This window comes from Microbaculum mangrovi, from assembly GCF_051390635.1.
Taxonomy (GTDB): domain Bacteria; phylum Pseudomonadota; class Alphaproteobacteria; order Rhizobiales; family Tepidamorphaceae; genus Microbaculum.
On sequence record NZ_JBPODT010000001.1, the window covers coordinates 233294 to 290057 of the forward strand.

The 56764-nt window shown below is 66.8% G+C and carries 50 protein-coding genes (2 of these 50 cut by a window edge); 21 read left to right on the forward strand and 29 right to left on the reverse strand.

Annotated elements, in window-relative coordinates; genetic code table 11:
- The 4 genes from ACSF9G_RS01150 to ACSF9G_RS01165 all read right to left on the reverse strand — a co-directional run.
- A protein-coding gene (locus ACSF9G_RS01150; protein ID WP_436637369.1) for an FAD/NAD(P)-binding protein crosses the window boundary here: on the reverse strand, positions 1-1308 show its 5' portion. Its footprint begins 276 nt before the window's first position; 1308 of the gene's 1584 nt are visible here — the first part of the coding sequence; it begins with the start codon at positions 1306-1308; its stop codon lies beyond the left edge, outside the window.
- On the reverse strand, positions 1305-1937 hold the full coding sequence (locus ACSF9G_RS01155) for a LysE family translocator (protein WP_436637371.1): 633 nt from the start codon (positions 1935-1937) through the stop codon (positions 1305-1307). Before ACSF9G_RS01155 ends, ACSF9G_RS01150 begins: the two co-directional genes overlap by 4 nt.
- Before the next feature lie 4 nt (positions 1938-1941).
- Entirely contained in the window at positions 1942-2406 is a 465-nt protein-coding gene (locus ACSF9G_RS01160; RefSeq protein ID WP_436637373.1) for an Lrp/AsnC family transcriptional regulator, read from the reverse strand.
- Between the two features lie 275 nt (positions 2407-2681).
- On the reverse strand, positions 2682-3665 hold the full coding sequence (locus ACSF9G_RS01165) for an MBL fold metallo-hydrolase (RefSeq protein ID WP_436637375.1): 984 nt from the start codon (positions 3663-3665) through the stop codon (positions 2682-2684).
- Between the two features lie 233 nt (positions 3666-3898).
- On the opposite strand from ACSF9G_RS01165, the gene ACSF9G_RS01170 reads away from it, so the two are divergent.
- From ACSF9G_RS01170 to ACSF9G_RS01180, 3 genes are all read left to right on the forward strand, one after another.
- Positions 3899-4672, forward strand: a complete 774-nt coding sequence (locus ACSF9G_RS01170) for an ABC transporter substrate-binding protein (protein WP_436637377.1) — start codon at positions 3899-3901, stop codon at positions 4670-4672.
- 97 nt (positions 4673-4769) lie between these two features.
- The gene (locus tag ACSF9G_RS01175; protein WP_436637379.1) at positions 4770-5483 is read left to right on the forward strand and encodes an ABC transporter permease; all 714 of its coding nucleotides are present in this window, start codon (positions 4770-4772) and stop codon (positions 5481-5483) included.
- Complete coding sequence (locus tag ACSF9G_RS01180; protein ID WP_436637381.1) at positions 5480-6172, forward strand: ABC transporter permease; 693 nt, start codon at positions 5480-5482, stop codon at positions 6170-6172. Before ACSF9G_RS01175 ends, ACSF9G_RS01180 begins: the two co-directional genes overlap by 4 nt.
- 105 nt (positions 6173-6277) lie before the next feature.
- Here ACSF9G_RS01180 and ade read toward each other — a convergent pair whose 3' ends face one another.
- A complete protein-coding gene (ade, locus tag ACSF9G_RS01185) occupies positions 6278-8086 on the reverse strand; it encodes an adenine deaminase (protein ID WP_436637383.1) in 1809 nt (602 codons plus the stop codon).
- A 161-nt stretch (positions 8087-8247) separates the two neighbouring features.
- Here ade and ACSF9G_RS01190 point away from each other — a divergent pair, with 161 nt between their 5' ends.
- Entirely contained in the window at positions 8248-9117 is an 870-nt protein-coding gene (locus tag ACSF9G_RS01190) for an NAD(P)-dependent oxidoreductase (protein ID WP_436637385.1), read from the forward strand.
- An 885-nt stretch (positions 9118-10002) separates the two neighbouring features.
- On the opposite strand, the gene ACSF9G_RS01195 is transcribed toward ACSF9G_RS01190, so the two are convergent.
- Both ACSF9G_RS01195 and ACSF9G_RS01200 read right to left on the reverse strand, forming a co-directional pair.
- Positions 10003-10479: an Lrp/AsnC family transcriptional regulator gene (locus ACSF9G_RS01195; RefSeq protein ID WP_436637387.1), complete on the reverse strand. Its 477-nt coding sequence runs from the start codon at positions 10477-10479 to the stop codon at positions 10003-10005.
- Between the two features lie 986 nt (positions 10480-11465).
- Positions 11466-12086 (reverse strand): class I SAM-dependent methyltransferase, encoded by a 621-nt coding sequence (locus ACSF9G_RS01200; protein WP_436637389.1) that lies wholly within the window; start codon positions 12084-12086, stop codon positions 11466-11468.
- Positions 12087-12193: 107 nt separating this feature from the next.
- On the opposite strand from ACSF9G_RS01200, the gene ACSF9G_RS01205 reads away from it, so the two are divergent.
- Positions 12194-13567 carry a glutamine synthetase family protein gene (locus tag ACSF9G_RS01205; protein ID WP_436637391.1) on the forward strand — a complete coding sequence of 458 codons (1374 nt, stop codon included), beginning with the start codon at positions 12194-12196 and terminating at the stop codon, positions 13565-13567.
- Positions 13568-13610: 43 nt separating this feature from the next.
- Here the strand turns inward: ACSF9G_RS01205 and ACSF9G_RS01210 are convergent, their stop codons facing one another.
- Complete coding sequence (locus ACSF9G_RS01210) at positions 13611-14387, reverse strand: hypothetical protein (RefSeq protein ID WP_436637393.1); 777 nt, start codon at positions 14385-14387, stop codon at positions 13611-13613.
- 234 nt (positions 14388-14621) lie between these two features.
- Here ACSF9G_RS01210 and ACSF9G_RS01215 point away from each other — a divergent pair, with 234 nt between their 5' ends.
- Complete coding sequence (locus ACSF9G_RS01215) at positions 14622-15182, forward strand: hypothetical protein (RefSeq protein WP_436637395.1); 561 nt, start codon at positions 14622-14624, stop codon at positions 15180-15182.
- Positions 15183-15189: 7 nt separating this feature from the next.
- On the opposite strand, the gene ACSF9G_RS01220 is transcribed toward ACSF9G_RS01215, so the two are convergent.
- The 11 genes from ACSF9G_RS01220 to ACSF9G_RS01270 all read right to left on the reverse strand — a co-directional run bounded on the left by ACSF9G_RS01220 (position 15190) and on the right by ACSF9G_RS01270 (position 24050).
- Complete coding sequence (locus tag ACSF9G_RS01220; RefSeq protein ID WP_436637397.1) at positions 15190-15504, reverse strand: DUF4031 domain-containing protein; 315 nt, start codon at positions 15502-15504, stop codon at positions 15190-15192.
- Between the two features lie 388 nt (positions 15505-15892).
- Complete coding sequence (locus tag ACSF9G_RS01225) at positions 15893-16924, reverse strand: NAD(P)/FAD-dependent oxidoreductase (protein WP_436637399.1); 1032 nt, start codon at positions 16922-16924, stop codon at positions 15893-15895.
- A gap of 182 nt (positions 16925-17106) precedes the next feature.
- On the reverse strand, positions 17107-17616 hold the full coding sequence (locus ACSF9G_RS01230) for a DUF934 domain-containing protein (RefSeq protein ID WP_436637418.1): 510 nt from the start codon (positions 17614-17616) through the stop codon (positions 17107-17109).
- The gene (locus ACSF9G_RS01235) at positions 17613-18470 is read right to left on the reverse strand and encodes a phosphoadenylyl-sulfate reductase (protein WP_436637420.1); all 858 of its coding nucleotides are present in this window, start codon (positions 18468-18470) and stop codon (positions 17613-17615) included. The genes ACSF9G_RS01230 and ACSF9G_RS01235 overlap by 4 nt, the downstream gene beginning before the upstream one ends.
- A complete protein-coding gene (locus ACSF9G_RS01240) occupies positions 18454-20175 on the reverse strand; it encodes a nitrite/sulfite reductase (RefSeq protein WP_436637422.1) in 1722 nt (573 codons plus the stop codon). Before ACSF9G_RS01240 ends, ACSF9G_RS01235 begins: the two co-directional genes overlap by 17 nt.
- Before the next feature lie 91 nt (positions 20176-20266).
- Positions 20267-20593: a DUF2849 domain-containing protein gene (locus ACSF9G_RS01245; protein ID WP_436637424.1), complete on the reverse strand. Its 327-nt coding sequence runs from the start codon at positions 20591-20593 to the stop codon at positions 20267-20269.
- 22 nt (positions 20594-20615) lie between these two features.
- On the reverse strand, positions 20616-22097 hold the full coding sequence (gene cysG / locus ACSF9G_RS01250) for a siroheme synthase CysG (RefSeq protein WP_436637426.1): 1482 nt from the start codon (positions 22095-22097) through the stop codon (positions 20616-20618).
- Positions 22098-22317: 220 nt separating this feature from the next.
- Positions 22318-22668, reverse strand: a complete 351-nt coding sequence (locus tag ACSF9G_RS01255; RefSeq protein ID WP_436637428.1) for a 2Fe-2S iron-sulfur cluster-binding protein — start codon at positions 22666-22668, stop codon at positions 22318-22320.
- A 152-nt stretch (positions 22669-22820) separates the two neighbouring features.
- Positions 22821-23141 (reverse strand): 2Fe-2S iron-sulfur cluster-binding protein, encoded by a 321-nt coding sequence (locus ACSF9G_RS01260; RefSeq protein WP_436637430.1) that lies wholly within the window; start codon positions 23139-23141, stop codon positions 22821-22823.
- Positions 23142-23281: 140 nt separating this feature from the next.
- A complete protein-coding gene (locus tag ACSF9G_RS01265) occupies positions 23282-23665 on the reverse strand; it encodes an Hpt domain-containing protein (RefSeq protein WP_436637432.1) in 384 nt (127 codons plus the stop codon).
- Between the two features lie 109 nt (positions 23666-23774).
- The gene (locus tag ACSF9G_RS01270; protein ID WP_436637434.1) at positions 23775-24050 is read right to left on the reverse strand and encodes a hypothetical protein; all 276 of its coding nucleotides are present in this window, start codon (positions 24048-24050) and stop codon (positions 23775-23777) included.
- Between the two features lie 279 nt (positions 24051-24329).
- Between ACSF9G_RS01270 and ACSF9G_RS01275 the strand changes: the two genes are divergently transcribed.
- Both ACSF9G_RS01275 and ACSF9G_RS01280 read left to right on the forward strand, forming a co-directional pair.
- Positions 24330-29438 carry an apolipoprotein A-IV repeat region-like domain-containing protein gene (locus ACSF9G_RS01275; RefSeq protein ID WP_436637436.1) on the forward strand — a complete coding sequence of 1703 codons (5109 nt, stop codon included), beginning with the start codon at positions 24330-24332 and terminating at the stop codon, positions 29436-29438.
- Positions 29439-30190: 752 nt separating this feature from the next.
- Positions 30191-31558, forward strand: a complete 1368-nt coding sequence (locus tag ACSF9G_RS01280; RefSeq protein ID WP_436637438.1) for a protoglobin domain-containing protein — start codon at positions 30191-30193, stop codon at positions 31556-31558.
- Between the two features lie 24 nt (positions 31559-31582).
- On the opposite strand, the gene amaB is transcribed toward ACSF9G_RS01280, so the two are convergent.
- Genes amaB through ACSF9G_RS01310 form a run of 6 tightly spaced genes read right to left on the reverse strand, consistent with a single transcriptional unit; the run spans position 31583 to position 39846 of the window.
- Complete coding sequence (gene amaB, locus ACSF9G_RS01285; RefSeq protein WP_436637440.1) at positions 31583-33115, reverse strand: L-piperidine-6-carboxylate dehydrogenase; 1533 nt, start codon at positions 33113-33115, stop codon at positions 31583-31585.
- Between the two features lie 43 nt (positions 33116-33158).
- A complete protein-coding gene (locus tag ACSF9G_RS01290) occupies positions 33159-34718 on the reverse strand; it encodes an indolepyruvate oxidoreductase subunit beta family protein (RefSeq protein ID WP_436637442.1) in 1560 nt (519 codons plus the stop codon).
- A 3-nt stretch (positions 34719-34721) separates the two neighbouring features.
- Positions 34722-36887: a thiamine pyrophosphate-dependent enzyme gene (locus ACSF9G_RS01295; RefSeq protein ID WP_436637444.1), complete on the reverse strand. Its 2166-nt coding sequence runs from the start codon at positions 36885-36887 to the stop codon at positions 34722-34724.
- A gap of 45 nt (positions 36888-36932) precedes the next feature.
- A complete protein-coding gene (locus ACSF9G_RS01300) occupies positions 36933-37442 on the reverse strand; it encodes a MarR family winged helix-turn-helix transcriptional regulator (protein ID WP_436637446.1) in 510 nt (169 codons plus the stop codon).
- Between the two features lie 10 nt (positions 37443-37452).
- A complete protein-coding gene (locus tag ACSF9G_RS01305; protein ID WP_436637448.1) occupies positions 37453-39033 on the reverse strand; it encodes a phytoene desaturase family protein in 1581 nt (526 codons plus the stop codon).
- A gap of 24 nt (positions 39034-39057) precedes the next feature.
- Positions 39058-39846 (reverse strand): cyclase family protein, encoded by a 789-nt coding sequence (locus ACSF9G_RS01310; RefSeq protein WP_436637450.1) that lies wholly within the window; start codon positions 39844-39846, stop codon positions 39058-39060.
- A gap of 215 nt (positions 39847-40061) precedes the next feature.
- Between ACSF9G_RS01310 and ACSF9G_RS01315 the strand changes: the two genes are divergently transcribed.
- The 6 genes from ACSF9G_RS01315 to ACSF9G_RS01340 all read left to right on the forward strand — a co-directional run bounded on the left by ACSF9G_RS01315 (position 40062) and on the right by ACSF9G_RS01340 (position 46925).
- A complete protein-coding gene (locus ACSF9G_RS01315) occupies positions 40062-41633 on the forward strand; it encodes a phytoene desaturase family protein (RefSeq protein WP_436637452.1) in 1572 nt (523 codons plus the stop codon).
- A gap of 146 nt (positions 41634-41779) precedes the next feature.
- Positions 41780-43315 (forward strand): ABC transporter substrate-binding protein, encoded by a 1536-nt coding sequence (locus tag ACSF9G_RS01320; protein ID WP_436637454.1) that lies wholly within the window; start codon positions 41780-41782, stop codon positions 43313-43315.
- 44 nt (positions 43316-43359) lie between these two features.
- Complete coding sequence (locus ACSF9G_RS01325) at positions 43360-44370, forward strand: ABC transporter permease (protein WP_436637456.1); 1011 nt, start codon at positions 43360-43362, stop codon at positions 44368-44370.
- The gene (locus ACSF9G_RS01330; RefSeq protein WP_436637458.1) at positions 44363-45214 is read left to right on the forward strand and encodes an ABC transporter permease; all 852 of its coding nucleotides are present in this window, start codon (positions 44363-44365) and stop codon (positions 45212-45214) included. The genes ACSF9G_RS01325 and ACSF9G_RS01330 overlap by 8 nt, the downstream gene beginning before the upstream one ends.
- 8 nt (positions 45215-45222) lie before the next feature.
- The gene (locus ACSF9G_RS01335; protein WP_436637460.1) at positions 45223-46110 is read left to right on the forward strand and encodes an ABC transporter ATP-binding protein; all 888 of its coding nucleotides are present in this window, start codon (positions 45223-45225) and stop codon (positions 46108-46110) included.
- Entirely contained in the window at positions 46107-46925 is an 819-nt protein-coding gene (locus ACSF9G_RS01340) for an ATP-binding cassette domain-containing protein (RefSeq protein WP_436637462.1), read from the forward strand. The genes ACSF9G_RS01335 and ACSF9G_RS01340 overlap by 4 nt, the downstream gene beginning before the upstream one ends.
- A 29-nt stretch (positions 46926-46954) precedes the next feature.
- On the opposite strand, the gene ACSF9G_RS01345 is transcribed toward ACSF9G_RS01340, so the two are convergent.
- The gene (locus ACSF9G_RS01345; protein WP_436637464.1) at positions 46955-47692 is read right to left on the reverse strand and encodes a LysE family translocator; all 738 of its coding nucleotides are present in this window, start codon (positions 47690-47692) and stop codon (positions 46955-46957) included.
- A 179-nt stretch (positions 47693-47871) separates the two neighbouring features.
- On the opposite strand from ACSF9G_RS01345, the gene ACSF9G_RS01350 reads away from it, so the two are divergent.
- The 7 genes from ACSF9G_RS01350 (at position 47872) to ACSF9G_RS01380 (ending at position 54574) form a co-directional block, all read left to right on the forward strand.
- Positions 47872-49080 carry a substrate-binding domain-containing protein gene (locus ACSF9G_RS01350; protein ID WP_436637466.1) on the forward strand — a complete coding sequence of 403 codons (1209 nt, stop codon included), beginning with the start codon at positions 47872-47874 and terminating at the stop codon, positions 49078-49080.
- A gap of 174 nt (positions 49081-49254) precedes the next feature.
- A complete protein-coding gene (locus ACSF9G_RS01355) occupies positions 49255-50022 on the forward strand; it encodes an ABC transporter ATP-binding protein (RefSeq protein WP_436637468.1) in 768 nt (255 codons plus the stop codon).
- Positions 50015-50737, forward strand: coding sequence for an ABC transporter ATP-binding protein (locus ACSF9G_RS01360; protein ID WP_261616324.1), 723 nt, complete (start codon positions 50015-50017; stop codon positions 50735-50737). The genes ACSF9G_RS01355 and ACSF9G_RS01360 overlap by 8 nt, the downstream gene beginning before the upstream one ends.
- Complete coding sequence (locus ACSF9G_RS01365; RefSeq protein WP_436637471.1) at positions 50734-51777, forward strand: branched-chain amino acid ABC transporter permease; 1044 nt, start codon at positions 50734-50736, stop codon at positions 51775-51777. Before ACSF9G_RS01360 ends, ACSF9G_RS01365 begins: the two co-directional genes overlap by 4 nt.
- Positions 51778-51785: 8 nt before the next feature.
- Positions 51786-52859: a branched-chain amino acid ABC transporter permease gene (locus tag ACSF9G_RS01370; RefSeq protein ID WP_436637473.1), complete on the forward strand. Its 1074-nt coding sequence runs from the start codon at positions 51786-51788 to the stop codon at positions 52857-52859.
- Positions 52860-52869: 10 nt separating this feature from the next.
- A complete protein-coding gene (locus tag ACSF9G_RS01375; protein ID WP_436637475.1) occupies positions 52870-53661 on the forward strand; it encodes an alpha/beta fold hydrolase in 792 nt (263 codons plus the stop codon).
- 214 nt (positions 53662-53875) lie between these two features.
- On the forward strand, positions 53876-54574 hold the full coding sequence (locus tag ACSF9G_RS01380; protein WP_436637477.1) for a c-type cytochrome: 699 nt from the start codon (positions 53876-53878) through the stop codon (positions 54572-54574).
- A gap of 27 nt (positions 54575-54601) precedes the next feature.
- Here ACSF9G_RS01380 and ACSF9G_RS01385 read toward each other — a convergent pair whose 3' ends face one another.
- The 3 genes in view from ACSF9G_RS01385 to ACSF9G_RS01395 are tightly spaced (each overlapping or abutting the next) and all read right to left on the reverse strand, a layout consistent with a single transcriptional unit that may run on beyond the window.
- Positions 54602-54967, reverse strand: a complete 366-nt coding sequence (locus ACSF9G_RS01385) for a hotdog family protein (protein WP_436637479.1) — start codon at positions 54965-54967, stop codon at positions 54602-54604.
- Positions 54967-55350, reverse strand: a complete 384-nt coding sequence (locus ACSF9G_RS01390) for a MaoC/PaaZ C-terminal domain-containing protein (protein WP_436637481.1) — start codon at positions 55348-55350, stop codon at positions 54967-54969. The genes ACSF9G_RS01385 and ACSF9G_RS01390 overlap by 1 nt, the downstream gene beginning before the upstream one ends.
- Positions 55347-56764, reverse strand: the 3' portion of a protein-coding gene (locus ACSF9G_RS01395; RefSeq protein WP_436637483.1) for an AMP-binding protein. The gene runs 100 nt beyond the window's last position; only the last 1418 of its 1518 coding nucleotides appear in the window; its start codon lies beyond the right edge, outside the window — the gene reads right to left on this strand; it ends in the stop codon at positions 55347-55349. The genes ACSF9G_RS01390 and ACSF9G_RS01395 overlap by 4 nt, the downstream gene beginning before the upstream one ends.

Sequence of the window (56764 nt, forward strand, 5' to 3'; positions counted from 1 at the left end):
CGCGCCGATCGTGTTGACCAGGATGTCGGCGCGCTCCGATCCGAAGTCGTGACGGATCGTGTAGGCGCCGGTGTCATCCAGCCCGACATCGCGCGCACCCTTGAGGATGCGAAGGCGCCCGGCCTTCATGAGCGCGAGGATCTTTTCCGCCGTCGGAACCGGACAGGGCGCGGCATAGCACAGCACCGCGGTCTCGACGGCGTCGCGATAGGTCCGTTCGTCCTCGGCGGCCAGCAGGCGCTCGGCAAAGAGGTCCCAGAGATCGACCTGCGCGTCGCCAAGGAAATCGACCAGGAAGTTCACTGTATCGGAACTATCCGCCAGACGGATGGCGTGCGCCAGGAATTCCGCCGCCCGCGCGGTCAGCGCGTCGGCGTTATCGCAGTCTCGATAGGGATCCATCAGGCCGGCGGTATCGAGCGTCACGCCGTTGGCCGCGGCATCGTCGATCACCAGGTCGCGCAGTGCCGCCAGATCGAGCTGCCCCGCCCCGGCCAGCGCCCGGATGCGCGCCGGCGTGAAGGCGTTTCGGGTGACGGCCCCGCCGTTTCGCGTCTGCGCGCCCTTGAGGCGCCCGCTGCGCGAACACAGCACCGCATGCCTCTGGTTCGCTCCGGGCACGAATGTCAGCGCGCCGTCGGCGTCGCGCGCGAACCGGCATCCGGTCGACGGCGCGAACAGCCGGTTCAGCACATCGTATGCGCTCAGCGACGCCCCCATGATGTGCACCGTGGCGTCCGGCGGGATGGCCTCGAAGTCGGCGTTGCCGATATGGCTTGCGAGATAGCGTGCGCCGCCCGCGGGCGGTGCCGGAAACGGCTGATACTCCACCGCGCGGCCCGTCGTCAGGATGGCGACGTCGGCGACCGTGGTCCCGCCCGCCCAGGTGAGCGTGACGCCGCCGTCGGTCTCCGTGATATCCGATACCGCGTGGGGGATCAGCTCCACGGCGATCCCCTTGATCGCGGCATTCGTCCGGGTGGCCGCGACCGCGTCCTTGAGGAATTCGCCGTAGACGGGGCGCGGCAGGTGACCTTTCTCGTCGAGGTCGGGCGCAAGATCGGGCCGCGTCCCGAGCCAGTCGACGAAGGCGCGCCGGTTCGACGCCACCAGACACATGGTGTCCGTGGTGTTGTTGATCAGGTAGTCGCGGCTTTCGTCCGTGCGGTACGGATAGCCGGGCCCGAAGTCCCCGGTCGCCTCGAAGATCGTGATCTTCTCGACGGGATACCGGTCGACCAGCTGGTAGAAGGCGGTCGTGCCGGTGAAGCCGCAGCCGACCAGCGCGATATGGCGTGGCGTGGTCATAGTGCCCCCTTCGCGATCCAGAGCCCCCAGATCACCAGCACGAGCCCGGAGACGAGATCGAACCAGCGTGTGACGCGCGGCGTGATCCGCGTCCGGGCGGCCAGCGCCAGGTGGACCAGGAACAGCCACCACAGCGCCGACCCGATGAATACGCCCGCCACCAGCCAGTAGGGCGCCGAGGGCGAGCCCGCCGAGGACGAGTCCGCCGCCGACGCGCCGAGACCGGCGATCAGCCCGACAAAGGCCAGAATGGTCATCGGGTTGGAGAGCGTCAGCGCGAACGTGGTGCCGTAGGCGGGGATCACCGCCCCGCGCGTGGAGACCTCCCGCGCGCTGTCCACCGCCGGGCCTTTCAGGAACCCTCGGATCGACATCGCCCCGAGCAGGGCGATCAGCAGGCCACCGCCGAGTTGCAGCGGCGTCGCGTAGCTCAGCAGCACGCCGGTCGCCGCGAACCCGGCCGCCACCAGAAGCCCGTAGACGGCATCCGCGGTCGCCGCGCCGAGGCCGGACGCCAGACCGGCCGCCCGGCCGTCCGTCAGCGTGCGGCGGATGCAAAGCAGTCCGATCGGCCCCACCGGCGCCGCCACGGCGAAGCCGACGCCGATGCCCTTGAGCAGGATTTCCATGTGATCAGCTTTCGAGAGCGTCCGGTGAAATCTTCACCACGGTGGTTTCCTTGAGCGCGTCCAGGGACACGATGGTCTCCGTTCTCTGGACGGCGCGCAGCGGTTTCACGCTGCTTTGCAGGAACTGCTGAAGCGCGTTCGTATCCCGGACACGCACCTTCATCAGGTATGAGTGCTGGCCACTGATGTGATGCAGCTCCTGCACCTCGGGAAACGCCATGAGCGCGCGACAGGCCTCGGCCTCGCCGTCATAGGCCAGGTCGAGAAACACGAACACGCACAGCGCGGCGCCGACTTTCTCGGGGTTCAGAACCCCGCGCCACTCGGTGATCGTGCCGTTCGCCACGAGGCGGCGCACGCGCTCGTTGGCCGTCGACGTGGACACGCCCACCGCCGAGGCGATGTCGACGCTGGCGGCCCGCCCGTCCGTCTGGAGTATTTCGGCAATCTTGCGGTCGATCTCATCCATGCCGGATAAATTAGCGAATCAATCTTCTTTATCAAGATAATTTCCTGATAATTGAGAAAAATTCGGCAACCATCCTAAACGACAGGCAAATCTCCGTAAAAGCGCCGGGTCGTCGGTTGAGAAGGATACGCGGGACAGGATGGGGCGGGATCAGCACCACGGCCACCGGCAAGGAACGCCGGTGCAAATACCAGACAGCCGCCCGCGACCCGGAGCCGCTCCCTCCGGAACCGCTGGAAACGGCCGCCAAAGATCAGCCTTCAGAGGAACCCGGCTCAGGGCGCCTGGAGCGTGTAGACCCAGTCGGCGGGAACGAAACGGAACCCGTTGCTGCGCACCACGTGGCCGATGCCCGGATAGGGCAGATGCATGCCGGCAACCATCAACCGGTCGGCCACGGCCATGTCGAACGCCTTGCGCCGGGTCATGATCGCCTTCTGCGGCGAGGTATCCAGGGCGATCGACCAGTTGGGATGCGGGAATTGCAGCATCGGCGAATGGACGATGTCGCCCCAGACGAACAGCGTGTCGTTGCCCGACGACACCATGTAGCCGGTGTGGCCCGGCGTGTGTCCGGGCAGCGCAACCGAGCGGATGCCGGGGACCACTTCCTCGTCCGGGCCGATCTTGCGGACGGTCTTGGCATAGGGCGTGGCGGCCGCCTGGGCGGCGTGGAAGAACGGCTTGGCGACCTCGGCGGCGTTGTTGAGATTCTCCGGGCTCATCCAGAAATCCCAATCGTCGCCACAGACGACGAGCTGCGCGTTGGCGAACGCCGCCGCCCCGTTCTTCGTGGCGATCCCGCCGATATGGTCGGGATGCATGTGCGTGGCGATCACCACGTCGACATTCGCCGGATCGATACCGGCCGCGGCCAGTCCACGCGGCATGTCGCCCATGGTCGGGCCGAGGAAATCGCGGCCGCCGGCGTCGATGATCGCCAGCGTGTCGCCGGTATTGATCACGAAGCAGTTGACCGAGGCGCGTACGGTGTCGCCGGCGGGCGCGAAACTCGCGCGCTGCAGCCGCTCCACCTCGTCGGGCGTGGCGTCGGGGAACATGTTCGTCCCCAGGTCGACATAGCCGTCCAGGATCGCGGTGACGACGATATCGCCGACGGCGATCCGGTAGATTCCGGGCACCTGCCGGGCCGCCTTGGGCTGGGCGGCCACGCTCCTGCCGGTTCCGAGCGCGGAGCCGGCAAAGGCTGCGCCCGCGGCGAAACCAGCCTTCAGGAACTGTCGACGGCGAAAATCCATTCCGGAATTCCCAAGAATCCGCATTTTTTGCAGGTGCGAAGCGACATTAGCACGGCGGCGACGCCGTGTTGAACCGTTACTTTCGATGTTCCATCGAAGGGTTTAGACGGACAGGCCCTGTCGAACCCAACCCTGTTGCGCGGGCATGAAGAATGATGGGAAGATGAAAGTAACCGCCCGACCCGGCGGATGGACATTACTGGAAACGCATCAACAACCAACAGGGGAACACTATGCGTCAATTCCTGCGTATAGCCGTAGCAGCCACGGCACTGGCCTTTGCCGGCGGAGCGGCAGCGAAGGATTGGAGCACGGTCCGTATCGGCACCGAGGGCGCCTATCCTCCATTCAACTTCTACGACACGAACAACCAGCTTCAGGGCTTCGACATCGAGATCGCCCAGGCGATCTGCGACAAGATGGCGGTGAAGTGCGAATTCGTCGCACAGGACTGGGACGGCATCATTCCGGCCCTGCTCGCCAACAAGTACGATGCCATCGTCGCCTCGATGTCGATCACCGAGGAACGCAAGAAGCAGGTCGACTTCACCGACAAGTACTACCACACCCCGGCCCGCTTCATCGCCCGCAAGGAGTCCGCGGTCACCGACACCTCGGCCGAGGCCCTGAAGGGCAAGGCCCTGGGCGCGCAATCCGCCACCATCCACGCCAACTTCCTCGAGGGCGAGCGCGCGGACTCCGATCTGAAGCTCTACGGCACCCAGGACGAGGCCAACATGGACCTCGCCAACGGCCGCCTCGACGCCGTGCTGGCCGACTCTGTGGTCCTGTACGAGTGGCTGGAGAACACCGAGGAAGGCAAGTGCTGCGAGTTCGTCGGCGAGCCCGAGACCGATCCCGCATACTTCGGCTCTGGCGCCGGCATCGCGCTGCGCAAGGAGGACCAGGACCTCAAGAAGATGATGAACGAGGCCCTGGCCGCGATCATCGCCGACGGGACCTACGAGAAGATCAACGATAAGTATTTCCCGTTCTCGATCTACTAGGGGCATGATGATCGCCTGAAAATCAGTCCGGCCCCGGCGGCGCCCCGCGTCGCCGGGGCTTGTTCGTCCGGGAGGCCACGCGTTTGGTCGGGGGGTGATGACGGACCTTTTTCAGCTTCTTCAACCGGGCCCCGAGGGATGGGGCGACGAGATCATGGCCGGCGCCTGGCTGACGATCCGGCTGGCGGTCGCCACCCTGCCGTTCGGTCTCGTGATCGGGTTCCTGGTGGCGCTGGCGCGCAACTCGGACTCGCGCGTCCTTCAGGCCCTCGGCGGCACCTTCACCACCGTATTCCGCGGCCTGCCCGAGCTGCTGACGCTGTTCATCATCTATTACGGCGGCCAGATCCTGCTGCAGAAGGTCATCGGCCTGTTCACCGACGCCTATGTCGAGGTGAACGGCTTCGTCGCCGGCATGGTGGCGCTCGGGGTCGTCTTCGCCGCCTTTTCCAGCGAGGTCTTCCTCGCCGCCCTCCGGGCGATCTCCAAGGGCCAGATCGAGGGCGCCCATGCGCTGGGGCTCAACCGATTCCAGACGCTTCGCCTGGTCATTTTCCCGCAGCTGTGGCGCTATGCCCTGCCCGGCATCGCCAATCTGTGGCTGGTGCTGCTTAAGGACACCTCGCTCGTCTCCGTGATCGCGCTCAACGACCTGCTGCGCATGACCAACGTCGTCGTCGGCGCGACCAAGGAGCCGTTCTTCTTCTACGCCGTCGCCTGTTCCATCTACCTGCTGTTCTCGATCGTCTCGAGTTTCGGCATCATCTGGATCGAGCGCCGCGCGGCGCGCGGGGAGACGAGAGCGGCATGATCGACTTCGACCTCATGGCCCGCTACGGCCCGCGCATGCTCGACGGCCTCCTCGTCACGATCGAGCTCGTCGTCATCTCGATCGCGCTCGGCGGCCTCCTCGCCTTTCCCGTCGCGCTCGCCCGCATCTCGAAATCCCGTGTCCTCAACGCGGCGAGCTTCTGCTACGTCTACTTCTTCCGCGGCACGCCGCTGCTCGCCCAGGTGTTCCTGGTCTACTACGGCGCCGGACAGTTCCGCCCGTCGCTGGAATCGGTCGGCCTGTGGTGGTTCTTCCGCGATGCCTTCAACTGCGCGATCTTCACCTTCACGCTGAACACCGCCGCCTATCAGGCCGAGATCCTGCGCGGCGCCATCCTGTCGGTGCCGCGCGGCCAGAGCGAAGCGGCGCTGACCATGGGCATGCGGATGCCGGCCATCTACTGGAAGGTGATCCTGCCGCAGGCCTACATCGTCGCGCTGCGCCCGCTGGGCAACGAGATCATCCTGATGATCAAGGGATCGGCGATCGCCAGCGTCATCACCGTCTTCGACCTGATGGGTACCACCCGCCTCGCCTTCGCCCGTTCCTTCGACTTCCAGGTCTACCTGTGGGCGGCGATCCTCTATCTCATCATCGTCGAGACGCTGCGCCGGGTCTGGGACAGGCTGGAACGCCGCCTGACGCGCCATCTGCGCATGGCGTCCTGAGGCGGCGGCGCCCCGGCCTGATCGTGCCCTCCGCTTGAATCAACACCTCAGGACCGCGCCGCAAGCGATTCAGCCGCCTCGGGTTTCGCCCTCTCCGAGACGACCTCACACGAACAGGTCGGTCATCTCGAACGTGGTGACGTCGACCAGCCCCTTGTCGGAGATCCGGAGCTCGGGGATCACCACCAGCGCCATCAGCGAGTGCTGCATGTAGGCGTTGTTGAGGGTGCAGCCGCACGCCCGCATCGCCGCGACCATGGCCTCGGCCTTGGCCGCGACGACCTCGGCGCGCTCGTTCGACATCAGGCCGGCGATCGGCAGCTCCACCAGCGCCAGCTCCCGGCCGCCTGCGACGACGACGATGCCGCCGCCGACCTCCGCCGCGCGATTGGCGGCCAGCGCCATGTCGGCCTTGTCGGTGCCCACCACGATCATGTGGTGGCTGTCGTGCGCCACCGTGCTCGCCACGGCGCAGGGCACGGTGTAGCCGAAGCCGGAGACGAAGCCGTTGGTGACCGCACCGGTCCCCCGGTGCCGCTCGACCAGCGCGATCTGGCAGACGTCCTGCGCCATGTCGCCGATGACCAGACCGTTCTCGACCTTAAGGGTCCGCTCCAGCGCCTTCGTCGGCGCCTGGTTCTCGATGACGCCGATGACCCGCGCCGTCACCTCGCTGGCGCCGGCCGGCGCCGGGATATCGAAGTCCGCCGCCATGAGCGTCTTGCCGAGCTTCACCGTGTCGCGGGCGAAATCCGGATAGTCGTAGGCCGGGATGTCGATCGTCAGCGACCCGCCCTCCGCCACCACCTGGCCGCGCGCTATGACGGTCTCCACCGGCAGGCTCGGCAGGTCGGAGGTCAGGATCATGTCGGCGCGCCGGCCCGGCGCGATCGCGCCGAGCTCCCGTTCCAGGCCGAAATGGCTGGCGGTGTTGATGGTCGCCATCTGGATCGCCACCAGCGGGTTGCAGCCCTGCGCGATCGCGTGGCGCACGACCCGGTTCATGTGTCCCTCGTTGACGATCGTGCCGGAATGGCTGTCGTCGGTGCACAGGATGAAGTTGCGCGGATCGAGGCCCATCTCGGTCACCGCCTTGATCTGCGCGGCGACGTCGTACCAGGCCGAGCCGAGCCGGAGCATCGCCCGCATTCCCTGGCGCACGCGCGCGACCGCATCCTCCAGCCGGGTGCCCTCGTGGTCGTCGGCCGGCCCGCCGGCGACATAGCCGTGGAACAGCGCGCCCAGGTCCGGCGAGGCGAAATGGCCGCCCACCGTCTTGCCCGCGCCCATGGTCGCGGCGATCTCGCCCAGCATGGTCTCGTCGCCGCTGGCGACACCGGGAAAGTTCATCACCTCGCCGAGCCCGATGATGTTCGGCCACGCCATCGCCTCGGCGACGTCCTTGGGCCCCAGCTCCGCCCCGGCCGTCTCCAGGCCCGGCGCGCTCGGCACGCAGCTCGGCATCTGCACGAACACGTTCGACGGCATCGCCATCGCCTCGTCGTGCATCAGCTTGACGCCCTTGAGGCCGAGCACGTTGGCGATCTCGTGCGGATCGACGAACATCGATGTGGTGCCGTGCGGCAGTACGGCGCGGACGAACTCGGTGACCGTCACCATGCCGCTTTCCACGTGCATGTGCCCATCGCACAGGCCGGGCACCATGTAGGCCCCGTCCGCCTCGATCACCCGCGTCCCCTCGCCCACCGTGTGGCGCGCGTCCGGGCCGACATAGGCGAAGCGGCCGGCGGCGATGGCGACGTCCGTTGCCGCGATCACCTCGCGCGAGTGCACGTTCACCCAACGCCCGCCGCGCACCACCAGGTCGGCCGGCGTCTTGCCGGTCGCCACGTCCACGAGCCGCGCCGCGACCGCGCTCCAGGGCCTGATCCCCGTGGGGCGAATTCCCGTCATGTCGGCCTCCGCATCCGGTTCCCTCACAATTGTTTTGCCGGACCGATCCTAGTCGAATTGCGCGCGATGCGATAACCAGTTCGGCTATCGCTGACACCAAGGCGCCGATCGGCTACAACGCGGCGCAACGTATGCATCGCACGGGGACAGGGAGCAACGACATGGCGAAAGTGGCATTCATCGGCCTGGGCGTGATGGGCTATCCGATGGCCGGACACCTGAAGGCCAAGGGCGGCCACGACGTGACCGTCTACAACCGCACCGCCGCCAAGGCCGAACAATGGGTCGCGGAGCATGGCGGCACCGCCGCCCCGACCCCGAAGGCGGCCGCCGAGGGCTGCGACTTCGTCTTCTGCTGCGTCGGCAACGACGACGACCTGCGCGCCGTCACCACCGGCCCCGACGGCGCCTTCCACGGCATGAAGGACGGCGCGGTCTTCATCGACAACACCACCGCCTCCGCCAACGTCGCCCGCGAGCTCTACGAGATCGCCGTATCGAAGGGCTTCGGCTTCCTCGACGCACCGGTCTCCGGCGGCCAGGCTGGCGCCGAGAACGGCCAGCTAACGGTCATGGTCGGCGGCGACCAGGCGGTGTTCGACAAGGCCGAGCCGGTGATCCAGGCCTACGCCAAGATGGTCGGCCTGATGGGCGAGGCCGGCGCCGGCCAGCTCACCAAGATGGTCAACCAGATCTGCATCGCCGGCCTCGTGCAGGGGCTGTCCGAGGGCATCCACATGGCGATGGTCTCCGGCCTCGACGTCGCCAAGGTGATCGCCGTGATCTCCAAGGGCGCGGCCCAGTCGTGGCAGATGGAGAACCGCTGGTCGACCATGGCCGCCGGCAAGTTCGATTTCGGCTTCGCCGTCGACTGGATGCGCAAGGACCTGTCGATCTGCCTCGAGGAGGCCCGCGGCAACGGCGCCCACCTGCCCGTCACCGCGCTGGTCGACCAGTTCTATTCCGACGTCCAGGCCATGGACGGCAACCGCTGGGACACCTCGAGCCTGATCGCCCGCCTGCAGAAATAGCCGGACGCCGCCTCGATCCGGCGCCGCCTTGCCACCAGCACGGCAACCCGCTCCGGCAGCCCCTCTTTACGTCATTGCCGGGCCCGACCCGGCAATCTCAGGAGGATGGCACGAGATGCCCGGGTCACGCCCGGGCATGACGTACAGAACGGAACGGCGCTGCGATCCGGGACGCGCGAAATGGGCTCCGGGTCAAGCCTGGAGCACGCGGCCTTGGTTTTGGGGCGCGGCCGTACCACCCGAACACACGCGTGTCCCGGACGTCATCCGGGCCCCATGTGGCCTCTCGGCGCGGCCACCGCCGCCGTTACGGCAATTGGCTCCGCCAAGCGCCCCTCTTACGTCATTGCCGGCTTGCCCCGGCAATCCCGGGCGTGTGGCACGAGATGCCCGGGTCACGCCCGGGCATGACGTACAGAACGGAACGGCGCTGCGATCCGGGACGCGCGAAATGGGCTCCGGGTCAAGCCTGGAGCACGCGGCCTTGGTTTTGGGGCGCGGCCGTACCACCCGAACACACGCGTGTCCCGGACGTGATCCGGGCCCCATGTGGCCTCTCGGCGCGGCCACCGCCGCCGTTACGGCAATCGGCTCCGCCAAGCGCCCCCCTTTACGTCATTGCCGGGCTTGACCCGGCAATCCCGGGCGTGTGGCACGCGATGCCCGGGTCGCGCCCGGGCATGACGTAGAAGAAAGGAGCGGCGGTGCGATCCGGGGCCCGCGAGATGGGCTCCGGGTCAAGCCCGGAGCACGCGGCCTGTGATTGGAGGTCGACCGAGCCGCCCGAACAAACGCGTGTCCCGGACGTGATCCGGGACCCATGCGGCCTTGCTATCAGCCACGGCCGTGCCGCCGGACCGAGCGTCTCCGGAATCCCGGCGCGCGCTACCGCCCGTCCTCGGCGGCGAACTCCAGCGGCAGCGCGGTGGTGAACTTGATCTGCTCCATGGCGAAGCTCGACGACACGTCGGTCAGCGCCACCCGCGAAATCAGCTTCTTGTAGAAGACGTCGTAGTGCTCGATGTCGGGCACGACGACGCGCAGCAGATAGTCGACGTCGCCGCTCATCCGGTAGAACTCGACCACCTCGGGCAGGTCGGTGACGGCGTCGGCAAACTTCCCCAGCCACTCCTCGGCATGCTGGTTGGTGCGGATCGCCACGAACACGGTGACGCCGGCGCGCACCTTCTTGGGATCCACCAGCGCCACCCGCTTCTGGATGACGCCCTCTTCCTCCAGCTTCTGGATGCGCCGCCAGCACGGCGTCGTCGACAGGCCCACCCGCTTGCCGATCTCGGCGACGGGCATGGTGCAGTCCTCCTGCAGGACGGCCAGGATCTTGCGGTCGATACGGTCGAGCATAGGCGGACCCTTTGGAATGATTTTCCAATATCGCATTCAAACACACGAATTATTGGAAACTGATTTCCGATAACGCCTAATAGTAGATTTCCATCGCATTTGTCCAGAGGACGGTCCGCATACCGGATACGCCGTCGGCACCCGCCGCGATGGGCTCCGGGTCACGCCCCGAGCACGCGGCCTGAGATCGGGGCACGGCCATGCCCCTCGGACAAACGCGTGTCCCGGACGTGATCCGGGCCCCATGTGGCCTCTCGGCGCGGCTTCTCGGCAGGCATTGCCACCGATACGGCAATCGGCTCCGCCAAGCGCGCGCCCCTTTACGTCATTGCCGAGCCTGACCCGGCAATCTCAGGCGTGCGGCACGAGATGCCCGGGTCACGCCCGGGCATGACGTAGGAGTGGAGGGAACACAGCAATTCGGCCCGAGGCGCGAGTCTTCCGCTCCGCCCCTGGGCTCCGGATCAAGTCCGGAGCACCTAGCCTTGCTATTGGGCACGGCCGTACCACCCGACCAGCCTCGTGTCCCGGACGTGATCCGGGACCCATTCGGCCCCTCGCCGCAGGCAGCCCCCGATGCGGAAGGCTGAGCCTGCGCCTCGCCCCTGCGCCCTTTACGTCATTGCCGGGCACGACGGGTGAATGGAGAGGACACGGAATTGCGGCTGCCGAATTCCCGCCTTCGCGGGAAGGAGCGGAGGGGCAAAGGCCCGTGATGCGCCCTCTCAAAGCCCTCATCCTGAGGAGCGGCGAAGCCGCGTCTCGAAGGGTGGGGCGGGCACGACGATGTAGGCGGGGGCCGCGGGGCTCCGCCCCTGGGCCCCGGGTCAGGCCCGGAGCACGCGGCCGGTATTTTGGGGCCCGGCCGTGCCCCGCGAACAAACGCGTGTCCCGGACCTGATCCGGGACCCATACAGCACATCCGCGTAGTGCTGCCCCCGATGTGGAAGGCGCCGCCGGCCAACGCCTTAGCCCCGCCGCCCGCTTCAGCGCGGCACGGCGATCCCGCGGGAGTGGAAGCCGACGACGTGCGGGGCGCCACGCAGGTAGAAGGTGTCGAGCTGTTCGATCGAAAAGCCCGCCGCCTCCACCGCCTGGCGCGTCGGCCGGTTGATGTGGCAGCCCGCCGCGCAGACGGTCCAGACCGGATCGAGCCGGTCCTGCCAGCGCGCCACGCCGGCCTCGTCCGAGCGGCCGTGCTCGAGCAACAGCAGCCTGCCCGACGGCTTCAGAACGCGCCTCAGTTCGGACAGCGCCCGCGCCGGCTCGGCGACGGAGCACAGCGTGTAGGTCAGCACGGCGGTGTCGGCCGAATGGGTCTCCAGCGGCAGGTCCTCGGCGACCCCCTGGTGAAACTCGACGGGCACCGGCGCGGCGGCCAGGTTCCTGTCGGCCAGCCGCAGCATCCCGACATTCGGCTCCACGCCGACGACCTGCGTCACCTTGCCCTTGCGGTAGAAGCCGAGATTGTGGCCGGAGCCGAAGCCGATCTCGACGACAACGCCCTCGGCCTGCGGCACGATGAGCCCGCGCTGCTCGGCGATCCGGCGGCTGCCGCAGCACAGATGCGTCAGCCGCGGCGCGATCCTGTCGACGTAGAAACCCATGGCCTTTGATCCGTTTGCCTGCAGATTTCCTTTGCCCGCTCCCCCGAGGCATGGCTAAGACGGAGCGGGCGACCTTCCGCCTGCGTCATCAATCGTCCGGAGTTCCCATGGATAGCGACCCAAGCGAAACACCGAAGACCAAGGACGATATCGTGCGCTGGCTGCGCGGCCGCAATATCGACGAGGTCGAATGCCTGGTGCCGGACATGACCGGCATGATGCGCGGCAAGATCGTTCCGCGCGAGGATTTCATCCGCAACCTGGACTCAGGCCTGCGCCTGCCCGAGACGATCCTGCTGCAGGCGGTGACCGGCGATCCGGCCGAGGAAGGCGGCATCCAGTCGGAAACCGACCAGGATATCCGCATCATCCCCGATGTCGGCACGGTCCGCATCGTGCCCTGGTACCAGGAGCCGACGGCGCAGGTGATCTGCGACACGACCTACAACGACGGCACGCTGGTCGATTTCGCCCCCCGCTCGGTGCTCAAGCGCGTCCTCCAGCTCTACGCCGACCAGGGCCTGACGCCCATCGTCGCCCCCGAGCTCGAATACTATCTCGTCGAGAAATCCACCGATCCGGACATTCCGTTGACGACGCCCGTCGGCATCTCGGGGCGCAAGGAATCCGGTCGCCAGGCCTATGGCATCGAGGCGGCCAACGAGTTCGATCCCGTCGTCGAGGAAATCTACGCCTACTGCGAGGAGTCGCGGATCGAGATCGGCACGATGGCGCACGAGGCCGGCCCGGCCCAGCTCGAGATGAACTTCCTGCACGGCGACCCGCTGGAGCTGGCCGACCAGGTGTTCCTGTTCAAGCGTGCCGTGCGCAAGGCGGCGCTGAAGCACGACATGTACGCCACCTTCATGGCGATGCCGCACGAGAACGAGCCGGGCTCGGCGATGCACGTGCACCAGTCGATCGTGCGCGCGGACAACGGCCGCAACATCTTCGTCGACGACGACGGCAAAGACGCGCCGACGCTGTTCCACTACATCTCCGGCCTGCAGCGCTACGTGCCCTCGGCGATGCCGCTGTTCTGCCCGAATGTGAACTCGTTCCGGCGCATCCGGCTCGAATCCGACGCCCCGATCAACGTCCACTGGGGCCACGACAACCGCACCTGCGGCCTGCGCGTGCCGGATTCACCGCCGTCCGCCCGCCGCGTCGAGAACCGCGTGCCGGGCGTCGACTCCAATCCCTACATTGCCTTCGCCGCGACGCTGGCCTGTGGCCTGCTGGGGCTGCGCGAGAAGATCGAGCCGGGCCCCGTCGTCACCATCGACGCCCACACCCTGCCCTTCGGCCTGCCGCTGCATCACCACGACGCGCTGGCGATGCTGTCGGCCAGCGAGCCCCTGCGCGAGGTGCTCGGCAGCCGCTTCGTCGACGCCTTCCTGGAGGTGAAGCGGCTCGAATGGCAGCTCTACAACCGCGTCATCTCGAGCTGGGAACGCGAGTACCTGCTGCTGAACGTCTAGGCCCGGTCCCGGCCCGGCGGGCGCCGTTCCGACCGGAAATGCCCTAGTCCTCGCCGGCGTAGACGACGCGGTAGCGGATATCGACGCCCTCCTCGCCGGTTGCCGCGCGCGGCTGCGCGCTGCCGCCCTCGTCGACGGCGTCGGCCGGATGCCAGTCGGTGTATGCCGCCATGTGCCCCGGTGCGCGCGGCAGCTTGAGCACGAAGATGTAGCGCGGCCCCTCGGGCAGCTTGACCGACAGCACGCGGGAACGCGCCCGGAAATAGAGCTCGAAGAAGCCGGCGATCATCGGCCGGTCGCCGTCCCGCCGGTTCCAGTCGTCGAACAGGTCGCCCCAGGCCTGGTTCTTCTCGGTGTCGAGCTGAACGTCAACGCCCGCCGCCCTGTCGGGCAGCGCGGTCCCGGCGCCAAACCGTATCTCATAGTGCAGCTGCGGCGGCGCCCGGTTGGGCCCGCCCAGGCTGTCGTCGCCGAGCCACGCGTAGAGCCAGGTTCCCCCCGCCGCCAGGGCGACGGTTACGGCGATCGCGCCGACGAACTGGCCCGCCGTCTTCGCCCCGCTCCGGCCCGGCGCGGCGGCATCCGCTTGCGCCGGACCTCCGGCGCGCCGGCGGCCGGCGACGAGCGCGATCAGGGGCCCGGCGACAAGGCCGACCAGGCCGCCGACGATGGCGATCAGTCCGACGAAATAGCCGCACGCCCCCTCGAAGCAGGAGACGTCGAACAGGCGCGCCAGGATCTCGCCGACGAACCAGCCGGCGACCAGCCCGAGGCCCGCGCCGAGGATGCCGGCGAGGATCGCGACGAGGAAACGTATCATGCCGGTGACCCGCACTGGCCCAACAGGCTGCGGACGATAGCGCCGCCAGTCCCGCCGCGCGAGAGCAAAAAACGCACCTGCACGACCGAAACCGGACCGAAACAGACCGGAAATCCCGATGAAACCGGACGCGCGTATCACCGCCGGGCGTTTTAGGGAAACCAGTCGGATCTCAAAAGCGTCCACCGCTGTCGAGATGCGATTTCATTCGAGGGATCGATACGAGCCATGCCCGTGACTGCACGAATCCGGATTGCGTTCGCCGCCGCCGTCGCCCTGGCCGGGCTGGGGTCTCCCGCCGTGGCCCAGACCGCGACCGACCTTGCCTGCAAGGGCTGCGTCGGCAAGAAGGACATCGGCAAGAGCGCCGTCACCGGCAACAAGATCAGGAAGAACACCGTCAAAGCGAAGCACCTGCACAAGTCCGCCAAGCCGGCCGGCGTCGCCTCGAAGTTCTCCCTCACCCCGGTCCCTCTCACCGGCACCTACGAGACCGTCTTCTCGCTCTCCCTCACCGCGCCCGGGCCGGGAACCGTCGTCGCAACGGCCAGCTTCAATGCCCATCACATCAACCCGGGCAGCATCCACGGCTGCACCATCGTCGACGGCACGACGTCGGGACTGAACACGAGCCTGAACGAAGGCACCGGCTACGTGACGGTGAGCCTGACGCGCCCGCTGCCGGTCGCGGCGGCCGGCCCCGTCGCGGTCAACCTGATGTGCACGGAAGCGGGCGGAAACGTCGAGATCGAGAATATCAACCTCATCGCCCTGTTCGTGCCGGCGAGCTACTGAGGCCGCATCACCCGGCCGCCATATCAGCCGCCACCGGCGCCCGCCCCCGAACCCGCCCCCGGACCTGCCCCCGAACCTGCCGCAACACGGCGATGATCTGCTGGCGGTCGCAGGGGATGGCGCCGCGGCTGATCGCGCGGCGGCGTTCCCAGGCGGTCAGGTCGTAATGCGGCTTTTCCGTGCGCGGCGGGCCCTGATAGGACGAGCGCTGGACGCCGAGGGAGAAGGCGAAGCGGTGCAGCTCCGCCTCGCTGTCGGCAAGCAGGTGGCACCACCTGCGGCCGTGCCAGTGCCAGATCGCCTCGTCGACATAGACGGCCATCGCGTCCTCGCGCTTGATCCCCCCATGCCATACGCCCGGGGCTGCCGGGTCAAGCCCGGCAATGACGTGTGGGGCCGTGGGGTGGGCGGCGGGCAGTTGCCGGCCGGCCAGGCTTTCAACATCTATCGAAGCGCCGCGCGGAGCGGCCGCATGGGTCCCGGATCAGGTCCGGGACACGAGGCTGTCCGGATGGCACGGCCGAGCCCCAATCACAGGCCGCGTGCTCCGGGCTTGCCCCAAGCCAGTAGCCCAGGCCCCCAGGGGCCGGCACCGATGCGCCAGAGCCCGGCGCGCCGAACCCCGTGCCCTCACCAGTCCCGCGTCATGCCCGGGCGTGACCCGGGCATCGCGTGCCGTATGGCGGGGTTGGCCGGAACCGCCGCCGGGCTCAGCCCGCCACGCCCAGCTTCTTCTGCAGGCTGGTCGACGAGGTGGTGTACTGGAACACCAGCCGCTTGTCCGGATAGACGATCCGGTAGGCGGCCTGCGCCATCAAGGCGCCCTCGTGGAAGCCCGACAGGATCAGCTTCAGCTTGCCCGGATACCAGTTGATGTCGCCGATGGCGAAGATGCCGGGTTCCGAGGTCGAGAACATCTCGGTGTCCACCGGGATCAGGTTCTCGTGCAGATTGATGCCCCAGTCGGCCACCGGCCCGAGCTTCATCGTCAGCCCGAAGAACGGCAGCATCCGGTCGCAGGCGATCACCCGTTCGGCCTTTTCCAGGTCGGTGACGGTGATCTCGCTGAGCTGGCCGCTCTCGCCCTTCAGGTCCGTCACCTGGCCGAGCACCAGGTCCATCTCGCCGGCCTCCACCAGCGCGCGCATCTTGTTGACCGAGTCCGGCGCCGCCCGGAAGGCGTCGCGGCGGTGGATCAGGGTGACGCGCCTGGCGATCGGCTGCAGGCTCAGCGTCCAGTCGAGGGCGGAGTCGCCGCCGCCGACGATCACCAGGTTGGCGTCGCGGAACGCCTCCATCTGCCGCACCGAGTAGAACACCGAGGTGCCCTCGTAGGCCTCAATGCCGCCGATCGGCGGGCGCTTGGGCTGGAAGCTGCCGCCGCCGGCGGCGATCACCACCACCTTCGCCTCGATGATCACCCCCTGATCGGTGCCGACGCGGAAACCGCCGTCGGGCAGCCGCTCCAGCGTCTCCACCATGTGGCCGTAATGGAAGGTCGGGCCGAACGGCTCGATCTGCTCCATCAGCTTGTCCGTCAGCTCCTGCCCGGAGATCACCGGCCAGGCCGGAATGTCGTAGATCGGCTTTTCCGGATACAGCTCGGCGCACTGGCCGCCCGGCTTGTCGAGGATGTCGATCAGGTGGCACTTCATGTCGAGCAGGCCGAGCTCGAACACGGCGAACAGGCCGACCGGCCCGGCACCGATGATGGCGACGTCGGTGGAAATGGTGTCCGTCATGAAATCAATATGCCTTCGGTCGAGTGGCGGATTTGACGGTCGTCACATCGCGTTCAGCGGACTCGGCGACGGACGTCAGATCCGAAAACCACACCAAATTCACAAACTGGCTGGTGTCCCTGTCGAATTCGAAGTTCGTGCGGTGGTTGCCGACCAACAAGACGAACGTCGAATACGGGACACTAGCGGCTGAGACGCATCCACGGCCGGGTGCCCGGCGCCTCCTGCCGCCCGACGGGCTGCAGGTAGATCGGCACTTCGGGCCAGTGCCCGTCCGCGAGTGCGCGGCGAGTCGGACCGTGACTTATGGCAAAGGCGGAAAATCCGCAACGCAGCATGAACGGAATCTGGTCGAGCAAGATGTCGCCCGTCGCCCGGATTTCCCGGGTGAAACCGAAGCGTTCGCGCAGCAAACGGCCACTCGAATAGGCCCGACCGTCCGTGAAGGCAGGAAAATTGAGCGCGATCATCGCGATCCGGTCCAGGTGCGGCACAAGGTCCTCCACCGGAACCTCGGGCAACAGCTCGACGCCGATCTCGCAGCCATCGCGATGTTCGCCCCCCTCGAGGCTTTGCCAGCGCGACGCCGGAACCAGTACGGAGCCGGTCTCCGGCAGCGCCTCGTCGTCGCCCAAGCGGCGAAAGCGGTCCGCCACAAATCCCTCTCGGGTCCAGATGTCGATTGTCGTCATGACTTGTGCCCCGGCACCCCGTCTCCGTCCTGTCCTCTGCCCCGCACCGGCCGCAGCACGCGCCCCGTCTCGCCGTTGCGGGCGATGTGGATGCCGCACTCGGTCTTGTCCCGCCCGCGCCAGCGCCCGGCGCGCGCGTCCTCGTCGTCGGCGACCGGGCTGGTGCACGGCGCGCAGCCGATCGACGGATATCCCTTTCCCGCCAGCGGATGCCGCGGCAGCGCGTAGATCGTGCGATAGGCGGCGATCTCGGACGCCGCCCAGCCCGCCAGCGGATTGATCTTCAGCCGGTCGCCGTCGCGCTCGACCACGGGCATCGCCTCGCGGTAGGCGGTCTGATCGCGCCTGCGCCCGTTGATCCAGACGTCGAAGCCGGCAAGCGCGGCGTCCAGCGGCTCCTGCTTGCGGATACGGCAGCACAGATCGGCGGCGCGGCCATGAAGATCGCCATCGGGATCGAGGGCCGCGAGCCGCCCGGGCTGCGGCGTCGCCGAGCGAATGTCGACGAGGCCCAGCTGTTCGGCCAGCGTATCGCGATAGGCGAGCGTTTCGGCAAAATGCTTGGCCGTATCGATGAAGACCACCGGCGTATCCGGTGCCACCCTGGAGACGAGGTGCAGGAGCACCGCCGAATCCGCGCCGAACGACGACACCACCGCCGCCCGCCCCGGCGCCAGGTCCCTGACCGCATAGGCGATCAGGTCCTCGGCGCTGGCGCCGGCGAAAAGCCGGTCGAGCGCCGCCGCATCGGGCCAGGCGGCGCGGCCGGGCGCGGTGTGGCCGGGCGCGGCCCCGCCGGGTGCGGCCCCATTACGCCCGCCCGAACGCTGCTCGGGGTTAGGATCGTCCACCATAGAGCGCCTCCTGGAAGGGTGTGTTGCCGAGGCGGCGCCAGGCGGCCAGGAAGGTTTCCTCGCGGCCCTCGCGCAGCGTCAGATAGGTGTCGACGATGGTCTCCACGGCATCGACGACATCGTCGGCGGAAAACCCCTTGCCGACGATCTGGCCTATGGCGGCGTCCGCCCCCCCGGTCCCGCCGGCCCCGGTTTCACCCGCTCCGTTCTCGGCACCGAAAATCTCGCCCCCGGGGGCACCGCCCAGCGTGATCTGGTAGAATTCTTCGCCTTTCCGGTCGACGCCAAGAATGCCGATGTGGCCGACGTGATGGTGGCCGCAGGCGTTGATGCAGCCAGAGATCTTCAGGCTGAGGTCGCCGATCTCCGCCTGCCGGTCGGCGTCGGCGAAGCGCTCGGACAACCGTTGGGCGATGGGGATCGAGCGGGCGTTGGCGAGCGCGCAATAGTCGAGGCCGGGGCACGCGATGATGTCGGTGGCGAGGCCGGCGTTGCCGGTGGCCAGCCCCGCCGCGACGAGGCCGTCGTAGATCGCGCACAGGTCGTCCTTGCGGACATGCGGCAGGATCAGGTTCTGCTCGTGGCTCACCCGGATCTCATCGAACCCGTACCGTTCGGCGAGATCGGCGACGGCGTCCATCTGCGCCGCGGTCGCGTCGCCCGGCACGCCGCCGACGGGCTTCAGCGAAATCGTCACCGAGACATGGCCGGGAACCTTGTGCGGATGGGTGTTGCGCGCGATCCAGCGCCCGAACTTCGGATCGGCCTTCCAGGCCGCTTCCAGCGCCGCGCTCCTGGCCGGCAGGTCGGCGAAGGGCGGCGGGGCGAAATAGGCCGCGATCCGCTCGCGCGCCTCCGCCGGCACGTCGAGGGCGCCGCCGCGCAGGGTCTCGAACTCGGCCTCCACGCCTGCGCGGATCTCCTCGATGCCGCGCTCGTGCACGAGGATCTTGATCCGCGCCTTGAACTTGTTGTCGCGCCGGCCATAGCGGTTGTAGACGCGCAATATCGCCTCGAGATAGGCAAGCAGCGCGTTTTCCGGCACGAAATCGCGGATTTCCCGGCCGACCATCGGCGTGCGGCCCAGGCCGCCGCCGACGAAGACGCGAAAACCGATGCCTCCGTCCGGTCCGCGCCGCAGCTCCAGCCCGATGTCGTGGACGCGGATCGCCGCGCGGTCGCGCGCCGCCCCGGTCACCGCCACCTTGAACTTGCGCGGCAGGAACGAGAATTCCGGATGCAGCGACGACCACTGTCGCACGATCTCCGCCCACGGGCGCGGATCGGCGACCTCGTCGGCGGCCGCCCCGGCGAAGTGATCGGTGGTGACGTTGCGGATGCAATTGCCCGAGGTCTGGATCGCATGCATCTCGACCTCCGCCAGCTCCTCCAGGATCGTCGGGATGTCCTTTAGGCTCGGCCAGTGGAACTGCAGGTTCTGGCGCGTGGTGAAGTGGCCGTAGCCCTTGTCGTAGGTGCGCGCGACATGGGCGAGCTTGCGCAGCTGACGGGCCGACAGGGTGCCATAGGGAATGGCGATCCTGAGCATGTAGGCGTGGAGCTGCAGGTAGACGCCGTTCATCAGCCGCAGCGGCTTGAACTGCTCCTCGGTGAGGTCGCCGGCGAGACGCCGGTTCACCTGGTCGCGGAACTGCTCCAGCCGGTCGCGCACGAAGGCGTGGTCGAATTCGTCGTAGCGGTACATCGATTTCTTCGCTCTTGGAGGTCCGCCGTTCGCAGCGATGCCGATCGGGACACCGCCACGGCGGCCGTCCGGTCTGGTATCGCGGTGGCCCTCAGGCCGTTTTCCGCGCGGCGCCTGTCGCCGCGTTGCCTGCCACCGCATTGCCCGTCGTCGGGCCGCTGGCGCGGATGCGCTCGCGCAGCCGCACCGGCTGGACGCCGCGGTCCTCCGCCTCGACGTCGATCAGGTAGGGCTCGACCACCAGCCGCGCGGCCACCGCCTCCCGGCCGGCCCGCTCGGCGATCTCGGCATCGGCGTCGGTCTGCACCAGCCGCGCCGCGCCGAGATCGGCGGTCCAGTCGCGATCGCCGAGATAGACGACGCGGCCGTCGGCCAGGCGGTTCGCGGTCAGCACGCGGAAATTGCTTGCATATGCCATTATCGTCCTCCTCTGTCCCGTCTCACGCCGCCAGGGCGGCCTTTGCCGCGAAACTTTCGGCCTCCGCCCAGTCGCCTTCGGCCACCGCGCGGCCGACGAAGATGACCACGGGCCCGGTCACGTCGCCCCGCCCCGCCAGCGCCGGCAGCCGGTCCAGGCGCCCAAAGAACCGCCGCTGGTGCGGCCGGCAGGCGTTCTCGACCGCGGCGACCGGTGTATCGGGCGAAAGGCCGTGTGATATCAGCGCGTTGGCGACCTCGTCGGCGACGCTGCGCGCCATGTAGAGGCTGATCGTCGCGTCGGACCGGGCCAGCGCGGCCCAGTCGAGCCCGGCCCAGTCGAGCCCGGCCCAGTCGAGCCCGGCCCAGTCTCGCCCATCCGCGCCCGGTGCCGCATGTCCCCCCTGCGCGACGTGGCCGGTAGCGAAGACGAGCGCGGACGCATGCGCGCGATGGGTCAGCGGGGTTGCCGTATCGGCCGCCGCCCCCAGCGCCGCCGTGATGCCCGGCACCACCGCGTGCGCGATGCCTGCCTCCCGCAACGCGGCGAGCTCTTCCCCGGCCCGGCCGTAGACCATCGGATCACCGGCCTTCAGTCGCACCGTCCTGTGTCCGGCCTTCGCCTCGGCGATCAGGATCGCGTTGATCTCGGCCTGCGAGGCGTTGGCCCTGCCCTTGCGCTTGCCCACGTCGATCCGCCGCGCGTCGCGGCGCACGACGTCCAGCACCTCGGGCTCGATCAGGCCGTCATGGACCACCACGTCAGCCTGCGCCAGCACCCGCCGGGCGCGCAGCGTCAGCAGGTCGGCCGCCCCCGGCCCGGCCCCGACGAGCCAGACGAAGCCCTGCCCGGGCTCGCCAAGCCGTTGGGAATCCAGAAATTTCGCCACGCTTCGGCGCAGCGCGGCCGCGCCGTTCGCGGCGGCGCCCGCCACCTCCTCGCCGGTGAAATAGGCCCGCCAGAAGTCGAGCCGCGCCCGGCCCGGCGGCAGCAGCGCCGCCACCCGGCCGCGCAGCTCCCCGGCGAGCGTCGCCAGAAGGCCGGTGCCCGGCGTCAGGATGTCCTCGATCTTCGCCCTGAGCAGGCCGGCCAGCACCGGCGCGGCGCCCTCGGTCGAGATCGCGATCGTCACCGGCGCGCGGTCGACGATCGCCGGCGTCAGCACGTCGCACAGTTCCGGCCGGTCGACGACGTTGACGGGAACGCCGGCCGCCCGTGCCAGACCGGCCAGCGCGCGGTCGCGGATTTCGTCCTCGGTGGCGATGAAGGCGAGCGTGGCGGTGGCGAACCGACTTTTGTCCGGCCAGACCCGACGATGCGACGACGGAACCGACGCGAGAAGCGACGCCAGCGCCGGCTCCGGCCGGGGTGCGTAGACCTCGATCGCGGCGCTGGTCTTGGCAAGCAGCCGCAGCTTCGCCGCCGCCGCCTCGCCATTGCCGGCGATGATCACCCGGCGACCGTCGACGACCGCCGAGACGGGAAAGGTTTTGAGTTTGCCCATGTGCGTTTGCCCGTGCCGGACCTCGAGACTGACCGCGCCGAATATGGCGCGGCCGGCCCTGGCCGGGCAACCGGCGAACTCAAGAAAAACCGAGCAAATTCAATGTACTAGGAAATTTTGGAACCTGATTCTGAAACGCGGCGGGATGCGGGGACTGTGTTTCCCGGTTGCCCGCCGCGGCAGCATGGCCGCCCCGGTTGATGGGGTCAGGCGGATAGCGTCAGGCGGCCTCGGTCGCCGCCGACTCCTCTGACTCGCAGCCGGCCTCGGCGGTGAGGCTGACGCGCAGGCCGTCGAGGTCGTCGTTCATCAGGATCTGGCAGGAAAGCCGGGAGTTTTCCGTCGCCGTCGCCAATTTGTCGAGGGCGTCCAGCTCCTCGTCATTGGGTTCGGAAAGCCGGTCGAGCCATTCCGCCTCGACCTCAACGTGGCAGGTGCCGCAGATGCCGGCACCGCCGCATTCCGCCTTGATCGGAATGCCCCAGTCGCGGATCACTTCCATGACCCGCCAGCCCTCGAGCGCCTCGAGGACGTGTTCACGACCTTCACAGTCGGTGACGATAAGCTTCATGTCGTCTCCCTCTCGATTGGATGGCCGTCTCGAAGCCGACAGGGGACATTAAGCCGGTGCTTGTTACAGATTGCCTTGCGATCTGTCAAAAACGCCGGAATGCGACGGAAAAACCGTGCGAAAATGGACCGCCTCGAAGCGGAAGCGGACGCTCAGCCCTGCCGCTCGGGGACGTCGACGACCAGGCCGTCGAGGTCTTCCGTGACCTTGATCTGGCAGGACAGCCGGCTGGTCGGGCGGACTTCATACGCGAAATCGAGCATATCCTCCTCCATCTCGGAGGGGCCGCCGGTCTTCTCGAACCAGTCCTCGCGCACATAGACGTGGCAGGTCGCGCAGGCGAGCGCACCGCCGCATTCGGCCTCGATGCCGGGCACCGCGTTGCGGATCGCCGTTTCCATGACCGTCGATCCGACGTCGCCCTCGACATCGTGGACGGTTCCGTTGTGCTCGATATAGGTGATTTTGGGCATGGGTACGGTCTGATCGGCCTGAAAGCGGGTTTCCTGCGGAGATATCTCGATGCGCCGGCGGAAACACGGCGCGAAAGGCCCCTATAGGCGAAGACAGCCGTCCACGCCAGCCCCCGCGGGGTCGCAGGCCGGGTTGGCCCTCAGTGCTCGACGAAAAGGCTCCGGATGTAGCCGTTGGCGGCGTCAACTTCCCGTTCGAGCGCGGCAATGGCCATTCTGCAACGCTCTTCGTCGACATTGTGGCCAAGAAGCTCGGCCGTTTGCGCCCTTTCGGCCACCGCCCACGCGCCGATGCCGCGAGCCGATCCCTTGATCGTGTGGGCGGCCCGGCGCCAGTTCTCGACGTCGCGCGCTTCCTTGAGCCGATTGAGGTAGATGCGCGACTGGGTCATGAAAAGCTGCAGCACCTCGCGCTCGAGGTCGGCGTCGCCGAAGGTGTGGCGGGCCAGATGGACGAGATCGACGGGGGCTTCATGCGTTGCCGGCGTCTGGTTGACGAAGTAGGGGTCGACGAACTGGCCCATGTGCGGCTCCTTCTCCTGGGCGCCTGCACGCCCGCATTGCTGCATCGCAGAATGCCGGCCGCCTGATAAGGATGGGTTAATCCGATCGTATAGACTCGGGCCTATTGGCTCATAGGGCGCTTTCGGGGGGATTTTCCCCGAGAATCCGGTATCCGGCGTCGGTCAGCCGGCAGACGAGCCAATCGGGTTTGATCGGGTTGTTGAACCAGGGCTCGGCCCAGCCGCTATCGATGCACGCGCGGATCGTCTGATGGTTGATCTGGCGCCCGTCCGGACCGAACAACGGCAATTTGCCGCCCGGCTGCCCGATGCCGCGCCTGAGATAGCTTCGTTGCGCCCGGGTGAGTTGCGACGAAACCGCCCTGTCAGCGCCAGCCCGCGCCACGCTCAGCCTCCATCGTTAACGATGTATTAACACGCCGTCTCACGGGTGTTTTCCCCGCTTGCATTTGGCACTAGACTGTCGTCCGCGGCAAGTGTCAGCGGACACGGACCGAGCGTTCGGCATTGGCGACGCCCGGAGGACGGGGTATGCGAATGCCGTGGTTTGGTATTTGGGGGGCGAAACCTCAAGTCAGACCAGACGCCGGTTCGGGCGATGGCTCGAAAATGCGGCGGGCGGGCGCCCGAGTGGTATTGAGTACGGACGTGAGGCAGTTGGACCATGGCTAAACAATCCCCAAAGACACGCGACGCGGCAGAAGCGGCCCTTTCGGCCGTGGAAGAAGCGCTTTCGCTCAACGGCGACGATCAGGCGCTGGCGGATGCGCTCTCGAATGACGCCGATGGCGCGGAGAAAGCGACCGAGTCGGTCAACCGCGCCGTCGAACGCGTTGTCGAGGCAGCGCGCGAGCAGCCGTCCCGCAAAGGCGCCAAGGATGCTCCGGACGGACGCCAGCGCAGCCCGGGACGTCCCGGCGAAGCGGCGGCCAACGACTCCCGTCGCCCGGCCAATGACGATCGTCCGACGCTCGGCCACATCGTCTATTCGATGCAGCGCAAGGCGCCGCGCACCCCGTTCTGGGTCGCGGGCATCGTCTCGCTCCTGTGGGTCGCCGCCTGCGGCGCCATCGGCTACGGGCTCTACGGATCCTCGCTCTTCTCGCTGACCGATCCCGACCTCGTCCGCTCCGATCCCGGCATCGTGCTGGTCTGGGCCGCGATCGCGATCCCGGTTCTGTTGTTCTTCGCTTCCGCAGCGATGATCTGGCGGGCCCAGGACCTCCGCCTCGCCAGCCGCTCGCTCACCGAAGCCGCCATCAAGCTCGCCGAACCCGAAGGCGTCGCCAAGGAGGCGGTCCTGACCGTCGGCCAGGCCATCCGCCGCGAAGTCGCCGCCATGGGCGACGGGGTCGAGCGGGCGCTGGCGCGCGCCGGCGAGCTCGAGGCGCTGATCCACGGCGAAGTGTCCTCGCTGGAGCGCGCCTACCACGAGAACGAGATCCGTATCCGCTCCCTCATCGACCAGATGTCGAACGAGCGCGAAGCGCTTCTCAACAACGCCGACCGGCTGCGCGGCGCCATTGCCGGGGCCCACGAGAACCTGTCCCAGGACCTGGCCAGCGCCGGCGATCGCATCACCGGATCCGTTTCGGCGGCCGGTGATCGCGTCACCGAGGCCCTCACCCGCCGCGGCGACGAGATGACGGATGCGCTGACCGCCTCCGGCGACAACCTCATATCAACGCTCACCACCCACGGCGACGAATTCGTCCGCCGGCTGTCGCAGACCGGCACCGACGTCGCCCAGACGCTCACCGAAGCCAGCGAAATGGTCACGATCACCCTCGACCAGCGCGGTCGCGAGGTGAACGAGGCGTTCGGACGCACCGGCATGGAGATCGTCCAGGATCTGTCGGATCGCGGCAATGCCATCAACGAGACGCTGGCCTCCACAGGCCATTCGCTGATCCATTCGCTGACCGACCGCAGCGCAGAAGTGACGCACCGCCTCAGCGAGACGGGCAATCAGCTCTCGCACACGCTGGTGCAGCGCGGCGCCGAGGTCACCGACCGCCTGTCGACGGTCGGCGAGCAGATTTCCGAGACCATTGCCTCGAGCGGCAACGCTCTGACCTCGCGCCTCGACGAGACCAGCAAGACGATCGAAGATACCGTCAACAACCGCGGCGCCGAGCTGACCGAGCGCCTGGCAGCAGCCGGAGCGGCATTTACCGAGGAAATCGTGCGCCGCACGGCCGACTATTCGGAGCAGTTGGGCACCGCCGGCGCCGAAGTCGCCCGCGCCATCGCCCAGCGCAGCGCGCAGGTCAGCGAAAACCTCAATACGTCCTCGCAGAAGCTTCTGGAGGCCATGAGCGGCCGCACCGAGGAGGTCGAGGAGAGCTTGCGGCGGACGGTTGCCGACGTCGACCACACGCTGTCCGTCAAGGGCAGCGAGCTTGTCGACAAGCTTGCGTTCCGCTCCACGGAGATTTCCGAGCTGCTCGACCACCGTTCGGCGGACCTCAACGAGATCCTCTCGAACCGTTCTGCCGAGATCACCGAGACCCTGATTACGCGCGGCGAAGCGCTGACGTCCGCTCTTGACAGCCGTCTGGAGACCTTCGGTTCCGTGCTGGAAGAGCGCAGCGGCGCCATCGAGCAGACCCTGTCGAACCGAACCGACGCCTTCGTGCGCTCCGTCGCCGACCGCGCCTCGGACATCGACGGCATGCTCGGCAAGCGCCTTGGCGATATCTCCACGACGCTCGTCGAAAAGAGCAACGTCCTGGAGAAGACGCTGGAAAGAAGCGTCGAAACGGTCGAGTCCGCGTTCACGCGCCAGACCAGACAGCTCGGCGAGACACTCGAGACGCGCGCCAACGAAATCAACATCACGCTTGGCGCCCGGGGCAACGAGATCGAGCAAACGCTGTCGACCCGCGCCGACAGCATCAACGAGGTGTTGGGCAGCCGCACCAGCGAAATCAACACCATGCTGGGCGACCGCGCCAACGAGATCGAGCGCACGCTCACGATCCGTGCTGCGCGTATCAATGAATCGCTGGGCAGCCGCACCGATGAGATCAACACGGTGCTCGGCGAGCGGGCGAAGGAGATCGAGGAAACGCTCTCAAGCCGTGCGGAAAGCATCAACGAGACGTTGAGCACCCGCTCCAGCGAAATCAACGCCTCGCTCGGCGCCCGCGCCAACGAGATCGAGCAGACCCTCTCGACCCGTGCGGTAAGCATCAACGAGGCGCTGGGCGGCCGCTACAGCGAAATCAACGCCATGCTCGGCAACCGGACCAGCGAGATCGAGCAGACGCTCTCGACCGGTGCGGAAAGCCTTAACGAGACGCTGGGCAGCCGTTCCAGCGAAATCAACGCCATGCTTGGCAGCCGCGCCAGCGAGATCGAGCGGACCCTCTCAAGCCGTGCGGAAAGCATCAACGAGACCCTGGGCAGCCGCACCAGCGAAATCAGCGAACAGCTGTCCGCCAAGGCGACCGAGATCGAGCGGATGCTCTCAAGCCGTGCGGAAAGCATCAACGAGACGTTGAGCACCCGCTCCGGCGAGATCAACGATCAGCTGGCCTCGCGGGTCGGCGAGATCGAGGAAACCCTGGTCGTGCGCGGTGGCCGCCTGATCAACGAGATCGCCAGCCGATCCGGCGATATCGAGGAGGTCATCGGCTCCGCGACCGAGACGGTAACGCGCGTGCTGTCCGCCAAGGGCGGCGAGATCACCAAGCAGATCGCCCAGGAAGGCCTTGAGGTGACCAGGGCGATCTCCGAGAGCGGCCAGCACGCCTATGACGCGCTGGAATCGCGTGGACGCAAGATCGTCGAGGAGATTTCCGAGACCAATGCGTCGCTGACCACCAATATCGAGGCAATCCTCGAGCGTCTGGGCGACTCCAACACGCTGCTGCGCTCCGTCCTTACCGGGGCCAGCGACAACCTGTCGACCATCGAGGCGACGCTCAGCGATCGTGTCGACGAGTTCCGCTCCGCCGTCGCCGCCGTCTCCGCCGACGCCGGCGAGACCAGCGACCGCATCGGCGCTCAGGTCAGGCTGCTCGAGGACATGTCCACGAAGGTGCTCGCCGATATCGGCAGCATGGCCGAGCGCTTCGACGCGCAGGGCAAGGACCTGGCGACCACCGCCGATCGCCTCGACCGCACCAACGCCGAGATCGACGAGGCGATCGAAGCCCGCCGCTCCCGTCTCGACGACCTCGCCTCCAGCCTGACGGCGCGGGCGCAGGAGATCGACGGTCTCATCACCGGCTACACCCAGGCCATCGAGCGGACCTTGGTGGCCGCCGAGGCTCGCGCCAACTCGCTCGGCGAGATGCTGCAGTCGTCGACCCGCGATGCTTCCGAGCGCCTCCTGTCCGAGTTCGAACGCCTCAACGGATCGGTCGAGGACCTCGCCGGAGCCATGGGCCAGCGCGCCATGGCCTCCACCAAGGCGATCTACGAACAGCTCGACGCCGTTCGCCGTGCCGCCGACGAAGTCGCCGCCACGGTCACCGATCGCACCTCCAGCTCGGCCCAGACACTGCTGTCCGAAATCGAGCGGATCCAGTCGACCGCCGACGACATCGCCGTGGCGATGTCGAACCGGGCGATAAGCTCAACCCGTTCGGTGGCCGAGGAGATCCAGGGCATTCAGAACATCGCCGAGGCCGCGAGCTCGGGCATCTCCGACCGGGCGCAGCTTACGGCCCGTGCCGTCACCGAGCAGTTCGATTCCCTGCGCCAGTCCGCCGAGGAGATCCGGCAGATGCTGTCCGACACGGCGTCCACCTCGTCGCGCACCATCGCCGAACAGCTCGAATACATGCGGCTGTCGGCGAGCGAGGAAGGCGAGCGTGCGGCAGGGGCGGTCCGCTCCGGCTTCGAGGGCGTCACCAAGGAGATCGCAGGTATGCTTCAGGCGGCGACCAGCCGCTTCTCCGAATCCTCGCAGGAAATGCGGACGGCCGCGAAGGCCATCGCCGAGGAGCTGGAGTCGACGCGTACCGAACTCAAGCGCGGCGTCTTCGAACTGCCGCGCGAGACCCAGGAGAACGCGGCCGCCATGCGCCGCGCGGTCGCCGATCAGATCAAGGCTCTGAACGAGCTTTCGGATATCGTCTCCCGACATGGCAACACCCTCGATGTCGCCGTCCCGGAGCGCCGCCGTGTCGCCGGCGGCAGTGGCGGCGGCGGCGGGGCGACGCTCGCCCAGCCGGCGGCCACGGCCCAGCAGCCCGTCGAGGCGCCCCCCCCGGCCCCGAGGCAGGAGCCGGCCAGACCGGCAGCCGCCAGCCAGCCGAAACAGGCCGTCGCGCCGGCCCCCGCCGAACAGCGCGGTGGCAAGGCTGGGGCCGATCGCTGGTCCCTGTCGGATGTCCTGGCGAGAGCCGAACGCGCCGAAGAGGGAGCAGAACCGGCCGCCCCGCGCACCGAGGAGCGCAGCGAACGATCGCCCGCCCACATGATGGAGTCGCTCAACGCGATCGCCGTCGATATCGTCCGGTCGATCGACGACAACGCCTTCATGGAACTCTACGAGCGTTACAGGCGCGGCGAACGCGACATCTTCATCCGTCGCCTGTTCGCCCAGCGCGATCGTGGCGTGATCGACGAGGTCCGGCGCAAGTATCGGCGTGACCCGGAGCTGCGCGACGCGATCGACCGCTATCTCGACGGCTTCGAGCAGCTGATCGACGAGATCTCGCGGACCGACCGCGACGGCGTCATGCGCCAGATGTACCTGACGTCGGAACCGAGCAAGGTCTACGCGATCCTGTCGGATGCATCGGGCCGCACATCCTGATAGCGCGACCAGACGCCTGCAAAGCAATAGGCCGGTCCCGAGGGACCGGCCTTTTTTCATGTCTCGAAGGCGTCGTGGCGATCAGTCCCAGTGCTCGCCCGCGTCGCGCGAGGAATAATCGCCCCATGCGAGCACGATCATGAACAGCGCGAAGACCGCCACGATGATGACGACGACCAGTTGTTCTCCCCCCGACACGGCATTTCCCCCTTCTTAGCTGTTTCCGGCCAACCCGGCTTGTCGTCACGGAAAGGGAAATCCGCCGTCGTCGCCTTGATCCGGATCAAGGCGTTGGCCTGCGCAATCGAGACGTAGCTATCGCCCGCCGAGGCGATGGGCGATCCGTGCTTCGGCACGACCAATTGACCGCATTGCCCCCGTCTCGGCAGCGAGCCTCCGGCGACCGGTTCCATGAGGTCACGGGCAGAACGGTCGGACGATTAGTTGAGAAATCGGCTAAAAATGCATTCGATCCGTTAATCGTCCCGAACTGGCAACGATCGCCGCGACGTAAACAAATCGTTTCGAGAACACGGATTTTCGCTGTTTGCGACTCGATACTTTATCACTTAGGCACTAAAAATTGCCTTTTCTTCATATCAGCTCACAATTTCTCGCCGCAAATCGCCAGGCTATTCCAACTCAGCCCTTTTACGCCGGTTTAACTATTCTGATTTCGAATGCGCGCGACTTCCCGTAACGGAAACCCGCGACGGCGGCAAACAAGCAAAAATATGGAAGAGGAAACTTTGATGTCAGGCACTCGCATTAACCAGGCGGATCATGGCGGCAATTCAATCGATCGTGATCGGCGACTGAACTTCATGCAAATCAGTCCGGAGACCGGCATTCTGTTGGCCGACTTCTGGAAGTATGTCGAGCCGGCGTTGCCGCCGATCCTGGACGGCTTCTACGCCCATATCTGCTCCGTGCCGGAACTCGCCCGTAAGGTCGGCGCTGACGAACCGCGGCTGAAGCTGGCGCAAACGGCCCATTGGGGCCGCCTGTTCTCCGGCCGGTTCGACCACGCTTATATCGAGGGCGTGCGCGTCATTGGCATGATCCACAACAAGATCGACCTGGAGCCGCGTTGGTATATCGGCGGCTACAATTTCGTGCTGGCCAGGCTTTCCGCCCTCGCCATCAAGGCCTACCGCCGCAACCCGGGGAAGCTCGAGGCCGTGCTTACCGCCCTGAACGCGGCGGTGATGCTCGACATGGACTTCGCCATTTCCGTCTATCAGGAAGCGATGATTGAGGAACGCGCCGCGAGGCAGCGCAAGCTTGACGCCGCCATCGCGGATTTCGACGAGACGATGCACGGTGTCATCGCGACGGTCCGCGGCGCGGCCGAACAGATGGAGTCGACCGCCTCGACGCTGGCAAGCGGAGCCAGCCAGACTAACAACCAGGCCGCCACCGTCGCCGCCGCCGCCGAGGAAGCCACGAGCAACGTGCAGACCGTCGCCGCCGCGTCCGAGGAACTCGCCACCTCCATCGCCGAGATCGCCCGGCAGGTATCCCAGTCGACCGAGACGGCGGGTCAGGCGGTATCGGAATCCGAGCTCGCCGCCCGGCAGATCGGTGACCTGATCCAGGCGGCAGAGAAAATCGGCAACGTCGTCAACCTCATCAACGACATCGCCGCACAAACCAACCTTCTGGCCCTCAACGCCACGATCGAGGCCGCCCGCGCCGGCGAGGCCGGACGCGGGTTCGCCGTCGTCGCGGCCGAGGTGAAGACGCTGGCCGGCCAGACCGCCAGCGCCACCGGCGAGATCACCGGGCAGATATCCGGCATTCAGGACGCCACCCGGGCCGCTGAAGCGGCGATCGGCAAGATCCGCTCCACGATCTCCAGCGTGAATGAGATCGCCACCACGATCGCCTCCGCGGTCGAGGAGCAGGGAATGGCCACCCAGGAGATCGCCCGCAACGTGCAGGAAGCCGCGAGCGGCACGGGCGAGGTTTCGGCAAATATCGGTGGCGTTTCGCAGGCAGCCGAGGAAACCGGAAACGGCGCCCAGATGGTGCTCGAGGCGGTCCGAGATCTGACTACGCAGGCGGACTCCCTGCAGGCAGAGGTCGACAAGTTCTTCTCAACCGTACGGGCCGCCTGACTGGCGGCCCGTCTCGGGCATTCCTCAGATGTCGAACTTGACGCCCTGCGCCAGCGGCAGCTCGCGCGAATAGTTGATCGTATTGGTCTGCCGCCGCATGTAGCCCTTCCACGCGTCGGATCCGGATTCCCGGCCGCCACCGGTCTCCTTCTCACCACCGAAGGCGCCGCCGATCTCGGCGCCGGACGGGCCGATATTGACATTGGCGATGCCGCAATCCGATCCGACCGCCGACACGAATGTCTCCGCCTCGCGGACGTCATTAGTGAAGATACACGACGACAGGCCCTGCGGCACGTCGTTCTGCATGGCAATCGCCTCGTCCAGATCTTCGTAGGTCATGACGTAGAGGATCGGCGCGAAGGTTTCCTCGCGCACGACGTCGGTCTGACCCGGCATCTCGATGATCGCGGGGCGAACATAGGCGCCGCCGGGCACCGCATCGTTCACCGGCTCGCCGCCATGCACCGTGCCGCCGCTCTTGGCCGCGCGCGCAATCGCGTTCTGCATGCGGTCAAGCGCGGCCTGGTCGATCAGCGGGCCCACCAGCGTTCCCGCATCGAGCGGATCGCCGATCGGCGCCGAGGCATAGGCCTTCACCAGTCCTCCGACCAGTTCGTCCTTGATGCTCTGGTGCGCGATCACCCGACGCAGCGACGTGCAGCGCTGGCCGCAGGTGCCGATCGCCGAGAAGGTGATGGCACGCACGGCAAGATCGAGATCGGCGGTCGGGGCGACGATCATCGCGTTGTTACCGCCAAGCTCCAGGATCAGCTTGCCGAAACGGCCGGCGACCTTCGGCGCCACCGCCCGGCCCATACGCGTGGAGCCGGTCGCCGAAACAAGGGCGACATCCGGCGACGTCACCAAAGCCTCGCCGACCTCCACGCCACCGATCACGACCTGATGCAGGCCCTTGGGCGCCTTGCCGAACCGCGCCATCGCCTTCTCCAGGATCTTTTGGCAGGCCAGGGCCGTGAGCGGGGTCTTCTCCGACGGCTTCCAGATCACCGCGTCACCGCAGACAAGCGCCAACGTCGTGTTCCACGACCACACGGCGACGGGGAAGTTGAAGGCCGAGATAACGCCGGCGACGCCGAGCGGGTGCCAGGTCTCCATCATCCGATGGCCTGGGCGCTCCGAGGCTATCGTCAGGCCATAGAGCTGGCGCGACAGGCCGACGGCGAAGTCGCAGATATCGATCATCTCCTGGACCTCGCCCAGGCCCTCCGAGACGATCTTGCCCGCTTCCAGCGAGACGAGCGCGCCAAGCGCCTCCTTGGCCGCCCGCAGTTCCTCGCCGAGCAGACGGACGAGTTCGCCGCGCACCGGTGGCGGCACGCCGCGCCACGCGCGGAACGCCTCGTTGGCGGCGGCGATCACCTCCGCCATCTGGTCGGGAGAGGTTTCGCGCACCTCGGCGATCAGAGCCCCGTCGATGGGGGTATGGACGGCGATCGTCCCGCCGGAGATATCCGCCGGCCCCAGGCCATTGCGGGAAATGATGTCGGAATACTGGCTCACGATTACCTCCCTCGTCTTTATCGACGACGGCATAACCGATCACGGCAGTCGGGGGAATAGCGTGGCGAACAGACCGCTACAGCGTCTTGATCGTCTTCAGCGCCCCGTCGAGCATTTCGCCCTTCTCGTCCTTGAGCGCGGCCTCGATCAGCCGGCGCAGCCAGTCGGCCCCATCGTCGCGGCCGGTCAGGTCGGGCAAGGCCGACAGCACCCGGTCGAACTTGGAAAACCCGCGTTCGTGGGTGTCGCTGTAGCCTTTTATCAGACGGCGGCAGCGCAGAACCTCTACGCCGAGATCGTAGTTCGTGGCGACCGTCTCCTTGGCGCGACCGAGCCATTCCTCGATATGGGCCATTTCGGTCCCATGACGCAGCGACCGCCGCCGCATCCGGCGCAGGCCACCGAGGAAATAGAGCGTCAGGAAGCCGCGCATCGTGTCCGTGCGCACGCGCCGTCCCCTGTTGACGAAATAGTCGAGCGTGGACCTGAGACGGGACCGATTCAGGATGAAACGGCCGAGGCCGGCCGGCAGGGTGCCGGCGATCTCCTCGATGCGCGGATGCATGAACTCGGTGACCTGCATCACCTGAGCGTCGCGAACGCCCATCTCGGTCTCGACGCGCTCGAAGCGCGTGGCCCGCGTCTTCAGGTCGGCGACGCGGATAACATCGTCATAGGTCATGGCGTTGGCGAGATATTTCGCGGCCTCGACGGTGAAGCGGAAGCTTTTCGGCGCCCCGCCATTGGCCGCGTCAAACCCGTAGATCCCCTTCATCCGGTCGAGATATTCCCGCCCGTAGTCGATATCCTGATAGTCGACGACCTTTTCGAGCCCCGCCCGCATCATGTCACGGGCGTCGCGCGGGAAATCGAGGTCCAGGCTTTCCATGAAGCCGGACCAGGTCTTCAGATCCTGCTCCGGACCGGCAATGGTGTCCCCGGACGCCGCTTTCGCCACCGGCGCCTGTTCCTTGCCAAAGTCCTTCGCCCCGTCGGCGCCCTTCTCGCGAACCGCATCGTAGCCGGCGCGGAACGCCTTCAGGCTCGCCTCGCCGCGCTTGCCGCCGTCGGCCGAGACGGTCTTCTCGAAACTCTCCTTCGGGAACGGCAGAACCTCGGAGCCGGCGAGCGCGCCGAACAGGCTCGCCGAGATCACGCTGCCGTTCGCGACCGCGACCCTGTCGAGATCGGTGCCGAGGAAGCGCTTCGAGGCGGCGCGGGCCGCTTCGATGACCGGCGCGGGATCGCCGATACCCGAGCCCGGCACGATCTTCTCCATAACCGCCAGCGTGCGGTCGGTCGATGCGATCAGCGTCGTGCGATCCGGCGAGACGAAGCCGCGCTGCATCGCCCGGCCCGCCTCCATCAATTCCGCGGCGAGCACGATGTCGACGTCACCCGGCGAAGGCATCAGCGCCAGCACCGGCGTGCCCTCACATTCCCGGACCATCTCGACATAATAGATCGTCGCACCGGTGCGCTGGGCGACGCCGGGAACGGAGGTCGCCTGGGCATACCAGCCGTTGTCCTCGGCCACATGGACGATCCAGTCCGTGACCACGCCACCACCCTGCCCGCCGACCGCGAGCACGGCGATTTTGATGATCTCGTCTTTTTCCGAAACCGCTGCAGGCATTTGTCAGGCCACCTTGAATCCGAATGAGAGCCGGCCCGCGTCGCGGCGACGCTGCAGCCGTTTCCTAAAATTGGCGCGCAGGCGGCCGATGAAGCGGTCCCACCGGCGCGGATTGTGAATGACGTCGGCGCGGTAGAAGGACGGGCAGAGAACGGCCGCATCGGCCACCTCGCCGCAGTTACCGCAGGCGACGCAGGACTGGTCAATAGATGCCACCGGATCGTCGCGCAGGGGATCGTCCAGCCGCTTCACCGACAGGGACGGGCAACCCGACAGGCGCATGCAGGCGTGATCGCCCGTGCACACGTCCTCGTCGACGCCGAAGCGCGGCTTGACGGACCGTTCGCCGCCGGCGATCGCTTTGGCCAGCTTCGGCCGCTCGCGGCGCTGCCGGTTCAGCATGCATTCCGACGACGCGACGATGATCTTCGGGCCCTTCTCAGACGTCGTCAGCGCCTCGCGGAACGTGTCGCGCATCTTGGTGACGTCATAGGTCCGGTCGATGTGGCGCACCCAGGTGGCGCCGACGCCCTTCACCGCATCGGTGATCGGATGCTTGGTCGATCGGGACCGGTTGAACGCCCGCGAAGACGGGATGTCCTGCCCGCCGGTCGCCGCCGAATAGTAGTTGTCGACGATCAGGATGACGCCATCATGCTTGTTGAAGACGGCGTTGGTGACGCCGCTGCTGAGGCCGTTGTGCCAGAAGCCGCCGTCGCCCATCACCGCGATCGGCCGTTTCTTGGCCTCCACGTTGAAAGCCGAGGCCGAAGCCGGCCCCAGGCCATAGCCCATCGTGCTCGCGCCGATGTCGAAGGGCGGCATGATCGAGAACAGGTGGCAGCCGATATCGGCGGCGACGTGATGCTCGCCGAGCTCCTCCTGAACCATCTTCATCGCCGCGAAGATCGGCCGTTCCGGGCACCCGGTGCAGAATCCCGGCGGGCGCGGTGGCACCGCCTTGGACAGATCGGGCACGAGCGGGGCCTCGGGCTCGTTCGGCGCGCGATCCTTGTCCCCGAGCAGGCCGCCGGCATGGTCGCGCAGGAACTCGCGGATCGAGCTCAGCATCACCGCGCCGGTATATTCTCCGGCCATCGGGAACGGGTCCTTGCCGCGCAGTTTCGTCTCGATGCCGGCCTTGTGCAGCATCGCCCCGAACGCCTGCTCGATATGGTTCGGCTGGCCCTCCTCGATGACGAGCACGGCGTCCTTGTCCTTGGCGAACGCCAGGAATTCCTCGTCGATCAGCGGATAGGTGACGTTGAGCACGTACAGCGGCACGTCGGTATTGCCGCGGATATCGGCAAGGCCCAGCCGCTGCAGCGCGCGGATGACGCCGTTGTACATGCCGCCCTGCAGGACGATGCCGACATTGCCGCCCTTCTTGGCCTCCTTCGGCCCGAAGAACTCGTTCAGGCCGCGCTCGCGGATGAACTTCACCGCCGCCGGCCAGCGTTTGTCGATCTTTTCCTTCTCGTGCTGGAAGGAGGCGGGCGGCAGCACGATGCGGCTGATGTCGCGCTGCGGATTCTCCAGCGCCTCGGCGAGCGACATCTCGGGCTTGCGGTTGTCGCGGGCCTTGAACCGGCCGTGCACGTGGCAGGCGCGGATGCGCATCTCCAGCATCACCGGCGTGTTCGAGGCTTCCGACAGCTCGAAGCCCTCGCGCACCGATTTGACGATCATCTCGAGGTTCGGCCGGGGATCGAGCAGCCAGATCTGCGATTTCATCGCAAATGCATGGCTGCGCTCCTGCATGATGGAGGCGCCCTCGCCGTAGTCCTCGCCGACGATGATCAGGGCACCGCCGTTGACCCCGCCGGACGCCAGATTGGCGAGCGCGTCGGAGGCGACATTGGTGCCGACCGTCGACTTGAAGGTAACGGCGCCGCGGATGGGATAGTGGACCGAGGCCGCCAGCGTCGCCGCCGCGGTCGCCTCCGAGGCACTCGCCTCGAAATGCACGCCCAGCTCCGCGAGAATGTCCTGCGCGTCGGCCAGCACGTCCATCAGGTGCGAGATCGGCGCGCCCTGATACCCGCCCACGTAGCCGACGCCGCACTCGAGCAGCGCCTTGGTGACGGCGAGAATGCCCTCACCGCGGAACTCCTGGCCCTCGCCAATGCGCAACTGCTGGACTTCTTTTGCAAATGACCGCTCGGCCATGAGCTCTCCTCCTTGATTGTCGCTGCCGATTGCGCGCGGCTGCGCTCAGAAATCGTGCCGCCGTACGTTGCGCAGGACCCGTGTCAAAAGGCCGATCAGCGTCTCGTACTCGGCATCCGAAAACCCGGCGAACATGCGCTTCAGCGACTCGTACATCACGGGCCAGACCTCGCGGAACGCCTCGCGTCCCTTCTCGGTCAGGTGCAGTTCGCGGACGCGCGCGTCGCCGCGCCTGTTCCTGCGCCGAACCAGGCCGTCGCGCTCCATGCCGTCGAGCGTTCGGCTCATGGTCGACTGCTCGGTGACGGCGAACACCGCCACCTCGTTGACCGTGCTGCCCGCCATCACGGTGAGGATGGCCAGCACGCGCATCTGCAGGGTCGTCAGACCGTGCACCTTGATCTGCCCCTGCAGATCGATATTCCAGCGCGCCGAGATCCGGTTGATCAGATAGGGCGCGAAGTGGTCGAGGCCGATCTCGCCGAGCGAGGGGACACGGTCGAACCTCTCGGTCTCCTGGGTCCCCACCGGGAAATCCATCGGCTTCGCTTCCATCGCCCCGCCCTCAGCCGAGCCGCTCGGCGAGCGCGAAGCCCGAGCCGCCGCCGAGACCCGGCCCCGGATGCGTCGAGGCGCCGATCTGGTAGAGCCCCGCGATCGGTGTCTTGTGGTTCACGGTGTCGGCGAACGGCCGCCAGACGAAGAACTGGTCGATCGCGCAGGAGCCGCCATACGGATCGCCGCCGACGAGGTTCATGTTCATCGCTTCAAGGTCGGCCGGCGAGTAGCATGTTCGCGCGACGACGTTTTCCTCGAACCCTTCGATATGGGTCTTCAGGATCGCCTCGACCCGGTCGGCATAGGCCTCGCGCACGGCCTCGCTCCAGCCGCCGTCGGCGGGCACATCGATCTTGCCGGCGGCATCGCCCTTGATATGGCGCGGAGCCTCGGGCAGCTGGATCCAGATGATCCCGGCCCCCTCCGGGCAACGCGAGGGATCGAGCGCATGCGGCTGGCCGACGCAGATCGTCGGTACTTCCGGCAGCATGCCGCGCTCACATTCGTTGACCGCCTTCGACACGCCGTCCAGGCCGGGCGTCAGGTGGATGAGCGCGACCTGGTCCAGGCCCTGGCCCTTCCATTTCGGCGGGCTCTTGAGGGCGTAGTGCATCTGCATGTCGCCCTTGCCATAGCGATAGTCGTCGGCCTGGCTCTTGGCCGCCGGATCGACGGCCGCGCTCGGGATCAGCCGGTCATAGAGCTGCGTCGGTGTCACCGAGCAGATGACGCCCTGCCTGGCCTCGATCGCCTCGCCGTTGGCAAGCTTCACGCCGCTCGCGCGCCCGCCGGTGACGAGGATTTCGGCGACGTCGGCGCCCGTACGCACCTCGCCCTGCCGCTCCCTGATCAATCCCTCGAAAGCCTTCACCGCGTTCGCCGCTCCGCCCTTGGCGATCGGCGCGCCGGCGGCTTCCAGCGCGAAGGCGACGACCCGGGCCATCTCGCCGGAAAAGGCGCTTTCCGGCCCCAGGCCCGCATGCAGCACCCACGGCGCCAGCATGCCTCTGAGCAGATCGGACTTAAACCGCGTCTCCAGCCATCCCCGGCCGGGGCGAAGCCCTTCGCCGAGCCGCGCCGCGAGCCCGCGAAGTCCGCGCCGCCGCATCTCCCGGAACAGCAGCTTGAACGTGCCCCACGACCACAGCGCTCCGCCGAGCAGGCCGAACACCAGTTCGGCGTCGCGCTCGACGGCTTCCACCTCGGCGCGGTAACGGTCGCCGTCGCCCGGGCTGAGGTCGTTGAACCGGGCGACGTTCGCCGCCCGATCCGTGGTCAGAACCAGACTGCGCCCGTCCGGGGTGACGACCCCGGTCGGGCGCGACGTATGGGCGAAGTCGAGCCCGTGTCGGGCAAGATCGGCTCCGAGCTTGCCGAATGCCGGCGACGTGATGAACAGCACGAAGGTCGCCGCCATCAGGTCGTGGGTATAGCCGGGCGCGGTGATCTCGCCCGACTTGATGCAGCCACCGGCGACATCCTCGCGTTCCAGGACAAGGACCGTCTTGCCGCGCTGACCCAGCAGCGCGGCACAGACGAGGCCATTAATCCCCGACCCGACAACGATATAGTCCGGTGCGACGGCCATCTTGCCGACCCTGCCCCCGCTAACTCAGCCCTTGGGGACGAGCGCCAGCGCCCGGATCGGGCTGCCCGTGCCGCCGACGAACTTCAGCGGCGCGGCGATCAGGACGGCACCCTTCGGCGGCAGCTTGTCGAGATGGGCGAGGCTGGCGAGCCCGTAGCGGTTGTTCTTGTGCAGCAGGTTGTGCGCCGGATAGGGCGGCTCGAACCCGCCGGCCGCGCCGGCATCGGTGCCGACCGTCTCGGTGCCCCAGCCGACGATGCCTTTCGAGATGATGTACTCGACGCAGTCGACCGTCGGTCCGGGCGAATGCGGGCCGTTCTCGTCGGCGTTGAGGAACTCGTCCCGGCTGCGGTTGCGCGGCCACCAGTCGGTGCGCATCAGCACCCAGCTGCCAGCCTCGATCTCGCCGTGCTCGGCTTCCCATTCCTTGACCATGTCGGCGGTCAGCAGGAAGTCCACGTTCTCGGCCGTCTGCTTGGAGCAGTCGATGACGTTCACCGGGGCAACGAAATTCTTCACCGGGATCGTGTCGGTCTTGCCGTCCGGATGGTCCTTGCCGGTGACCCAGTGGATCGGGGCATCGAAATGCGTGCCCGAATGCTCGCCCAGCTCGTACCAGCTCCACGCCCAGAACGGACCGGCGTCGTCGTAGTGCGAGATCTCGTGCACCTTCACCTGCGGTGTCTGCTGGAAAATGTCCGGCAGCTGGATCAGCGGCGTATCCGGACCAAGCGGAACGGCAAGGTCCACGACCTCGACGGCGCCGGACACGAGCATGGAACCCAGTTTAGCGAGCGTGTCGGTAGATGACATGATTGCAAATCCTCCCGGGGTCTGCGCCCCAATTGAGCCTCGGTTTCCGTCTCGCGGGGCCTTGCCCCCGCTCGATATGTCACGGCCAGATTAGTCCGGAATTATGCATTTGCAAATGTCTAACGTTGAAATAAACTCCTCCACAACAGATGGCGACCGACACAAACGCCACGAATAAGAGCAAAATTGCCGGCCAGAGGGAGTTGATAAGGCGCATGGAATTCGACGCCGTATTCATCGGCGCGGGCCACAACGCGCTCGCCGCCGCCATACATCTGGCGACCCGCGGATGGTCTGTCGGCGTTTTCGAAAAAGGCGACAGGGCGGGCGGCGCGATTCGCACCGACGAAGTCACCCTTCCCGGCTTCCGGCACGACCTCTACGCCACCAATCTCGGGCTGTTCGCCGGCTCCGCCTTTCATGGCCAATATGGCGACCAACTGGCTAAGCACGGCCTCGCCTACGCCCCGGCCGAGCATTGCTTTGCGAGCCCGACACCGTCGGGCTCCTGGTTCGGCGTCTCCAAGGATCTGGACCAGACCGTCACGCGCGCCGAAAGGCTTTCCAAGGCGGATGCGGCACGCTGGCGCTCGATGCTCGCCGAGTTCGGCGGCGACGCGCCTCACCTGTTCTCCCTGCTCGGCTCGCCGATGACGGCGTCATCCCTGCTCAAGACGGGCTGGAATGCCTGGCGTGGGAAAGGCCTGGGCTGGATGCTCGACACCGCCAAGATGCTCAGTTCCTCGCCGCGAGAATTCCTCGAAGCGAACTTCGAATCCGAGGAAATCCGCGCGGCGATGGCCGCATGGGGCATGCATCTCGACTTCGGCCCCGACGTCGCCGGCGGTGCGCTGTTCCCCTACCTGGAAAGCATGGCCGACCAGAGCTTCGGCATGGTGATCGGCCAGGGCGGGGCCGATACCATGATCAAGGCGATGGTATCGCTCCTGGAATCGCTCGGCGGCACCGTGATGACGAATGCGGAAGTCACTGACATAAAACGAACTTCCGGCCGCGCCGATGCGATCGTTCTCGCCGACGGCAAGGTCGTTCGCGCCCGCAAGGCAATCGTCGCCGGCGTCATGCCGCGGGCGCTCGTCGGGACGCTTCTCGACGGCGGCACCGGCAATGCGGCATTCGATGCATCGGCACACAAATTCCGCCACGGCCCCGGAACCATGATGGTTCACCTGGCCATGTCCGATCTGCCGGACTGGTCGGCGAGCGAGGACCTGAGGCGGTTTCTCTACGTCCATCTGGCCCCGGATCTGGACATGATGGGACGGGCCTATTCCTCCGCCCTTGCGGGCGATCTGCCGGCTGAACCGCTGCTCGTCGTCGGGCAGCAGACGGCGATCGATCCCAGCCGCGCGCCGGAGGGAAAGCATACCCTTTGGGTGCAGGTGCGCGCCCTGCCAGCGAACATTCGCGGCGACGCGGCGGGCACCATCACGGATCGCGACTGGGAGGCCGTCGCCGAGCCATACGCCGACCGCGTTGTCGATATCATCGAGCGCTACGCGCCCGGCACCAAGGGCAAGATCCTTGGCCGCCATGTCGAAACGCCGGCCGATCTCGAGCGCCGCAACCCCAACCTCGTCGGCGGCGACAGCGGCGGCGGCAGCCACCATCTAAGCCAGAACTTCGTGTTCCGCCCTGTTCCGGGCTGGGCCAAGTACCGGACGCCGGTCGACAACCTCTACATGGTCGGCGCCGCCACGTGGCCCGGCGGAGGCGCAGGCGCCGGCTCCGGATTCATGCTTGCGAAAATGCTCGGTGGCGGCTGAGAATTGGGATTGGTAGCCGCTTGACCTATGCACTTGCATATCTCTAATCTTGAAACAATTGGGGAACAGTAACCGTCACCGGACCTCGGGGACAAAGTTGCGGAGTTAAACGGGCGGCCGCGGCCGCGCCGACAAGGGAGAGAAGAATGCCGCTTACAAGACGTGATCTGATGAAACGCGGCGCTGCCGGCGCCGCCCTGCTGTCCACCGGGCCCTATCTGTCGAGCGCGCTCGCACAGACGAGCGACCTGACGATCGCCTACAACGTCAACCTGCCGTCCTTTGATCCGACTGTCGGCCCGTCGGCGGTGAACCCGACGATCCAGGGCATCTACCAGTCGATCTTCGACATGTATATCGGCCAGAAGCCCGACCTGTCCTTCCAGCCGGGCATCCTGACCGACTGGGGCTGGAACGACGACCGCACCAAGGTCCATATGACCGTGCGCTCGGGCGCCACCTGGCACGACGGCTCGCCGGTCACGCCGGAAGACGTCGTGTGGTCGCTGGAGCGGGCCGGCAATCCGGAGACCGGCAACCCGATCCAGTTCGTCTGGGGCAAGATCGGCGGCTTCTCGATCGACGGCAACGTCGTAACCGCCGACGTCAAGGAGTTCGAGCCGACCCTGTTCAAGTGGATGGCCTTCCTGACCGGCTACGTCATGCCCAAGGCCTATTACGAGAAGGTCGGGGCGGACGGGTTCGAGCAGAAACCGATCGGCTCCGGTCCCTATATGGTCGAGCGCTTCGAGCGCAACGCCTACCTCGCCCTGAAGGCCCACGAGGGCTACTGGGGCGGGCCGGCGGCCTTCAAGTCGGTAATCATCAAGTTCGTGCCCGACGCCTCCAGCCGTGTCGCCGAGATCGATTCCGGCAAGAGCCAGGTCGTCTTCGACATCACCTATGACGAGTTCGACCGCCTCAAGGCGAAGCCGGGGCTGACGGGCGTCACCACCCCGACCTCCGACATCGCGATGATCTTCATCAACGACGTCGAACCGATGACCGACCGGAACGTCCGCCTCGCGGCGAGCTACGCGATCGACAAGCAATTGCTGATCGACCGCCTGCTGAACGGCTACGGCGTCAAGATCGACACCCTGCAGACGCCGGAATACGCCGCCTTCGATCCGACAACCACGGTGCCCTACGATCCGGAGAAGGCCAAGGAGCTGTTGAAGGCCAGCGGCTACTCGACCGACAACCCGGTCAATTTCAAGATCCAGACCACGCGCGGCTTCAAGCCGAAGGACTACGAGATGATCCAGGCGATCGTCGGCATGTGGCGCAAGGTCGGCATCGAGGCGGAGATCGAGGTCTACGAGATCGCCAAGCACTACGAGCTGCGCGCCGCCGACACCCTCGCCCCGGCCGCCTTCTACAACTGGGGCAACGCGATCGGCGACCCGGCCACCTCGACCGGCTTCGCCATGTTCGGCCCCTCGCCCCACTCGGTCTGGGACGGCCAAGAGATGATCGACATGATCGGCCCGCTCTGGGGCGAGCCCGACGAGGAGAAGCGCATCGCCGGCTACAGGCTGGTCGACAAGAAGATCGCCGAGGAAGGACTGTCCATTCCGCTTCTGCAGTACGTCCAGCCGATCGTCTTTTCCGACAAGGTCTCGGTCACGCCCAACGTGTCCGGCGCCGTGCTGCCCTATCTGATGAAGCCCGCCGGCTGACCAGGTAGCACTGCGGGGGCGGACATGGAGCACTGCGACATCGCATGACCGCCCTTCGCGCCATTCTGACGCGAGCTGTGATGACGGCGATCACCCTGTTCGGGGTCGCCGTCATCGTCTTCGTCGTCATCCGCATCGCCCCCGGCGATCCCATCGCGATGATGCTGCCGCCCGGCGCAAGCGATGAGGACATCGCCCGGCTCAGGGCGCTCTACGGTCTCGACAAATCCGTCGTCGAACAGTTCTTCATCTGGCTCGGCAACGTGCTGCACGGCGACTTCGGCACGTCGATCTCGATCCGCCAGCCCGTCGCCCGGATCGTGCTGAACCGGCTTCCCGCGACGCTGGAGCTGAGCTTCCTGGCGATGACGATCGCCATCGTGTTCGGCGGCTTCCTGGCATTCACCGCCACCCGGTATCGCGAAAGCCCGCTCGAGACGGGGATCGACCTCATCAACGGCATAGCCCTTTCGGTGCCGGATTTCCTGTGGGGCCTGGCGCTGATCCTGTTGCTTGGCGTCGCCTGGCCGGTCTTCGAGATCTCGGGGCGCGTTTCGCCCTCGCTCGACCTGCCCTTCGTCACCCAGTTCTATCTGATCGAGAGCATCGTCCGGCTGCGCCTCGACATCACGCTCGACCTGATCGACCACATGTTCATGCCGGCCCTCGCGCTGGCGCTGCCGCTGGCCGCCGTCATCGCCCAGCTTCTCAAGGTTTCGCTCAAGGAGACCATGAACCAGGACTACGTGATGCTGGCGCGCACCAAGGGCTTCACCGAGGGCCACGTCATCACCAACGAGGCGTTCCGCAACGCCCTGCTGCCGACGCTGACGCTGACCGGCGTCCAGCTCACGTTCCTGATCGGCGGCACCGTCATCATCGAGCGGCTGTTCTCCTACGAGGGGCTCGGCAATCTCGCCATCGACGCGGTCATCAACCGCGACCTGCCACTGATCCAGGGCATCGTGCTGTTGTTCGCCGTCATCTTCGTCGGCATCAATCTCGCGGTGGACCTGCTCTACACCCTGCTCAATCCGAGGCTGCGTCATGGCTGAGGCGGCGATCCGGCATCGCAGGCCCCTGTCGTGGCGGCTGATCCTGTCGGGCGGCTGGCTCACGATCGTCATCGTCTGCGCGGTCTTCGCGCCGCTGATCGCCCCGCACGATCCCCTCGCCCAGGACCTGTTGCTGGAACGGCTGCCACCGGTCTGGGTCTCGGGGTCGGAGCCCGGCTTTATCCTCGGCACCGACGGGCTCGGCCGCGATGTGCTCTCGCGCATCATCTACGGCGCACGCATCGCGCTGACCGTCGCCTTCGTCGCCGCCACGGCGGCGTGCGTGTTCGGCTCGTTCATGGGCCTGATCGCCGGCTACTACCGCGGCTGGGTCGACCAGATCGTCTCGCGCATCGTCGACATCTGGATGTCTTTCCCGCCGGTCCTGTTCTCGATCCTGCTGGTGGCGGTGCTCGGCACCGGTCTCCATTCGGTGATAATCGCGATCGCGGTCATCGACTGGATCCGCTTCTGCCGCGTCGTGCGCGCCGAGACGCTGGTACAGACGCGCATGGACTACATCGACAGCGCCCGGGCGGCCGGCTTCTCGCGCCTTTCCATCCTGGCGCGCGAGGTGTTCCCGAACGTGCTGCCGACCATCGTCGCCCTCCTGTCGCTGGAAATGGGCATCGCCGTCATCGTCGAGGCGATCCTGTCCTTCGTGAACCTGTCGATCTCGACCGACGACCCGACCTGGGGCGGCATGATCGCGGAAGGCCGCACCATCATCCATTTCGCCTGGTGGGTTCTGGTCTTCCCGCTGATCGCCCTGTTCCTCACCGTCCTTGCCTTCTCGCAATTCGGCGAAGGCCTCAAGGACCGCTTCGATCCGGTGCTGAGATGAGCCCTGCGATGGACGGGAACGCCTATCTCGACATCGACGATCTGAGCATCGTCCTGAAGCATCAGCCGGCGCAGCGGCTGCTGCGGTCCGTCGGGCTGCACGTCAAGCCCGGCGAGGTGCGCGGCCTCGTCGGCGAGAGCGGCGCCGGCAAGTCGATGATCGGCAAGACGATCTTCGACATCCTGCCGCGCGCCGTCGAAATCGTCGAAGGCAAGGTGACGCTCGGCGGCGAGGACCTGCTCGCGCTGCCGGAATCGGCACGGCGCAGGGTGATCGCCCGCACCTCGGCGCTGATCCCGCAGGATCCGTTGACCGCGCTCAATCCGGTGCGCCGCATCGAAAACCAGATCACCGACCGGCTGACCAAGATCCTCGGGTTCTCGAAAGCCGATGCCCGCGAGCGCGCCCGCACACTGCTCGACGAAGTGCATATCCGCGACCCCGAACGGGTGCTGAAGGCCTATCCGCACCAGCTCTCGGGCGGCATGCGCCAGCGCGTGCTGATCGCCGCCGCCTTCGCCGCCGAACCCAGGCTGATTGTCGCCGACGAGCCGACGACCGCCCTCGACGTGACGGTCCAGAAGCAGATCCTGCGGCTGATCGCCGAGATGCAGGCCCGCCATCAGACCGCGCTCCTGTTCGTCACCCACGATCTCGGCGTTGTCGCCAAGATATGCCAGAACGTCACGGTGCTCTACGGCGGCATGGTGGTCGAGGATACCGACGTGAAGGGCCTGTTCGCCAACCCGCGCCACGCCTACACCAGGGCGCTCATCGCCGCGACGCCGCGCTACGACCGGCCTGAAGAATCGCTGGTGCCGGTACCCGCCGCCGTGATCGAGGCGACGCGCGCCGAGATCGCCACGGCGGATGCGACCTGGAGGGCGGGTCGATGACGGCGCTGTTCGAGGTGGAAGGGGTCAAGATCGCCCTCCCCGATCCGAACCGGAAGACGCTGCTGGGCCAGATGCCGATGGTCGAGATCCTGCACGGCATCGACCTGACGATCGAGGAAGGCACGGTGGTCGGCGTCGTCGGCGAATCCGGCTCCGGAAAGTCGACGCTCGGGCGCGCTCTGGTGCGCCTGCTCGAACCCGTCGCAGGCTCGATCCGCTTCGCCGGCACCGACATCACCCATCTCGACGACGCGGCGTTGCGCCCCTACCGGCGCGACCTCCAGGTGATTTTCCAGGATCCCCTGTCGGCGCTCAATCCGCGGCTGACGATCGGCACCATCATCGGCCGTCCGCTGATGCTGCACGGCCTCGCCAAGGGCCGTCGCGAGGCGCGGAGACTGGCCGAGGAAGCGCTCGATCACGTCGGCCTGCCGACGGCCTTCGCCACGCGCTACCCGCATGAACTTTCGGGCGGTCAGCGCCAGCGCGTCGGCATCGCCCGCGCGATCGCGACGAAGCCGCGCTTCGTCCTGGCCGACGAGATCGTTTCCGGCCTCGACGTGTCCAGCCAGGCCCAGATCCTGACCCTGCTCGCCCAGCTCAAGGCCGAGATGAAGCTGACCATCGTCTTCATCAGCCACGACCTTTCGGTCGTCCGCCGTCTCTGTGACCGCGTGGTGGTACTGCGCCATGGCGAGGTGCTTGAAAACCGTCCGACCGGCCCGCTGTTCGAACACCCCGAGCATCCCTACACGGCGGAACTGAAAGCCGCGATCCCGCTGCCCGAGGTCGACGGCGACTGGCTCGGCGCCTGACGGGACGGCGTGTCCCATGCATTTCTCGCTTACTGACGCGAGATCGCCAGGTTGATCCCGAAAGCGATAAAAACGCTGCCGCCGAGGCGCTCCGCCCAACGCCGTGCGTGCCCGTCTTCGGTCAGCCGCCTGGTCACGGTGTCCGACAGCACGATACAAACCGCATCGGTCAGCGAAAACAGGACGTTGACCACCGCCCCCAGAGCGACGATCTGCGCCCAGAGGGGAAGCGACGCCGAACCATCCGTGAACTGCGGCAGAAAGGCCAGATAGAACAGCGCGGTCTTCGGATTCAGGACTTCCACCAGGATACTGTCCCGAAACGCCTTTCGCGCCGCCGGGAGCGCATCCGCGACCGGTCGGACCGAACGCTGTCCGGAGCCTCGGAAATACCGGATGCCGATCCAGATCAGGTAAGCCGCTCCCACAAGCTTCACCGCCAGATGGAGCGCTGGAACAGTCTTCAGCACGATTGCCAGCCCGAAGGCCGCCACCAGGATGTGAACGTAGCCGCCGATATGGAACCCGAGCGCCGAAAGCCAGCCCGCGCGCCGACCTCCAGCGACCGTTTGGGCAGCGGCATAAAACATGCCCGGACCGGGCACGCAGGCAAAAACCGCCGCTGCGACGAAGAAAGGCAAGAGCAACTCGAGCGAAGGCACCACGATCGTCCTGTCGGCTGTCCGACGATCGTACGCCGGGCCTTCAAGGCCCAATAGCCGCTGCCCGGGCGTCAAAAGGACGCCCTTTCCCGGATTTTCGCCCAACTCATCGCCCGCACGGAAACGGAATTGCGGCACGTTGACATGACGACTGATTCATGTCTCATAATACTGTCAAGAAAGCGTGCGAAACCTTCGTTCCGTCCCTCCTTGAGAGGCGATCCGGACGCGAACCTTGGCGGTCTGTCCGCGCCCCGGACGGCCGCACCAACCGGGAGGAAACTATGGGGACCTTCAGATCCGCCGCGCTTGCGGCACTAACCCTGACAATCGGCGGCCTGACGATCGGCGGCGGCCTCTCCGCCGCTCAAGCCGCCGACGACATCGTCATCGCCCACGTCTACGGCAAGACCGGGCCGCTCGAGGCCTATGCGAAGCAGTCGCATACCGGCCTGATGATGGGCCTCGAATACGCAACCGACGGAACGATGGAGATCGACGGCAAGAAGATCGTCGTCATCGAAAAGGACACGCAGCTGAAGCCGGATATCGGCAAGGCCGCTCTCGCCGAGGCCTTCGGCGACGACGACGCGGTGCTGGCGGTCGGCCCGGTTTCCTCCGGCGTCGCGCTCGCCATGGCCCCAGTCGCCGAGGAATACGAGAAGATCCTGCTGGTCGAGCCGGCCGTCGCCGATTCCATCACCGGCGAGAACTGGAACCGCTACATCTTCCGCACCGGCCGCAACTCGTCGCAGGACGCGATCTCCAACGCGGTGGCGCTCGGCAAGCCCGGCGTGAAGATCGCGACGCTTGCCCAGGACTACGCCTTCGGGCGCGACGGCGTCGCCGCCTTCAAGGAAGCGCTCAACGGCACGGGCGCCGAACTCGTCTTCGAGGAATACGTGCCGACGGATACACAGGACTTCACGGCGAGCGCCCAGCGCATCTTCGATGCCATGAAGGACCAGGACGGGCGCAAGTTCCTGTTCGTGATCTGGGCCGGCGGCAACAACCCCATCGGCAAGATCAAGGCGATGGACCCCTCCCGCTTCGGAGTGGAGATCGCGACGGGCGGCAACATCCTGGCGGCCATGAAGGCGTTCAAGGCGCTGCCCGGCATGGAAGGCGCGACCTACTACTACTACGAGATCCCGAAGAACGAGATCAACGACTGGCTGGTCAAGGAGCATCAGGCCCGCTTCAACGAGCCCCCGGACTTCTTCACCGCCGGCGGCATGGCGGCGGGAATCGCGGTCGTCGAGGCCATCAAGAAGGCCGGCTCGACCGATACCGAGGACCTGATCGCGACCATGGAAGGCATGGAATTCGAGACACCGAAGGGCAAGATGGTGTTCCGCCCGGAGGACCATCAGGCACTTCAGTCCATGTATCACTTCAAGATCAAGGTCGACCCGGACGTCGAGTGGGGCATCCCCGAGCTCGTCAAGGAGCTGACGATCGAGGACATGGACATACCGGTCCGCAACCAGTGACCTGAAATCGGCCGGGCGGCTGCCAAATACCCACCGCCCGGCCCTGTTGTCCGGTAAGCCGGTCTCCGCTTTCGCGGGAATGAGCGGCGAGCAGCGAACCTGTCCCTAGCCCGCTCATTCCCGCGAAAGCGGGGATCGGGAAGCGATTGGCACCATGCCGACAGACGAACGGCCATGACGGAACGCCCGGTACTCGAAACGACCGACCTGACGATCCGCTTCGGCGGCCATGTCGCGGTGGACGCGGTGTCCTGCGCCTTCGCGCGCGGCACCCTGACCGCGATCGTCGGGCCGAACGGGGCGGGAAAGACCACCTACTTCAACCTGATCTCGGGCCAGTTGAGGGCGAGCGCCGGCCGGGTGACGCTGAACGGCGAGGACATCACCCGCCTGTCCGTGCCCGAGCGCACCGAGCGCGGCATCGGCCGGGCCTTCCAGCTCACCAACCTGTTTCCGAACCTGACCGTCCGCGAGAACGTCCGGCTGGTCGTTCAGGCCGTCTCGGGGCGTCGCTACGATCTCTTCTCCCGCGCCGGCAGCCATGTCGAGCTGATCGAACGCGCAGAGCATGTCCTGGCCGAGGTAAAGCTGCTGGACAGCGCCGACCGCACGGTCGCCGCCCTCCCCCACGGCGACCAGCGCAAGCTGGAGGTCGCCCTGCTGATCGCCTTGAAGCCGCAGGTTCTGATGTTCGACGAACCGACCGCCGGCATGAGTGTCGACGAGGTTCCCGCGATTCTCGACCTGATCCAGGGCCTCAAGGCCGATCACGACCGCACCATATTGCTGGTCGAGCACAAGATGGACGTCATCCGGTCGCTGGCCGATCGCATTGTAGTCCTGCACAACGGCGCGCTCGTCGCCGACGGCGACCCGCAGGCGGTGATCGCCTCGCCCATCGTGCAGGAAGCCTATCTGGGCATGGAGCCGGCCGATGCGTGACCTGCTGACGCTCGAAGGCGTCCACACACACATCGCCCAGTACCACATCCTGCAGGGCGTCGACCTGACCGTCCCCGAAGGCGGGGTCGCGGTCATGCTCGGCCGCAACGGCGCCGGCAAGACGACGACGCTGCGCACGATCATGGGCCTGTGGGGCGCCTCCGCCGGCACGATCCGCTTCGACGGAACCGATATCACCAGGCTCGACACCCCGGCGATCGCCCGCCTCGGCATCGCCTACGTGCCCGAGAACATGGGCATTTTCACCGATCTGACGGTGCGCGAGAACATGATCCTGGCGGCGACCGGCGGGGCAATGGAGTCCGCCCGCCTCGACTGGATCTTCGCACTGTTTCCGCCGCTCAAGACCTTCTGGGACAAGCAGGCCGGCAACCTCTCCGGCGGGCAGAAGCAGATGTTGTCGGTCGCCCGCGCGGTGATCGAGCCGCGCCGCCTGATCCTGATCGACGAGCCGACCAAGGGCCTGGCGCCGGCAATCATCAAGTCGATGACGGCAGCACTCGCCGAACTCGCCAAGACCGACACCACGATCCTGCTCGTCGAGCAGAATTTCGCCATGGCCAGGAGCCTCGGCCAAACGGTCTCCGTCATGGACGACGGCCGTATCGTCCATTCCGGCGACATGGCCGCGCTCGCCGCCGACGCCGGCCTGCAGGAGAAACTCATGGGACTGAGCCTGGAGGCCCACCAATGAGCAACCCGCCAGCCGGCGATACCTCCATCGCCCCGAAGATCGAGCAGGCGTCCCTCGCCGAGAGGCTCGGCAATTGGGCGCCGCTCCTGCTGGTGCCGGCGCTCGCCATTGTCGGCCTTGTCGCCATCGCCAACCCGGCGACATGGATCACCCTCACCGCGGCCGGCCTGGCCATGGGCATGATGATCTTCCTCATGGCGTCCGGCCTGACGCTGGTCTTCGGCCTGATGGACGTCATCAATTTCGGCCACGGGGCCTTCATAGCCATCGGCGCCTTCGTCGGGTTCACCGTGCTCGGATACCTGTCCGGCTGGACCGACGCCGCTTCGGTCTGGCTGAACCTCGCCGCCCTGTTCCCGGCGATCCTCGTCGCCATGCTCGTCGCCGGCGGCGCGGGCTATGTCTTCGAGCGCCTCATCGTCAAGCCGGTCTACGGCCAGCACCTGAAGCAGATCCTGGTCACCATGGGCGGCCTGATCATCGTCCAGCAGCTCATTCTGGTGTTCTGGGGACCGGACGCGATCCACCTGTCGCGGCCGCAGACCCTGCGCGGATCGGTGGTGATCGGGGAGGCCGCGATCGAGAAGTACCGGCTCGTCGCCGTCGTCATCGGCCTTGCCGTTTTCGTTTGCATGCGGCTCGTGCTGAACCGCACCAAGATCGGCCTTCTGGTCCGCGCCGGGGTCGAGAACGGCGAGATGGTCGAGGCGCTGGGCTACCGTATCCAGCGGCTGTTTCTCGCCGTCTTCATCGTCGGTTCGGCGCTTGCCGGGCTCGGCGGCGTCATGTGGGGGCTCTACCAGGAGACCATCACCGCGCACATGGGCTCGGAGATCATGGTGCTGGTCTTCATCGTGGTCATCATCGGCGGCCTCGGGTCGGTCGAGGGCTGCTTCATCGGCGCGCTCCTGGTCGGCTTGCTGTCCAACTATGTCGCCTTCCTGTCGCCCAAGGTCGCCCTGGTCTCGACGATCGCGCTGATGGTCATCGTCCTGATGTGGCGGCCGCAAGGGCTCTACCCCGTCGTCAAGGCGAAGTGAGGCCGGCCATGCTCGCAAACCTCCTGTCCGGCGATACCCCCCGCAGCAGGGTGCTGACGATCGTGCTCCTGGTGATCTTCGTGTCGCTGCTGCTCGCCCCGTTCCTGTTTCCGGGCACCCGCTCGCTGGAAACGGCGGCGCGTATCTGCATCTTCGTCGTCCTGGTGGCGAGCTACGACCTGCTGCTCGGCTATACCGGCATCGTTTCCTTCGCCCACACCATGTTCTTCGGCATCGGCGCCTATGGCGCGGCGATCGCGCTGAACCATATGGGCGCGAGCTTCGGCTCGATCCTCGTCGGGGCGATCGCCGGGGCCCTGGTCGCCGCCGGACTGGCGCTGCTGATCGGGCTGTTCTCCCTGCGGGTGAAGGCGATCTTCTTCGCCATGGTGACGCTCGCCGTCGCCAGCGCTTTTCTAGTGCTGGTCTCGCAGCTCTCCGGCCTCACCGGCGGCGAGGACGGGCTCAACTACAAGATCCCGCGCGAATTCACCCCCGCCTTCAAGCTCTTGGACGACAGGCTGTTCGGCGTGCGCGTCGACGGCAAGCTGCTCGCCTACTACTTCGTCTTCTTCGTCTCGCTCGCCCTGTTCCTGCTGATGCTGCGCTTCGTCAATTCGCCCTTCGGCCGCGTGTTGCAGGCCGTCCGCGAGAACGCCTTCCGCGCCGAGGCGATCGGCTACCGGGTGGTGACCTACCGCACGCTCGCGACCGTCCTGTCGGCCATGATCGCCGCGCTCGCCGGCGTCCTGCTCGCCGTCTGGCTGCGCTATACCGGCCCGGCGACGACGCTGTCGCTGGAAATCATGGTGGACATCCTGCTGATGGTGGTGATCGGTGGCATGGGCACGATGTACGGCGCGGTCATCGGCGCGACCATCTTCATCCTCGCCCAGACCTACCTGCACGAACTGATGGCCGTCGCCTCCGACGCCACCGCGCCGGTCCCGCTGCTCTCCGCACTGCTGTCGCCGGATCGCTGGCTGCTTTGGCTCGGCCTGCTGTTCGTGCTCAGCGTCTACTTCTTCCCCACCGGGATCGTCGGCCGCCTGCGCGGCGCCGAAAGCCGGGCGGCCAAGTGAGCGGCGACAGGTGAGCGGCGCAATGCATGTCATCGAGGCCGGCGAGGGACGCCCCCTCCTGTGCCTGCACGGCTGGTCCTGCCATGGCGGCTTCTTCGGGCCACAGGTCGAGGCGTTCCGCTCGGAGGCCCGAGTCGTCACCCCCGATCTGCCGGGCCACGGACGAACCGGCCGAGACGGCCCGGCGCTGACGATCGAGGCGGCCGCCGACGCCGTCGCCGGCTATATGGCCGAGCGCGGTTTCGAGAATGTCATCGTTGTCGGCTGGTCGATGGGCGCCCATGTCGCCTACGCGATGATCGAGCGCCACGGCACGAGCCGCCTGGCCGGTCTCGTCTCCATCGACATGACGCCGAAGGTCCTGAACGACGACGCCTGGCATCTTGGCCTTAGCGACGGCCTGGACGCCGCACGCAACGTCGGCGTCCGGAAATCCATCCAAACTCACTGGCCGGAGATTGCCCCGCGCATCGCCAAGCGAATCTTCGCCCGCGGCCTGCTCGCGGACCGCGATCTGCTGGCCTTCGCGGAACAACAGATCACTGCCGCCGATCCGGCCATGCTCGCCCCGATGTGGGCCTCGCTCACCGCCCAGGACTTTCGCGACACGATCGGCCGCATCGATATTCCGGTGCTGCTGGCCCACGGCGCCCGCAGCGCCCTGTATGGGCCGGCTATGGCCCGGTGGCAGCGCGATCGCCTGCGGAACGGCCGGCTCGTCACGTTTCCGCGCTCGGGCCATGCCCCGCATCTGGAAGAGCCCGCCGCCTTCAAGGCGTTGCTGTCCGATTTCATAGCCTGAACGGTCGCCCCCACCGTGCCGGTCCCGCGCGCCGCGCCGGCCGCACCGCCGAGACGGCCGACTTGGCTAAAATCCCGAGGATCCGGTTTCCGTTTTGTTTGGACGAAAACGGTTCACTGCCCGCAATTCCGTTCAGGCAAACCGCTGCGATCCGGATCGGCGGTCACGCACGTGGCGGGCAGACGAGCGCCGGACATTCGACATCGGGGAAACCATGAGACGCCCGATCGCAACGTTTTGCGTCCTCGCCGCGGTCTTCGCCGCGTGCACGCTTTCCCCGGTTGCCGCGCAGGCGGGGGACCTGGTCGTAAAGCCCAGGAACCCGAAGACGATCTTCCGCACCCAGGACGGCGTCTACGAGCCGAGGAAGCTGAAATACCGGGTGTCGACGACGGCGGGAAAGCGGACATGGGTCCTGCGGTCCCGCAAGACCATGTTCACGGGCACTCCACCGTCCGGCAAGGCGCGGAAGCGGGCCAAGAGGGTCGTCGTCACCCCGAACGATGCCAGGATCGGCGCGCTGGCCCCGGGTAACTATGACTTGCGGCTCGTCTGGCGAGCGAAGGGCCGGGGCAACAAGCGTGTGAAACGAAATGTGTCGCTGGTCGTGGAAGGCGACGCCGCCGCCGGGCTGTCCTACTTCACCAATTCCTGCTCGGGCTGCCACGATATTGGCGTGAACAAGAACGGCCCGCGCCTTGGCGGCGTCTACGGGCGCAAGGCGGGCACGGTCCCGGGCTTCTCCTATTCGGATGCCTTGGTGGCGTATGGCGAGGTCTGGGAAGAGCGGACCCTGAACGCCTGGCTGAAGAATCCGCAGAAGCTCGTGCCGGGCGCCAATATGTACGTCCTGGTGGCCGATCCGGTCGACCGCATGAACATCATCGCCTACCTCAAGTCCGTGTCGCCCTAGCGCCCCGACGCGAAGGTCGCTGTCCGCTCAGGCCCCCACATCTTCCACATAGACAAGCGCCCGCCCCTCGCACACGCGCGTCCCGTCGGCCGTTTCGCAGACGGTCTCCAGATCGACCAGGTGCTTCTCGGGCCGAAGCTTCGTGATCGTCACCCGCGCGGTCAGCGGTTCGTCGTAAGGCGCCGGCTGCAGGAACCGCATCTCCTGCTTGAGGTAGTTGGTGCCGAAGCCCGGCAGTTCGACGCCGAGCAGAAAGGAGAACAGTGCACCGATCAGCGGTCCCGGCACATGCGAGGGCAACGTGCCGTCGTCACCGGCAAGCGCGGCGAACATTGCCCGGTCGCCGGACCTGTAGGCGCGGGTGACGCTTGCGGTCTGGCCGAGTTCCAGCATCAGACGGCCTCCCTGCGAAACAGGCATTCGCCCTGGAGCGTTACCTCGCCGTCGGCCTGGCGGGCGATCGTGACCGTCAGGCGGGACGGATCGTCCCGCATCGGCGCGATCGTAATGACCAGCGGCTCGTCGGCATAGGACGGGGCGGGAAACATCAGTGCCTGTCCGACGTGTTCTGCCTCCGGCCAGTGTCGCCTGATCAGGGCCCAGACGCGCGAATAGAGCAGCATGCCGTGCGAGACGGTGCGGCCGAAGCGAGTGCGCGCCGAGAAGTCCGGATCGACATGGATCGGATTGTCGTCGCCCGACAATTCCGCGAAGCGGTCGAAATCCGCCTGTCGCGGCGTCCAGACCTCGGTGACACCGGACGTGGCGATCGTCATGGAACCAGCTTTCTGAGCATGTGCTTCCGGATCTTGCCGGCGGCGGTGCGGGGCATGTCCGCGACCACGTGGAAGCGTTTCGGGATCTTGTAGGCGGCAAGGTGCTCGCGGCACCAGGCCGGCAGTGCCTCGATGTCGATGTCCGTGTCCGGACGGGCGATCAGGAAGGCCTCGCCTACTTCTCCCCAGCCCTCGTCGGCGACGCCGATGACGGCGGCCTCCAGAACCCCGTCAAAGGCGACGAGCACGCGTTCCACCTCGGCGGGATAGACGTTCTCGCCGCCGGAAATGTACATGTCCTTGATGCGATCGACGATGAAGTAGTACCCGTCCGCGTCGCGACGGGCGACGTCGCCGGTCTTGAGCCATCCGTCCTCAGTGAAGGCAGCCCCGGTCGCCTCGCGGTTGCCGCGATAGCCGGGCGTGACGCCGGGACCGCGAATCTGCAGTTCGCCCTCCCCCGCCCCGTCGATCACGGCGCCGTCGGCCTCGACGATACGGGTTTCGGCGAGCATCTGCGGCTTGCCGACCGAGCCGATCTTGCTTTCCGCATGGGCCGTGTCGTTGAGGAACACGGTCGGCCCGGTCTCGGTCATGCCCATGCCGTTGCACACCAGCACGCCGCGCGCCGCGAAGGTCCGGATCAAAGGCTCCGGCAGCGGCGCGCCGCCGCAGGCAAACGAGCGCACGGCCGAAAAATCGGTGTCGGCGAAGCGCTCGTGCAGCGCCATTGCCTGATAGATCGCCGGCACGCCAAAAAACGAGGTCACCTCACCACGGTCGACGAGATCGAGCACGTCGCCGGCATCGAACTTCCTCAGGACCCGGCTGCGCCCGCCCATCAGGAACAGGGGCAGCGTCGGCAGGTTGATGCCGCCGGTATGGAACAGCGGCAGGAAATTGAGCGACCAGTCGGTGGAGACGAGATCGACGGCCTGCGCATAGTTGACCGTGTTCGCCCAGGCCATCGCCGGTGTCTGGATGACGGCCTTCGGCAATCCGGTCGTTCCGGAGGTGTAGAGCAGATACCACGGATCGGCGGTCGAGACCGGCCGCCTGTCGAGAGGACCGGCCGGGCTCCCGGCGATCAGCGTTTCCAGGTCGGCCTCCGCGACGACGCCCGGCTCCATGCCGAGGCGCAGGAGTTTGCGGGCCTTGGCAAGCGCGTCGGCGACCGCCTCGAACGCACCGTCGACGGCCAGGATCGTAATATCGGCCTGTTCGACCAGCGGCAGCAATTCGGCCGGCGGCTGGCGCCAGTTGAGCGGCACCAGGATCAGCCGCGCCTTCTGGCACGCGAACAGGAAGACGAAGAAATCCGGCCGGTTGTGGCAGAGGATGCCGATCCGGTCGCCCTCCCGCGCGCCCAATGACAGCAGGCCGCGGGCAAGACGCTCCGCCCGTTCGTTGACCG

Bases quoted from the DNA above. Each gene is read 5' to 3' on its own strand.
- ACSF9G_RS01330 (WP_436637458.1), top strand. From the start codon at position 44,363: ATGGCTGAGGCGGCGATCCGGCATCGCAGGCCCCTGTCGTGGCGGCTG.
- ACSF9G_RS01370 (WP_436637473.1), top strand. From the start codon at position 51,786: ATGCTCGCAAACCTCCTGTCCGGCGATACCCCCCGCAGCAGGGTGCTG.
- amaB (WP_436637440.1), bottom strand. From the start codon at position 33,115: ATGCCGTCGTCGATAAAGACGAGGGAGGTAATCGTGAGCCAGTATTCC.
- ACSF9G_RS01350 (WP_436637466.1), top strand. From the start codon at position 47,872: ATGGGGACCTTCAGATCCGCCGCGCTTGCGGCACTAACCCTGACAATC.
- ACSF9G_RS01260 (WP_436637430.1), bottom strand. From the start codon at position 23,141: ATGCCCAAAATCACCTATATCGAGCACAACGGAACCGTCCACGATGTC.
- ACSF9G_RS01320 (WP_436637454.1), top strand. From the start codon at position 41,780: ATGCCGCTTACAAGACGTGATCTGATGAAACGCGGCGCTGCCGGCGCC.
- ACSF9G_RS01340 (WP_436637462.1), top strand. From the start codon at position 46,107: ATGACGGCGCTGTTCGAGGTGGAAGGGGTCAAGATCGCCCTCCCCGAT.
- ACSF9G_RS01200 (WP_436637389.1), bottom strand. From the start codon at position 12,086: ATGGGTTTCTACGTCGACAGGATCGCGCCGCGGCTGACGCATCTGTGC.
- ACSF9G_RS01255 (WP_436637428.1), bottom strand. From the start codon at position 22,668: ATGAAGCTTATCGTCACCGACTGTGAAGGTCGTGAACACGTCCTCGAG.
- ACSF9G_RS01365 (WP_436637471.1), top strand. From the start codon at position 50,734: ATGAGCAACCCGCCAGCCGGCGATACCTCCATCGCCCCGAAGATCGAG.
- ACSF9G_RS01190 (WP_436637385.1), top strand. From the start codon at position 8,248: ATGGCGAAAGTGGCATTCATCGGCCTGGGCGTGATGGGCTATCCGATG.
- ACSF9G_RS01310 (WP_436637450.1), bottom strand. From the start codon at position 39,846: ATGTCATCTACCGACACGCTCGCTAAACTGGGTTCCATGCTCGTGTCC.
- ACSF9G_RS01380 (WP_436637477.1), top strand. From the start codon at position 53,876: ATGAGACGCCCGATCGCAACGTTTTGCGTCCTCGCCGCGGTCTTCGCC.
- ACSF9G_RS01390 (WP_436637481.1), bottom strand. From the start codon at position 55,350: ATGACGATCGCCACGTCCGGTGTCACCGAGGTCTGGACGCCGCGACAG.
- ACSF9G_RS01205 (WP_436637391.1), top strand. From the start codon at position 12,194: ATGGATAGCGACCCAAGCGAAACACCGAAGACCAAGGACGATATCGTG.
- ACSF9G_RS01220 (WP_436637397.1), bottom strand. From the start codon at position 15,504: ATGGCCGTCTATGTCGACGAGGCGATCTGGCACTGGCACGGCCGCAGG.
- ACSF9G_RS01335 (WP_436637460.1), top strand. From the start codon at position 45,223: ATGGACGGGAACGCCTATCTCGACATCGACGATCTGAGCATCGTCCTG.
- ACSF9G_RS01180 (WP_436637381.1), top strand. From the start codon at position 5,480: ATGATCGACTTCGACCTCATGGCCCGCTACGGCCCGCGCATGCTCGAC.
- ACSF9G_RS01280 (WP_436637438.1), top strand. From the start codon at position 30,191: ATGTCAGGCACTCGCATTAACCAGGCGGATCATGGCGGCAATTCAATC.
- ACSF9G_RS01275 (WP_436637436.1), top strand. From the start codon at position 24,330: ATGGCTAAACAATCCCCAAAGACACGCGACGCGGCAGAAGCGGCCCTT.
- ACSF9G_RS01195 (WP_436637387.1), bottom strand. From the start codon at position 10,479: ATGCTCGACCGTATCGACCGCAAGATCCTGGCCGTCCTGCAGGAGGAC.
- ACSF9G_RS01305 (WP_436637448.1), bottom strand. From the start codon at position 39,033: ATGGCCGTCGCACCGGACTATATCGTTGTCGGGTCGGGGATTAATGGC.
- ACSF9G_RS01295 (WP_436637444.1), bottom strand. From the start codon at position 36,887: ATGGCCGAGCGGTCATTTGCAAAAGAAGTCCAGCAGTTGCGCATTGGC.
- ACSF9G_RS01175 (WP_436637379.1), top strand. From the start codon at position 4,770: ATGACGGACCTTTTTCAGCTTCTTCAACCGGGCCCCGAGGGATGGGGC.
- ACSF9G_RS01355 (WP_436637468.1), top strand. From the start codon at position 49,255: ATGACGGAACGCCCGGTACTCGAAACGACCGACCTGACGATCCGCTTC.
- ACSF9G_RS01170 (WP_436637377.1), top strand. From the start codon at position 3,899: ATGCGTCAATTCCTGCGTATAGCCGTAGCAGCCACGGCACTGGCCTTT.
- ACSF9G_RS01290 (WP_436637442.1), bottom strand. From the start codon at position 34,718: ATGCCTGCAGCGGTTTCGGAAAAAGACGAGATCATCAAAATCGCCGTG.
- ACSF9G_RS01265 (WP_436637432.1), bottom strand. From the start codon at position 23,665: ATGGGCCAGTTCGTCGACCCCTACTTCGTCAACCAGACGCCGGCAACG.
- ACSF9G_RS01235 (WP_436637420.1), bottom strand. From the start codon at position 18,470: ATGGTGGACGATCCTAACCCCGAGCAGCGTTCGGGCGGGCGTAATGGG.
- ACSF9G_RS01300 (WP_436637446.1), bottom strand. From the start codon at position 37,442: ATGGAAGCGAAGCCGATGGATTTCCCGGTGGGGACCCAGGAGACCGAG.
- ACSF9G_RS01160 (WP_436637373.1), bottom strand. From the start codon at position 2,406: ATGGATGAGATCGACCGCAAGATTGCCGAAATACTCCAGACGGACGGG.
- ACSF9G_RS01155 (WP_436637371.1), bottom strand. From the start codon at position 1,937: ATGGAAATCCTGCTCAAGGGCATCGGCGTCGGCTTCGCCGTGGCGGCG.
- ACSF9G_RS01210 (WP_436637393.1), bottom strand. From the start codon at position 14,387: ATGATACGTTTCCTCGTCGCGATCCTCGCCGGCATCCTCGGCGCGGGC.
- ACSF9G_RS01225 (WP_436637399.1), bottom strand. From the start codon at position 16,924: ATGACGGACACCATTTCCACCGACGTCGCCATCATCGGTGCCGGGCCG.
- ACSF9G_RS01360 (WP_261616324.1), top strand. From the start codon at position 50,015: ATGCGTGACCTGCTGACGCTCGAAGGCGTCCACACACACATCGCCCAG.
- ACSF9G_RS01165 (WP_436637375.1), bottom strand. From the start codon at position 3,665: ATGGATTTTCGCCGTCGACAGTTCCTGAAGGCTGGTTTCGCCGCGGGC.
- ACSF9G_RS01315 (WP_436637452.1), top strand. From the start codon at position 40,062: ATGGAATTCGACGCCGTATTCATCGGCGCGGGCCACAACGCGCTCGCC.
- ACSF9G_RS01240 (WP_436637422.1), bottom strand. From the start codon at position 20,175: ATGTACCGCTACGACGAATTCGACCACGCCTTCGTGCGCGACCGGCTG.
- ACSF9G_RS01245 (WP_436637424.1), bottom strand. From the start codon at position 20,593: ATGGCATATGCAAGCAATTTCCGCGTGCTGACCGCGAACCGCCTGGCC.
- ade (WP_436637383.1), bottom strand. From the start codon at position 8,086: ATGACGGGAATTCGCCCCACGGGGATCAGGCCCTGGAGCGCGGTCGCG.
- ACSF9G_RS01230 (WP_436637418.1), bottom strand. From the start codon at position 17,616: ATGACGACAATCGACATCTGGACCCGAGAGGGATTTGTGGCGGACCGC.
- cysG (WP_436637426.1), bottom strand. From the start codon at position 22,097: ATGGGCAAACTCAAAACCTTTCCCGTCTCGGCGGTCGTCGACGGTCGC.
- ACSF9G_RS01385 (WP_436637479.1), bottom strand. From the start codon at position 54,967: ATGCTGGAACTCGGCCAGACCGCAAGCGTCACCCGCGCCTACAGGTCC.
- ACSF9G_RS01325 (WP_436637456.1), top strand. From the start codon at position 43,360: ATGACCGCCCTTCGCGCCATTCTGACGCGAGCTGTGATGACGGCGATC.